General features: G+C 71.4%; 49 protein-coding genes and 5 pseudogenes (2 of these 54 only partly in view). 24 read left to right on the top strand and 30 right to left on the bottom strand.

Features of this window, described 5'->3' with window-relative positions; all coding sequences use genetic code 11:
- On the bottom strand, positions 1-443 hold the beginning of the coding sequence (locus JW592_RS01805; protein WP_209263018.1) for a tyrosine-type recombinase/integrase. The gene continues 670 nt to the left of window position 1, outside the view; 443 of the gene's 1,113 nt are visible here — the first part of the coding sequence; it begins with the start codon at positions 441-443; its stop codon lies beyond the left edge, outside the window.
- Between the two features lie 531 nt (positions 444-974).
- Complete coding sequence (locus tag JW592_RS01800) at positions 975-1,913, bottom strand: alpha/beta fold hydrolase (RefSeq protein ID WP_209263017.1); 939 nt, start codon at positions 1,911-1,913, stop codon at positions 975-977.
- 214 nt (positions 1,914-2,127) lie between these two features.
- Here JW592_RS01800 and JW592_RS01795 point away from each other — a divergent pair, with 214 nt between their 5' ends.
- On the top strand, positions 2,128-2,712 hold the full coding sequence (locus JW592_RS01795; protein ID WP_209263016.1) for a TetR/AcrR family transcriptional regulator: 585 nt from the start codon (positions 2,128-2,130) through the stop codon (positions 2,710-2,712).
- Between the two features lie 165 nt (positions 2,713-2,877).
- On the top strand, positions 2,878-3,543 hold the full coding sequence (locus tag JW592_RS01790) for a DUF5701 family protein (RefSeq protein ID WP_372446436.1): 666 nt from the start codon (positions 2,878-2,880) through the stop codon (positions 3,541-3,543).
- A 162-nt stretch (positions 3,544-3,705) separates the two neighbouring features.
- Here JW592_RS01790 and JW592_RS01785 read toward each other — a convergent pair whose 3' ends face one another.
- Positions 3,706-4,602, bottom strand: a complete 897-nt coding sequence (locus JW592_RS01785; protein ID WP_209263014.1) for an NAD(P)H-binding protein — start codon at positions 4,600-4,602, stop codon at positions 3,706-3,708.
- A gap of 69 nt (positions 4,603-4,671) precedes the next feature.
- Between JW592_RS01785 and JW592_RS01780 the strand changes: the two genes are divergently transcribed.
- A complete protein-coding gene (locus JW592_RS01780; protein WP_209263013.1) occupies positions 4,672-5,499 on the top strand; it encodes a LysR family transcriptional regulator in 828 nt (275 codons plus the stop codon).
- A gap of 31 nt (positions 5,500-5,530) precedes the next feature.
- Here JW592_RS01780 and JW592_RS01775 read toward each other — a convergent pair whose 3' ends face one another.
- A complete protein-coding gene (locus JW592_RS01775) occupies positions 5,531-6,481 on the bottom strand; it encodes a helix-turn-helix transcriptional regulator (RefSeq protein WP_229374981.1) in 951 nt (316 codons plus the stop codon).
- A gap of 62 nt (positions 6,482-6,543) precedes the next feature.
- On the opposite strand from JW592_RS01775, the gene JW592_RS01770 reads away from it, so the two are divergent.
- Positions 6,544-8,814 (top strand): ATP-binding cassette domain-containing protein, encoded by a 2,271-nt coding sequence (locus tag JW592_RS01770; protein WP_209263011.1) that lies wholly within the window; start codon positions 6,544-6,546, stop codon positions 8,812-8,814.
- A gap of 190 nt (positions 8,815-9,004) precedes the next feature.
- Here the strand turns inward: JW592_RS01770 and JW592_RS01765 are convergent, their stop codons facing one another.
- Complete coding sequence (locus tag JW592_RS01765; protein ID WP_209263010.1) at positions 9,005-9,220, bottom strand: EF-hand domain-containing protein; 216 nt, start codon at positions 9,218-9,220, stop codon at positions 9,005-9,007.
- A 200-nt stretch (positions 9,221-9,420) separates the two neighbouring features.
- Here JW592_RS01765 and JW592_RS01760 point away from each other — a divergent pair.
- A pseudogene (locus JW592_RS01760) lies at positions 9,421-9,558 on the top strand (nitroreductase family deazaflavin-dependent oxidoreductase); the annotation flags it as partial.
- A gap of 23 nt (positions 9,559-9,581) precedes the next feature.
- A complete protein-coding gene (locus tag JW592_RS01755) occupies positions 9,582-10,226 on the top strand; it encodes an HD domain-containing protein (RefSeq protein ID WP_209263009.1) in 645 nt (214 codons plus the stop codon).
- Positions 10,227-10,280: 54 nt separating this feature from the next.
- Here the strand turns inward: JW592_RS01755 and JW592_RS01750 are convergent, their stop codons facing one another.
- The 8 genes and pseudogenes from JW592_RS01750 to JW592_RS01715 form a co-directional block, all read right to left on the bottom strand.
- Positions 10,281-11,420, bottom strand: coding sequence for a pyridoxal-phosphate-dependent aminotransferase family protein (locus tag JW592_RS01750; RefSeq protein WP_209263008.1), 1,140 nt, complete (start codon positions 11,418-11,420; stop codon positions 10,281-10,283).
- An 88-nt stretch (positions 11,421-11,508) separates the two neighbouring features.
- On the bottom strand, positions 11,509-13,593 hold the full coding sequence (locus tag JW592_RS01745) for a SpoIIE family protein phosphatase (RefSeq protein WP_307805254.1): 2,085 nt from the start codon (positions 13,591-13,593) through the stop codon (positions 11,509-11,511).
- Between the two features lie 175 nt (positions 13,594-13,768).
- Positions 13,769-14,806, bottom strand: a pseudogene (locus tag JW592_RS01740) (N-acetylglucosamine kinase); the annotation flags it as partial.
- A complete protein-coding gene (locus JW592_RS01735) occupies positions 14,797-16,062 on the bottom strand; it encodes a 6-phospho-beta-glucosidase (RefSeq protein WP_209263005.1) in 1,266 nt (421 codons plus the stop codon). The pseudogene JW592_RS01740 and the gene JW592_RS01735, both read right to left, overlap by 10 nt.
- Before the next feature lie 3 nt (positions 16,063-16,065).
- Positions 16,066-16,248 (bottom strand): annotated as a pseudogene (locus JW592_RS01730) (carbohydrate ABC transporter permease); the annotation flags it as partial.
- A 143-nt stretch (positions 16,249-16,391) separates the two neighbouring features.
- A complete protein-coding gene (locus JW592_RS01725) occupies positions 16,392-17,576 on the bottom strand; it encodes an ROK family transcriptional regulator (RefSeq protein ID WP_209263004.1) in 1,185 nt (394 codons plus the stop codon).
- A 225-nt stretch (positions 17,577-17,801) separates the two neighbouring features.
- Complete coding sequence (locus tag JW592_RS01720; protein ID WP_209263003.1) at positions 17,802-19,997, bottom strand: ArnT family glycosyltransferase; 2,196 nt, start codon at positions 19,995-19,997, stop codon at positions 17,802-17,804.
- Between the two features lie 174 nt (positions 19,998-20,171).
- Positions 20,172-21,359, bottom strand: coding sequence for a PP2C family protein-serine/threonine phosphatase (locus tag JW592_RS01715; RefSeq protein ID WP_209263002.1), 1,188 nt, complete (start codon positions 21,357-21,359; stop codon positions 20,172-20,174).
- Between the two features lie 333 nt (positions 21,360-21,692).
- Here JW592_RS01715 and JW592_RS01710 point away from each other — a divergent pair, with 333 nt between their 5' ends.
- The 4 genes from JW592_RS01710 to JW592_RS01695 all read left to right on the top strand — a co-directional run bounded on the left by JW592_RS01710 (position 21,693) and on the right by JW592_RS01695 (position 27,137).
- Positions 21,693-22,214 (top strand): MarR family winged helix-turn-helix transcriptional regulator, encoded by a 522-nt coding sequence (locus JW592_RS01710; RefSeq protein WP_209263001.1) that lies wholly within the window; start codon positions 21,693-21,695, stop codon positions 22,212-22,214.
- Between the two features lie 95 nt (positions 22,215-22,309).
- Positions 22,310-25,099, top strand: coding sequence for a SpoIIE family protein phosphatase (locus JW592_RS01705; RefSeq protein ID WP_209263000.1), 2,790 nt, complete (start codon positions 22,310-22,312; stop codon positions 25,097-25,099).
- Positions 25,100-25,377: 278 nt separating this feature from the next.
- A complete protein-coding gene (locus tag JW592_RS01700) occupies positions 25,378-26,550 on the top strand; it encodes a beta-1,3-glucanase family protein (RefSeq protein ID WP_209262999.1) in 1,173 nt (390 codons plus the stop codon).
- Between the two features lie 86 nt (positions 26,551-26,636).
- Positions 26,637-27,137, top strand: coding sequence for a hypothetical protein (locus JW592_RS01695; protein ID WP_209262998.1), 501 nt, complete (start codon positions 26,637-26,639; stop codon positions 27,135-27,137).
- On the opposite strand, the gene JW592_RS01690 is transcribed toward JW592_RS01695, so the two are convergent.
- A complete protein-coding gene (locus JW592_RS01690; RefSeq protein ID WP_209262997.1) occupies positions 27,107-29,038 on the bottom strand; it encodes a serine hydrolase domain-containing protein in 1,932 nt (643 codons plus the stop codon). The genes JW592_RS01695 and JW592_RS01690 overlap by 31 nt on opposite strands.
- Positions 29,039-29,401: 363 nt before the next feature.
- On the opposite strand from JW592_RS01690, the gene JW592_RS01685 reads away from it, so the two are divergent.
- Positions 29,402-29,971 (top strand): hypothetical protein, encoded by a 570-nt coding sequence (locus JW592_RS01685; RefSeq protein ID WP_209262996.1) that lies wholly within the window; start codon positions 29,402-29,404, stop codon positions 29,969-29,971.
- Here JW592_RS01685 and JW592_RS01680 read toward each other — a convergent pair.
- Positions 29,968-31,539, bottom strand: coding sequence for an MFS transporter (locus JW592_RS01680; RefSeq protein ID WP_209262995.1), 1,572 nt, complete (start codon positions 31,537-31,539; stop codon positions 29,968-29,970). The genes JW592_RS01685 and JW592_RS01680 overlap by 4 nt on opposite strands.
- A gap of 245 nt (positions 31,540-31,784) precedes the next feature.
- On the opposite strand from JW592_RS01680, the gene JW592_RS01675 reads away from it, so the two are divergent.
- On the top strand, positions 31,785-32,687 hold the full coding sequence (locus JW592_RS01675; RefSeq protein ID WP_209262994.1) for a phosphatidylinositol-specific phospholipase C: 903 nt from the start codon (positions 31,785-31,787) through the stop codon (positions 32,685-32,687).
- Between the two features lie 25 nt (positions 32,688-32,712).
- On the opposite strand, the gene JW592_RS01670 is transcribed toward JW592_RS01675, so the two are convergent.
- The gene (locus JW592_RS01670) at positions 32,713-33,360 is read right to left on the bottom strand and encodes a helix-turn-helix domain-containing protein (protein WP_209262993.1); all 648 of its coding nucleotides are present in this window, start codon (positions 33,358-33,360) and stop codon (positions 32,713-32,715) included.
- A gap of 243 nt (positions 33,361-33,603) precedes the next feature.
- On the opposite strand from JW592_RS01670, the gene JW592_RS01665 reads away from it, so the two are divergent.
- The gene (locus tag JW592_RS01665) at positions 33,604-34,140 is read left to right on the top strand and encodes a DUF488 domain-containing protein (protein WP_209262992.1); all 537 of its coding nucleotides are present in this window, start codon (positions 33,604-33,606) and stop codon (positions 34,138-34,140) included.
- 19 nt (positions 34,141-34,159) lie between these two features.
- Here JW592_RS01665 and JW592_RS01660 read toward each other — a convergent pair whose 3' ends face one another.
- From JW592_RS01660 to JW592_RS01645, 4 genes are all read right to left on the bottom strand, one after another.
- Complete coding sequence (locus JW592_RS01660; RefSeq protein WP_209262991.1) at positions 34,160-35,602, bottom strand: GH1 family beta-glucosidase; 1,443 nt, start codon at positions 35,600-35,602, stop codon at positions 34,160-34,162.
- A 262-nt stretch (positions 35,603-35,864) separates the two neighbouring features.
- Complete coding sequence (locus JW592_RS01655; RefSeq protein ID WP_209262990.1) at positions 35,865-36,818, bottom strand: carbohydrate ABC transporter permease; 954 nt, start codon at positions 36,816-36,818, stop codon at positions 35,865-35,867.
- 12 nt (positions 36,819-36,830) lie between these two features.
- On the bottom strand, positions 36,831-37,823 hold the full coding sequence (locus tag JW592_RS01650) for a carbohydrate ABC transporter permease (RefSeq protein WP_209262989.1): 993 nt from the start codon (positions 37,821-37,823) through the stop codon (positions 36,831-36,833).
- Positions 37,804-39,132 (bottom strand): ABC transporter substrate-binding protein, encoded by a 1,329-nt coding sequence (locus JW592_RS01645; protein WP_209262988.1) that lies wholly within the window; start codon positions 39,130-39,132, stop codon positions 37,804-37,806. The genes JW592_RS01650 and JW592_RS01645 overlap by 20 nt, the downstream gene beginning before the upstream one ends.
- 311 nt (positions 39,133-39,443) lie before the next feature.
- Between JW592_RS01645 and JW592_RS01640 the strand changes: the two genes are divergently transcribed.
- Positions 39,444-40,535: a LacI family DNA-binding transcriptional regulator gene (locus JW592_RS01640; RefSeq protein ID WP_209262987.1), complete on the top strand. Its 1,092-nt coding sequence runs from the start codon at positions 39,444-39,446 to the stop codon at positions 40,533-40,535.
- An 83-nt stretch (positions 40,536-40,618) separates the two neighbouring features.
- Here JW592_RS01640 and JW592_RS01635 read toward each other — a convergent pair whose 3' ends face one another.
- On the bottom strand, positions 40,619-40,882 hold the full coding sequence (locus JW592_RS01635; protein WP_209262986.1) for a hypothetical protein: 264 nt from the start codon (positions 40,880-40,882) through the stop codon (positions 40,619-40,621).
- Positions 40,883-41,132: 250 nt separating this feature from the next.
- Here JW592_RS01635 and JW592_RS01630 point away from each other — a divergent pair, with 250 nt between their 5' ends.
- A complete protein-coding gene (locus tag JW592_RS01630; protein ID WP_209262985.1) occupies positions 41,133-41,420 on the top strand; it encodes a hypothetical protein in 288 nt (95 codons plus the stop codon).
- A 51-nt stretch (positions 41,421-41,471) separates the two neighbouring features.
- Positions 41,472-41,807 carry a YnfA family protein gene (locus JW592_RS01625; protein WP_209262984.1) on the top strand — a complete coding sequence of 112 codons (336 nt, stop codon included), beginning with the start codon at positions 41,472-41,474 and terminating at the stop codon, positions 41,805-41,807.
- A 39-nt stretch (positions 41,808-41,846) separates the two neighbouring features.
- Here JW592_RS01625 and JW592_RS01620 read toward each other — a convergent pair whose 3' ends face one another.
- The gene (locus JW592_RS01620) at positions 41,847-42,155 is read right to left on the bottom strand and encodes a hypothetical protein (protein WP_229374980.1); all 309 of its coding nucleotides are present in this window, start codon (positions 42,153-42,155) and stop codon (positions 41,847-41,849) included.
- Between the two features lie 240 nt (positions 42,156-42,395).
- Between JW592_RS01620 and JW592_RS01615 the strand changes: the two genes are divergently transcribed.
- Together JW592_RS01615 and JW592_RS01610 are read left to right on the top strand one after the other, a co-directional pair.
- Positions 42,396-43,472, top strand: a complete 1,077-nt coding sequence (locus JW592_RS01615; protein WP_209262983.1) for a helix-turn-helix domain-containing protein — start codon at positions 42,396-42,398, stop codon at positions 43,470-43,472.
- 221 nt (positions 43,473-43,693) lie between these two features.
- Entirely contained in the window at positions 43,694-44,149 is a 456-nt protein-coding gene (locus tag JW592_RS01610) for a GNAT family N-acetyltransferase (RefSeq protein WP_209263136.1), read from the top strand.
- A 146-nt stretch (positions 44,150-44,295) separates the two neighbouring features.
- Here the strand turns inward: JW592_RS01610 and JW592_RS01605 are convergent, their stop codons facing one another.
- Positions 44,296-44,490 carry a DUF1059 domain-containing protein gene (locus tag JW592_RS01605; RefSeq protein ID WP_209262982.1) on the bottom strand — a complete coding sequence of 65 codons (195 nt, stop codon included), beginning with the start codon at positions 44,488-44,490 and terminating at the stop codon, positions 44,296-44,298.
- A gap of 103 nt (positions 44,491-44,593) precedes the next feature.
- A complete protein-coding gene (locus JW592_RS01600; protein WP_209262981.1) occupies positions 44,594-45,319 on the bottom strand; it encodes a polyamine aminopropyltransferase in 726 nt (241 codons plus the stop codon).
- A gap of 144 nt (positions 45,320-45,463) precedes the next feature.
- Here JW592_RS01600 and JW592_RS01595 point away from each other — a divergent pair, with 144 nt between their 5' ends.
- A complete protein-coding gene (locus JW592_RS01595) occupies positions 45,464-46,282 on the top strand; it encodes an SGNH/GDSL hydrolase family protein (RefSeq protein WP_209262980.1) in 819 nt (272 codons plus the stop codon).
- Positions 46,283-46,286: 4 nt separating this feature from the next.
- On the opposite strand, the gene JW592_RS01590 is transcribed toward JW592_RS01595, so the two are convergent.
- A complete protein-coding gene (locus JW592_RS01590; RefSeq protein WP_209262979.1) occupies positions 46,287-47,006 on the bottom strand; it encodes an ArsR/SmtB family transcription factor in 720 nt (239 codons plus the stop codon).
- A gap of 290 nt (positions 47,007-47,296) precedes the next feature.
- On the opposite strand from JW592_RS01590, the gene JW592_RS01585 reads away from it, so the two are divergent.
- Positions 47,297-48,214: an NADP-dependent oxidoreductase gene (locus JW592_RS01585; protein ID WP_209263135.1), complete on the top strand. Its 918-nt coding sequence runs from the start codon at positions 47,297-47,299 to the stop codon at positions 48,212-48,214.
- A gap of 87 nt (positions 48,215-48,301) precedes the next feature.
- Here the strand turns inward: JW592_RS01585 and JW592_RS01580 are convergent, their stop codons facing one another.
- Positions 48,302-49,348 (bottom strand): aldo/keto reductase, encoded by a 1,047-nt coding sequence (locus JW592_RS01580; protein ID WP_209262978.1) that lies wholly within the window; start codon positions 49,346-49,348, stop codon positions 48,302-48,304.
- Positions 49,349-49,553: 205 nt separating this feature from the next.
- Here JW592_RS01580 and rpmF point away from each other — a divergent pair, with 205 nt between their 5' ends.
- Together rpmF and JW592_RS01570 are read left to right on the top strand one after the other, a co-directional pair.
- On the top strand, positions 49,554-49,724 hold the full coding sequence (gene rpmF / locus JW592_RS01575; RefSeq protein WP_209262977.1) for a 50S ribosomal protein L32: 171 nt from the start codon (positions 49,554-49,556) through the stop codon (positions 49,722-49,724).
- A 159-nt stretch (positions 49,725-49,883) separates the two neighbouring features.
- Entirely contained in the window at positions 49,884-52,157 is a 2,274-nt protein-coding gene (locus JW592_RS01570) for a HelD family protein (RefSeq protein WP_229374978.1), read from the top strand.
- A gap of 9 nt (positions 52,158-52,166) precedes the next feature.
- Here the strand turns inward: JW592_RS01570 and JW592_RS01565 are convergent, their stop codons facing one another.
- Positions 52,167-52,862: a Crp/Fnr family transcriptional regulator gene (locus tag JW592_RS01565; protein ID WP_209262976.1), complete on the bottom strand. Its 696-nt coding sequence runs from the start codon at positions 52,860-52,862 to the stop codon at positions 52,167-52,169.
- A 23-nt stretch (positions 52,863-52,885) separates the two neighbouring features.
- Between JW592_RS01565 and JW592_RS01560 the strand changes: the two genes are divergently transcribed.
- Positions 52,886-53,164: a YciI family protein gene (locus JW592_RS01560; protein ID WP_209262975.1), complete on the top strand. Its 279-nt coding sequence runs from the start codon at positions 52,886-52,888 to the stop codon at positions 53,162-53,164.
- A 289-nt stretch (positions 53,165-53,453) separates the two neighbouring features.
- Here the strand turns inward: JW592_RS01560 and JW592_RS32420 are convergent.
- Both JW592_RS32420 and JW592_RS33285 read right to left on the bottom strand, forming a co-directional pair.
- Positions 53,454-53,693 (bottom strand): annotated as a pseudogene (locus JW592_RS32420) (dihydroxy-acid dehydratase domain-containing protein); the annotation flags it as partial.
- Positions 53,691-53,881: pseudogene (locus JW592_RS33285) on the bottom strand (GntR family transcriptional regulator); the annotation flags it as partial. The pseudogenes JW592_RS32420 and JW592_RS33285, both read right to left, overlap by 3 nt.
- 304 nt (positions 53,882-54,185) lie before the next feature.
- On the opposite strand from JW592_RS33285, the gene JW592_RS01550 reads away from it, so the two are divergent.
- Complete coding sequence (locus JW592_RS01550) at positions 54,186-55,649, top strand: alanine/glycine:cation symporter family protein (protein ID WP_209262973.1); 1,464 nt, start codon at positions 54,186-54,188, stop codon at positions 55,647-55,649.
- Positions 55,650-55,696: 47 nt separating this feature from the next.
- On the opposite strand, the gene bla is transcribed toward JW592_RS01550, so the two are convergent.
- Positions 55,697-56,156: the 3' portion of a class A beta-lactamase gene (bla, locus tag JW592_RS01545; RefSeq protein ID WP_209262972.1), read on the bottom strand. It continues 500 nt past the right edge of the window; only the last 460 of its 960 coding nucleotides appear in the window; the start codon falls outside the window, past its right edge — the gene reads right to left on this strand; the stop codon is at positions 55,697-55,699.

Genomic DNA, 56,156 nt, shown 5'->3' with positions numbered 1-56,156 from the left:
AGGATCTTCTTCAGGGTGTCGAAGGCGTTCTGCTGCGTTGCCAGTCCGACCTTTTCTTCCTCCATGGCCATGATGAAGTCTTCAACCACAGCCGAGATGAAGGTCTCCATCCGGCGGGACCCCACAACGGGGAGGACTTGGCGGTCGAGAAGGCCGTTGACCGTCCTGGTGCTGCTCTCTGCGTAGTGGCGCTGCCTGGTCAGCCAGGATGAGGCGTAGTCCCCGAATCGCTGCTTGCCGAGTTCCCGCTTCAGATCGGCCTGGTGCCTGGGAGTGCTTCGCTTCTCCTCGTACAGCTTGGTAAGCCGATCCAGCGCTGCCTCTTGCGTTGACAGCCCCGTCTCTTCGCGCTGCCTTCCCGCAGCGTCACGGAAGCGGATGGTGTATGGATGAGGGCATCGGTTCTGGCGGGTGCAGTCGCACGTCTTGAAGAAGGTGCCCATCCCACGTATGAGTTTGGTCGCCAAAGTTCACGTCTCCGGACTCATGCTGGGAGAATGCTGAGTAACGAGCCCACATCTTGGTCCTGACCTGCGGCCGCACCAAATTGGGGAACGTTGATCAGCATCTTCATGTGTACCTCCACGCGAGGGTAGCGGCTGCCGCTGTGACCAGTATCTTTGCAGCTCGCAACAGGTTGGCGGTGGATCGAGGGGGTGTTGATCTCGGCGCTTCGTGGCGCCTCGGGGCAGGGACTGTCGGGGCTGATGCCGAGTTGTTGCCGAGTTGCCTGACGGCGCGCCAGTCGAACTTCTGATCGCCATCGTCCGTCTCGGACAGTCTCTCGCGTAGGGCGTGGGCCGTCACGCACCTGATACGCACGTGAGCCCTCGGGGTCGTGTTGCCCCCGGGGAGCCACCGCCGCGTCTGGCGTCCAGCGATGCCGGGACCTCCGTGGGGCACACCGAGTCAGCCCTTCGTGGACCGGGTTTCGCGCGGCCTTGGGCGGCGCAGGAGAGCAGGTCCGAACCGTGTCAGTCGTCGTCGGCGACGAAGTCTGCTATCGCGGCAGCGACAGCTTCGGGCTGCTCGTCGGGGATGAAGTGTCCAGCGTCGGGCACGACGACGCGGGTGGTGTTTTCGGCCCATGGGCTGATGGAGGCGGCCATGTCCGGAATGGAGCCGCTGCTGCTGGAGATTCCGAGGATGGGCACGGTCAGGTGCCGCCGCTTGAGGGCCTCGCGGTTCTTGCGCGCCGATTCCGCGGCGTCCCGGTAGTACGCGAGAGAGGCGCGCAAGCCGCCGTCGACGGCGATGGCTGCCGCGTAGTGGTCGATCTCGGCGTCGTCGAACGTGTCGGGAGACAGGGTCTTCGCCTTCAGGAACCAGCCGACGTACTCGCGTTCGCGGCCGGCAAGCAGCGTCTCGGGCAGGTCGGGCACGATGTGGAACGCGAAATGCCAGGTCTTCCACGCTCGGTCCGGGTCGGTGGGAATCGTCTCCGGGAGGGTGATACCGGGGATCCCGGCGTCGAGCAGAGCGACACCGCGCAGGTGGCTCTCGAAGTTGAGGGCGAGGGAGAAACCGACCCAGGCGCCGATGTCGTGGGCGACCAGGGAGTAAGTCGACACTCCCAGAGCCTGCACGGCGGTGTGGACGTGCGCGGCGACCACGTGCGTGTCGTAGCTGCGCTCCGGATGCTCGGAGTGGCCCTGACCCGGCAGGTCGATCGCGATGACGCGGAACCGGTGGGTGAGGCTGGGCATCACCTTTCGCCAGGCCCACCAGGTTTGCGGGAATCCGGCGAGCAGGACGACGGCCGGGCCGCTCGGCTGTCCGCCTTCGACGGCATGAAGGCGGACGCCGTTCGCGTCGACCCAGCGGTGAGTGAATCCGGTCAGGTGCTGCAGGGGCAGGTCGCGGATGGGGTTGCTTTCGGAGATGTGCGGAGTGCTGGTTGCTGGGCCGGCCACGGGAGTCCTCCGTCGGTGTCAGGGGTGCGGTTGGGACGGTGTGGCTGACGGCGGCGGCTGGAACCACGTGGCGTGTCGCTCGCGCGTGCGAAGTGCGCGGTATGCCCGGCCATGGCCACGCTCGAAGGCTAACACAATCTTGAACTGACTGGTTCAAGATAGAATGGTGCGCAGCACAGTCCGAACCATCGACGCATCGGCAAGGAAGTACCGCGTGGCAGGCAAGAAGCAGTTCGACATGGACACGGCGCTCGACGCCGCGATGATCCAGTTCTGGCGCGACGGTTACGCCGACACCTCGTTGGACGATTTGTCGCGGGCGACCGGCCTGAACCGCAGTTCCATCTACTCCTCCCTCGGCGACAAGGACACGCTCTTCCTGCGCTGCCTGGATCGCTACGCCGCGCGCTATGGCGAGAAGTACGAGGCCGCACTGTCGTGTGCGGCCTCGGAACCCGTCGCCGCTGTCCGTGCGTTCTTCGACGTCACCCTCGAGCGCATCGCCGATCCCGAACTGCCAGATGGATGCCTGATTGCCCAGTCAGTCATGGCGATTCCGGCGCTGAGTCCGAGCGTCGCAGCGCACGCTGAGCAGAAGCTCGGCTTCCAGCGCGAGCGCCTGCGCGCCGCGCTGAAGGCCGGCCGACTGACCGACCAGGACGGCGAAGCCTTCGCTGTACACGCGGCGGCTGTGAACCAGTCGCTCGCCGTCATGAGCAGGGCCGGAGCGAGCCCGGCGGAGCTCCTGGCTGTCGTGGGCGTGACCGTTGACGCGCTGTCGCAGGCGGTGCGCGCCTGACGAAGCTGATGCGGCCGTGGGTGAAGCCCTCCCGCCTCACAAACGAGCACGGTTCGCGGCTGCGGATGATACGGCTGCCGGGGAATCTTCCGGGGGGCCGGCGCGTTGCCATGGGGCCCTGTACACCTCACCGCCCCTGGGAGCATTGTGCACGAAACGACGTCCGTGACCTCCACCGCTCTCCCCGCCCTCCCGTCCCTGAGCGCGCAGGCCGAGCGTCTGGTCGAGCTGGGTGTGCCCGAGATCGCCGGGCTGTCGGCCGCGGAGCTGCGTACGTTCGCCGCGGAAGCCGGAACACCGGGGGAGGGAGAACCCGCCCTGCTCGCCGTTCACCCGGACCGGGCGCCTGCCTCCGCCCTCGCGCCGCTGATCCGCCGCGACGCCAAGCCCGGCTTCGTCGTCACCGACATGCCCGACGTCGACCTGTTCACCCCGCTGGATACGGTCACGTTGCCCGACGCGCCGCTCTACCTCGTGGCCGGCCCCGACCGCGGCGACGAGATGGCCGATTGGAGCCCGAACGAAGCGCTGCCCGCTCTTGCCGAACAAGCCCGCACCCCACTGCTGCTCACCGAGGGCATCCACTGGGTGTTGCAGCAGCCGGCCGTCCTGGAGCGCAACCACTGCTTCATGACCATCGGCTCCCGGCTGCGCAAGGCCAACGGCACCCTGGACTCCCGCACTCCGGCGATCTGGATCAGCAACGGCACCGGGCGGGACGGCCGCGAACGCCGCGACGCCGCCAAGGTCGGCTGGTGCTGGGCGGGCAACCGGCACACCTGGCTGGGCTTCGCCTCCGCACGGGACCGCCGGGTCCGGGCAGCCGCCTGAACCGACCGGTGACTCGCGGACGGCGACCGGGGGCGGCCCCTTGGCCTCCCTCGGTCACGTCCGCACGGACACACCACTGTCCACGCCGGTACGCGGGAGACGGCGGTGCGCGACAGTCCCGCGGCCGACGGGAAGCGCCGACGACGAGAGCTGTCTCGCCACTCACGCCTGGGCCGCCGGCTTCAGGGCCTGTTCGCACCATGAGCGGAACGTCGTCGGGCTCGCGGTCTGCGGCGTGCGCTGCACACCGTCGTCGAGTCCGTCGTCCTTGGCGCGCATCATGTCGACGTAGCCTTCGACGAACGCCGCTGACATTCCGTGTCCGGTGAGCGCGGCGCGGAAGTCGTCGAGCGACTGCCGCTCGTAGCGGACGGGGCGGCCGAGGACCTCGGACATGATGTGCGCCATGTCGTTCGCCGACAGGTCCTCGGGGCCCAGCACGGGCACCTCGCCGGTCCCCGTCCACGACCGGTCGAGCAGCAGTCCGGCGGCGGCTGCGGCGATGTCCCGGGTGGCGGCCACAGGTGCTCTGCGGTCGGCGGTGACGGTGTCGGTGAACACGCCGTTGTCACGGATCGAAGCGGCCTGCCGCAGGAGGTTGTCCATGAAGCTCGGGTTCGCGAGCGCCCGGTAGGCCACGCCTGTGCTCGCTATGAGGTCGTCCATGGCCAGCGACGCGGTGACCAGTCCGGCGCGGCCGGCGACGGGTGTGCCCCGGCCGAGCGCCGAGACGCCGACGACATGCCCCACCTCGTGGGCCGTGAACGCCTTCGCGGCGGCGTGGGTGAACCCGGCGTAGGCGGCGTCCAGGCTCGGTGCCCGGGAGGCGGGCGGGACCAGCCAGAAGACGGCGTCGGCGCCCTCGAAGGCCCGGCCGACGACCTCGGCGTCGGCGTGCGAGCCGGTGACGACCTCGACACGGGCGCGGACCGGGTCGGGGAGCTTCCCGGGGTCACGGGCGATGACTCGCAGCTCTTCGCCGCGAGCGGCAGCCTCATCGAGCAGGATGTCCAGGAGCCGGCCGCCGATCTGGCCGGTCGGTGCGGTGATGACGATCATGTGTCGAGTCTCGCGGCGGCCCAACTGCGGCGTCCAATACCCTTCCTGGGCAATCGATACCTTGAGGACATGGATCTCGATCTGCGCAAGCTCCGCTACTTCGTCGCGGTGGCCGACCACCGGCACTTCGGCCGAGCCGCTGAACAGCTCTACATCGCCCGGCCGGTTCTCAGCCGCCAGATCAGGGCCTTCGAGCAGGAACTGGAGTGCACGCTGCTCGACCGGACCACCCGCAGCGTGGAGCTGACCGCCGCCGGGAAGCAGCTCTACGAGGAGGCGCAGGTGATCCTCGCGACCGTCGCCACGGCGGTGCGGCGCGTGCACGACGTCGACCGTGGCGTCCAACGGCTGGCCGTCGCCTTCTCGCCCGGGCTGCATGTGTCGGACGCCCTGCGGGCGTTCACCTCACGTCATCCAAAGGTCGAGACCGGGGTCGTCCCGGCGCGCTGGTGGGAGCAGGACGCGCCGCTGCGGGACGGCCGGGCCCAGGTCGGATATCTGCGGCGGCCGTTCGACGACACGGGGCTGCGCACCATACCCGTCGGCCACGAGCCCAGGGTCGCCTGTATGCCGACGACGCACCCGCTGGCGGCCCGCGGTCAGCTGACCCTCGCGGACCTCGAGGGGGTGCGGAAGCTCGACACACCGACCCGGCGTACGTCGTCCCTCGAAGAGAAGTTCGAACTTGTCGCCTCGGGGCACGGCATCGCGCTCGTCCCGCTGAGCGTCGCGCGCTCCTACTCACGCGCCGACCTCGTCCACCTCCCCGTCGTGGACGCTCCGGCGTTCGAGCGGTGTCTGGCCGTCCTCGCGGACCGGCGCGAGAAGCTGCTGCGCGACTTCCTCGAGATCGCCACCGCCACGCTGGGACGGCGAGGAGAACCGCGCGCCGGATGAGGGCGGCGGGCGCGCGCTGCCGGTGGCCGGGTCAGCCGCGGCCGAGGCGGGCGGCGAACTGCCCGAGCGCCGTGCGGAACTCCTCGGGCTCCTCGACGGTGAAGTCGGCGTCGAGAAAGGCGAGCCCCGGCAGCAGCCACTGCCAGGTGTCCAGCGCGAGCACGGCCCGGGTCCCGCCGTCTGCGGCCGCGGTGAGTTCGACGTCCTGCCGGGTGAACGCGTCGGCCACCTTCGCCATCGGCGCCTCGATGGTGAGCACCACGCGCCTCCGGTGCTTGTTGAGGCCCTCCCTGAGGTAGTCGAGGCCGGTGCCCGCAGGCAGCGGGCGCGGCGAGAACCTGCGACTCCGCGCCCGGAGTCCGGCGACGCGGTCGAGGCGGAAGACGCGCCAGTCCCCCTTGTCGACGTCCCAGCCCAGCAGGTACCAGCGCTGGTGCAGGTGGAGATGGCGATGCGGTTCGACCTGGCGAGTGGTGGCCTTCCCGCTCGCACCGAGGTAGTCGAAGGTGACGACACGCTCGTGCGCGATCGCCTCGGCGAGCTCGGTCATCGTCTCGGCGCTGGTGCTCGGCGCCGGCGTCGGCATCGTCTCCAGGCTGGCGCGCAGCGCGGCCACCCGGGGACGCAGCCGCTTGGGCAGGAACTGGTCGACCTTGCCGTAGGCGCGCAGCGCCGCCTCGTCGATGCTGCCCTCGCGCGCGCTGCCGGTCGCGCCGAGCGCGGCCAGACCCAGCAGGGTCGCGACCGCCTCGTCGTCGTCGAGCAGCAGCGGTGGCATGGCACGCCCGGCCGCGAGCCGGTAGTAGCCGCCCGGCCCCGGCTGGGTCTCGACCGGATATCCGTGGCCGCGCAGCCGGCTGATGTCGCGCCGCAGCGTGCGCGGCGGAACGTCCATCCGGGCCGCCAGTTCCTCACCCGTGAACCTCTTGCCCGTCTGCAGCACCGCCAGCAGCGCGAGAATCCGGTGCATGACGTCGGCCATGCCCACAGTCTCGCAGGGATCGAGGCCATTTTCCGGCCACATCCTGCCCTACGGTCCCGACCATGCCGCAGCACAGCATCCGAATCCGGGGAGCCCGTACCAACAACTTGCAGCACCTCGATGTCGATGTGCCCAGGGCGCACATCGTGGTGTTCGTCGGAGTGTCCGGCTCGGGAAAGTCGTCGTTGGTCTTCGACACGATCGCCGCCGAGGCCGGCTACCAGCTCAACGAGACGTACCCGCCCTATGTCCGCAACCGTCTGCCGAAGTGGGGCCGTCCGGACGTCGGCCACATCGACGGCCTCTCGCCGGTCGTGGTCGTCGACCAGCGACGGCTGGGCGGGAACGCCCGCTCGACCGTGGGCACCAGCACCGACAGCTGGACCTTGCTGAGGCTCCTGTTCTCCCGGCTGAGCACCCCGCACGTCGGCGAGTCCACCTGCTTCTCCTTCAACGACCCGGCCGGCATGTGTCCCACCTGCTCGGGCCTGGGCGAGGTGGTGGCCGGCGCCGCCGACCGGTTCCTGGACATGGACAAGTCGCTGAGCGAGGGCGCCGTCCTGCTGCCCGGGTTCGCCGCCGGCGGCTACTGGTACGCCAACTTCGCCGACATCGGGATCTTCCGCCTCGATACGCCGCTGCGCCACTGGAGCCGGAGCGAGCTGGACGCGCTGCTGTACGGCACCGCGGCCGCGGGGACGCCGGCCGACAGGCTCCCCACGGGCTACGAGGGCGTGGTCGAGCGCTTCGAGCGCATCTACCTGCGTGGCTCCGAGGCCATGTCCGAGCGCAAGAAGGAGACGGTCACCAGGTTCACCCGCTCCCAGGTGTGCCCGGACTGCCGAGGGGACCGGCTGAACGAAGCGAGCCGCACCGCGACGGTGCTCGGCCGCACCATCGGTGAGATGGCGCGGATGGAGGCCGGCGAACTCGTGGAGCTGGTGTCAGGGGTGACCGACCCCAGCGTGGTACCGGTCGTCTCGGCGCTGACCGACCGGCTCCGGGCGATGGTCGGCATCGGACTCGGCTACCTCCACCTCGGCCGCAGCACCGCGACGCTCTCCGGCGGCGAGTCCCAGCGGATCAAGACCCTCCGGCACCTGGGCAGCAGCCTGACCGAGATGATCTACCTCTTCGACGAGCCGACCGTCGGACTGCACCCGCACGACGTCTCCGCCATGACCGAGCTGCTCGAACAGCTGCGGGACAAGGGCAACTGCGTCCTGGTCGTCGAGCACGACCCCGCCGTCATGGCCATCGCCGACCAGGTCATCGAGATCGGGCCCGGCGCCGGTGAACAGGGGGGCAGGCTGGTCTACCAGGGCACCTTCGAGGGACTGGGCCGGGCCGGCACCGCCACGGCGGCCGCACTCGCCCGGCACCGGCCCGTCAAGGACCGGCCGCGGACGCCGCTGGGGCACATCACCCTCGCCGACGCCACGCGGAACAACCTCGCACACGTCACCGCTGACATCCCTACGGGCGTGATGACGGTGCTCACCGGGGTGGCCGGGTCGGGGAAGACCAGTCTCGCGGGCGAACTCATCGACCAGCACGGCGCCGTGGTGATCGACCAGAAACCGGTCAGCACCAACCGCCGCTCCACCCCCGTCACCTACACCGGTATCGCCGCCCTCGTCCGCAAGCTGTTCGCCCGGCACAACGGGGTCTCCGCGAGCCTGTTCAGCTCCAACTCCGAGGGCGGCTGCCCGGACTGCAAGGGGCTCGGCGTCGTCCGCACCGACCTCGCCTTCATGGAGGACCAGGAGACGGTCTGCGAAACCTGCCAGGGACGCCGGTTCACCCCCGAGGTCCTGCGCTACACCGTCGACGGGCTGTCCATCGCCGACGTCGACGCCCTCACCATCAGCGAGGCCATCGACCGGCTCGGGGACCGGGCGATCGTGAGAGCTCTGCGCCACCTGGACGAGGTTGGTCTGGGATACCTCAGGCTCGGCCAGCCGTTGACGACCCTCTCCGGGGGTGAGTGCCAGCGTGTGAAGATCGCCAGGGAGCTTCGCGACTCCGTCGGCCCGGCCCTCTACGTCCTCGACGAGCCCACCACCGGGCTGCATCTGCAGGACGTCGACATCCTGCTCGGCCTCCTCGACGGCCTGGTGGACCGCGGGCACACCGTCGTACTGATCGAGCACAACCTCGATGTCATCCGGCGAGCCGACTGGATGATCGATCTGGGCCCCGGCCCGGGCCGGTACGGCGGACGGATCCTCTACCAGGGCCCCGTCGCCGGTATCACCGGCACGGCCACCGCCGAGGCACTGCACGGGGACGGCCGCCACCGCATTCCGCGCCCGGACCGGCCGATTGACTGAAAAGGGGGCGGTGTCCGTCCGGCAGGCCCCTGGCGGTCACATGGCGGCCCAGGCCGGTGCCCGCGAGACGGCGGAACGGGTGCCGCGAGACGGCGGAAGAGCAAGGCGACAGCGGACGGCGAAGGCGGCCGCCAGCCCGGGCGGCCGCCTGGTCTCCGTAAGAGGGAGGCGTCGGGCAGGACGCCCGCCGTCAGAGGTCCTTGGCCTTCTCGAAGAACTCCTCGAAGGACAGGACACCGTCGCCGTTCGCATCCCGGGTCTTCACGATGGCCTCCGCGAGGCCCACGGTGTAGTGCCGGTCGCCCAGCTCCACCATGGCCTGCTGGAACTCGGTGGGGGTGACGTAGCCGTCACCGTCCCGATCGAACTTGTCAAAGGTCTTGCGTGCGTCCTCTATACGGGCCACGACAGCCTCTACCTCCGAGTGAATGTACCGGTCACGTGCCCGTCGGCACGCTCCCGGTCACGCTATCCTCGCCCCGCGCACGCGCCGCAGCCGCCCCTGACCCGGGGCCTGTGCGGTCCGGCGCCGCGTACGTGTACGTCCGCGCTCCCCGTGGTAAGCCGAGAAGGCCCGAGCAGATCCGACGAGGGGACGTACCCAGCATGCCGATCGACGGTGAGTACGAGCCGAGCCCCGAGCAGTGGGTGCGGGACCAGGTCGAGCTGTACGAGCGCTCCGGCGGTGTGGACGGCCCAGTACGGCAGGACATGACGGAGCGCCGGATCCCGGTCCTCGTGCTGGAGCCCATCCCGGGCGGGCACTGATGAGCCAGGCGCACGGTCCCGCGGGGGTGCGGGTGCCGGACTCCCAGCTGGCAGCTGAGGCCACCGAACTGGTGCGCGACACCACCAGCGACCTGCTCTACGACCACGCGCGCCGGGTGTACTTCTTCGGCAGCCTGCTGGGCCGGGCCCGCGGGATCGACTGCGACCCGGAACTGCTCTATGTGGCGGCGCTCTTCCACGACGTGGGGCTGGGGGAGGGCTTCCGTGACAGCGGGCGGCGCTTCGAGGTGGACGGTGCCGAGGAGGCCCGCCGCTTCCTCGAGGCCCGCCAGGTCGCCCGGGACCGCGTCCGGCGCGTGTGGACGGCCGTCGCACTGCACACCACCCCGGACGTCCCGGAGTTCATGGAGCCCGAGGTGGCGCTGCTGGCGGCCGGGGTGGACTACGACGTGCTCGGATCCGCGTACGACGAGATCGCGGCCGCCGACCGGGACGCGGTGGTCGCCGCGCACCCGCGCCCCGCGTTCAAACAGGGAATCCTGCGGGCGCTCGCGGACGGCGTGGAGCCCAGGCCGCAGACCACGTTCGGCACCGCGCAGGCCGACGTGCTCGCCCACTACGACCCGCACTTCCGGCGCGGCGACTTCGTGCGCATGGTCCTGGACTCCCCGTGGCCCGAGTGACCTGCTGACGACGGGCCGCGGGCCGGAGGCGCGGGCGAGGAACACAGTGGAGGATCAGGCCACCGCTGTGGCGTCCCAGGCCGCGCTCGCCGCTTCGAGAGCCTGGTCGCGGGCGGCTCCGGCGCCGGCCACGCCCAGCGTCTCCAGCCCGGCGGCCAGCGCCCGCAGCGAGTCCAGCACCACCGTGCGGCCGGCCGCCTGCCCGTAGTGGTTGACGCGCAGCATCTCGGCGGCCAGCGCACCCCCAGCGGCTTGCAGGGGCACTCCCGCTTCCGACTTGAGCGCCGCGGCCACCAGTTCGCGCGCGTCCACGCCCTCCGCCGGAACACGCAGTGTCGTCGCAGCCGGGGCGGCGTCCTGGTCCCGCACCACATACGGCGCGAGCCCAGGCAGCTGACGGGTGCCCGCTCGCAGCGCGGCCGACGCGGCGCGGTGCCGGTCGATCGACGCGTCAAGCCCCTCGGCGAGTACCCGGTCGACGGCCTGTTCCAGTGCCAGCATCTCCAACTGCGCCGGGGCGTGCGGCAACGCCGTCCGGCCGCTGTCCAGCCACCGTTCCTTCCAGTCGAGCAGCGAGAGGTAGGAGCGGCGCGGGGCCAGGTCGTTCGCGGCGATCCGCTCCCACGCCCGTGCGCTGACCGACACGGCCGACACCCCGGCCGGGCCCGCCAGCGCCTTCTGGCCACCGATGACGCACAGGTCGACACCCCAGTCGTCGGTCAGCAGCGGCTCGGCGCCCACCGAGGCGACCGCGTCCAGCATCAGCAGCGCCCCGTGCTCGCGCACCACCGCGCCGATCTGCGCCACCGGGTTGGTGTTGCCGGTCGCCGCCTCGGCGTGGACGAGGCTCACCAGCCCGGTCTCCGGGTGCTCCCGCAGGGCCCGGGCGACCTCGTCCGGTCCGACGGCGCCGCTGAACGGCGCGTTCAGCGTGACGACCTCGGCTCCGCAGGAGCGCAGCCAGCCGCCGAACGTCTCACCGTAGGGGCCGGTGACGATGTTCAGTGCCGTACTGCCGCGCGGCGCTGCCGAACGGATGCACGCCTCAAGGGGCAGTAGCGCCTCGCCCTGCATCGTCACGATGTCGCAGCGCGTCCGCAGCAACGAGGCGATCTTGTCCTCGATGGCGGCGAAGTGCTCCGCGCTCAGCGGAGGCAGATCCAGCAGGGACGGGTGCTCGGTGTTCGCAGTCACGGTCGCCTTCCAGCCATGACGGGCCGCATCCTGCCGCGGCCCCGTTACCGCCCGACCCTACGTGCGCGCCGATCGGGCTGTCGCAGGGCTACTCCGTGGGGCTCATCAGCAGCAGCGCCACGTCGTCGTGGTTCTCGGGGTTACGCAGCGCATCGAGGAGGTGGTCGCAGGTCTCCTCCAGGGAACGGGCGGAACCGGCGACGGGACGCAGCAGGTCCAGCAGGACGGCGAGCCGGTCCTCGATGTCGTCGTGCCGGGTCTCGATCAGTCCGTCGGTGTAGAGCACGAGCAGGTCGCCCGGGTTGAGGTCGACGGCGGCCGTGCCGTGCTCGCCGCCGCCGATGCCCAGCGGCGTCCCGGTGGGCACCTCGACCAGCCGGGGCTCGCCCCGGGTGGGGACGAGGACGGGCGGCAGGTGGCCGGCGGACGAGAGCAGGCACCGGTTGTTCCGGGGCTCGTAGACGGCGTAGAGACAGGTGGCGAAGTAGGGGTCCAGGCCCGTGGTGATCTGGTCCAGGTGGCGGAGCACGTCCGAGGGCGGCAGCGCCAGTTGGGTGAGCGTCTGGGTCGCGGTGCGCAGCCGGCCCATGGTGGCGGCCGCGTTGACGCCGCTGCCCATCACATCGCCGACGACCAGCGCTGTGCACTCCTCTTCCAGTTCGAGGACGTCGAACCAGTCGCCGCCGATCTCGCTGTGTGCCCCGGCCGGCTGGTAGCGGGAGGCGATGCGCAGCCGAGCCGAGGTGGTGGCAGGGGTCGGCAGCATGCTGCGCTGCAGTGTGAGGGCGATGCTGTGCTGCTGCCGGTAGAGCCGGGCGTTGTCGATGCACACGGCGGCGCGGCCGGCGAGTTCGCAGGCCAGGATGGTGTCGTCGTGGTCGAAGGGCTTGGGGTTCCGGCTGCGCTTGAGGTCCAGCGCTCCCAGCACCTCGCCGCGGGCGATCAGCGGGACCGCCAGATAGGAGTGGACGCCCGCGCGTGCCAGGAGCGCTGCGGCGTGCTCGTCGCGGGCGATCTTGCGCAGGTCCTCGGGCTGGACGGCAGGTACGACGACCGGTTGCCCCAGGGCAACACAGCGGGTGACCAGCCGCTCGGCGCTGTAGTGCGCGACCTCGCCCGTCGGGTCGGCCGCCTCGGCCGCGACGGTGGGGTACGCGGTGGCCAGTGCCAGTGCGCGGAAGGCGGCGGTCTCCTCCTGCGGGATGCGGACGGGGTGGTCGCGTACGGCGGCGTCGAGCACGTCCACCGCGGCGACGTCGGCCAGCTCGGGTACGGCGATCTCGGCGAGCTCGTGCGCCGTCTGTTCCAGGTCGAGTGTGGTGCCGATGCGTACCGATGCCTCGGCCAGGTGGGAGAGGTGCTGCCGGGCCTGCTCGGCCTGGATCGCCGCGCGGTGCCGCGCCGTGACGTCGGTGACCGCGACGGACAGCCCCAGCGGGCGTCCGCCCGCGTCGTCGAGCCGGTAGATGGACACCGACCAGGCGTGGCCCCTGCCCATCGGGGTCTCGCCGCCCAGCACCTCCCGGTCGAGGACCGGCTCGCCCGTCTCCAGGACCTGCCGCAGCGCCGCCTCGGAGTCCCTGGCGTGGCCCGGGGGCAGGACGTCGTGGACGGTTCTGCCCAGGTGCCCCTCCTCGCCGACCCCGTCGAGGCGGCTCAGGGCGGGGTTGACGGAGACATAGCGCAGGTCGGTGTCCATGACCGCGATGCCCATGGGGGACTGCTGGATCAGCAGCGTGGAGAAGGCCAGGTCGCGCTCGACCTGGCGGAGCGCCGCCTGGTCCGTCACCAGCCCCAGCGCGTAGACGGCGCTCTGATCGTCGCGCAGCCGCATGTTGCGGAACTCGAAGGCGCGGACCTTGCCGTCCCTGCACTTGACGGGGAAGGTCCCCGCCCAGCTCTTTCCCTCCCGCATCACCTCGTCGAACAGCCTCAGGACGAGCTCGATGTATTCGTCCGGCACGAGCAGCGGGGCCGCGTACCGGCCCAGCGCCTCCTGCGCCGAGTACCCGAACAGCTGCTCGGCCTGCGGGCTCCACAGGACGATCCGTCCCCGATCGTCCAGCACCACCGCGCCGACTGTCAGCACATCCAGAAGCCCGCCGGGCGGGGAGAGGCTGACGCCCGGCGTCCCGTCGGCATCACCCTGGGGCGGCTCCTCGCTGTTCCTCACGACGGCGGCTACCTTCCTGGCCGGGGCCGTACCCTCCCATCCTCCCTCGCGGAGCCCCGGAGTGCCCATCGACGGGTCCGGGAGAGCCGCCCCGGGGACTCCCGGCGTCCGCCGGGTTCCGGGCGTCCGCCGGGTTTCCGGTGTCCGCCCGGCTCCGCGGCTCCGTCCGGGTCTCGAAGTAGCGGCGCGCCCGCTCGTGTGCGGTCACCGGGGTGCCGAGCGCGTCGAGTCCCAGCAGCGCCGCGCCCAGCACCGGACGGGCACGGACGACGCGCGGCACGGCGCGGGGGGCGCGCTGCGCGAGGAGCCGGGTGACGCGGTCGTCGAGGCGCGGACGGCCCGCCGCGAGGATGCCGCCGCCCAGCAGCACCGGAACCTCTTCCTCCAGCAGTTCCAGCCTGCGCAGCGCCACAACCGCCATGGTGACGACCTCCTCGGCCAGCCGCGCCACCAGCGAGTCCGCCACGGCATCGCCCCGGTCGGCCGCCTCGAACAGGACCGGCACCAGCTCCAGCCGCCGCGCGTGCGGAATACGGCCCAGATGCACGGCCTCGATCAGCGCGTACATCGAGTCCAGCCCGAAGTGCGCCGGCAGCGCAGTACGCAGCACGGTGGGCTCGCCGCGGCCGTCCTCGGCGCGGGCCGCGTGCCACAGCGCCTCCTCGCCCAGCCCCCCGCCGCCGCCCCAGTCACCGGAGAGCCGGCCGATGGCGGGGAAGCGCGCGGTGCGCCCGTCCGGCCGCAGGCCGACGCAGTTGATGCCGGCCCCGCACACGACCGCCACCCCACAGGGCGCCGCGTCACCGTCCTGCCGGGTCAGCCCGGTGCGCAGGACGGCGAAGGTGTCGTTGTGCACGGTGACCAGCCGGCCCCAGCCGCGCCCGGCCAGTGCGGCGGCCAGCTGTTCCTCCTCCACGGGCAGGTCGGCGTTGGCCAGGCAGGCCATCACCTGGTGGACGGGCGCCGGGCCCTGCCCTGTGCCGCCTGCCCGGTCGGCGCCGGCTGCAGCCCGGGCTCGCGCCACGGCCTCGGCCAGGACGTCGACGGCGGCGTCGATCCCCACCGCCGGAGGGCGGAAGCCACCGCCCCGCGCGGTGCCCAGCACGGTGCCGTCCGCGCCGAGCAGCGCGACGTCGGTCTTGCTGTTGCCCGCGTCGAGGGCGAGGAGGGCCGGTACGGGGTCCGGGCCGGAACGGGGTCTGCTCAGGCCCACGCCAGGTGCTCCTCGTTGTGTGCGAGGAGTTGGTCGGTCAGCTCTTCGGCGTAGCCGAACTGGCCGACGAGGGGATGGGCGAGCAGCGCCCGGAAGACGCGGTCCCTGCCGCCGTGCAGCGCGGCCCGCAGGGCCAGCTCCTCATAGGCGGTCACATGGGCGATCAGCCCGGTGAACTGCGGGTCGAGGGCTGGCACCGGCAGCGGATGTGCGCCGTCCCGGCCGATACGGGCCTGGGTCTCGATCACCGCTTCGTCGGGCAGGAAGGGCAGGGTTCCCCGGTTGAGGGTGTTGACCGCCTGATGGGTGCTGCCGCCCTCGCGCAGCAGCGAGGCGGCCAGGTCCACGGCGGCCTCCGAGTAGTAGGCGCCGCCGCGCCGGGCCAGCAGCTCGGGCTTGGTGTCCAGGCTCGGGTCGGCGTACATCTCGAGCAACCGCCTCTCCAGCGCCGCGACTTCCCGTGCGCGCGTGGGCTTGCCGCGCTGCGCTGACACCACTTCGTCGTGCGCGTAGTAGTAGCGCAGATAGTAGGACGGGACGACACCGAGGCGATCGACCAGGGCACGGGGCAGACGCAGGTCCCCGGCGACGGCCTCGCCGTGTTCGGCCAGCAGCTTCGGCAGCACGTCGGTGCCCTCCGGGCCGCCGAGCCGGACGCCCAGCTCCCAGGTGAGGTGGTTGAGGCCGACGTGCTCCAGGTGCACCTCATGAGGGGCGACGTCCAGCAGCGCGGCGAACTTCCGCTGGAAGCCGATCGCCACGTTGCACAGGCCCACCGCCTTGTGTCCGGCGTCGAGCAGCGCACGGGTGACGATGCCGACCGGATTGGTGAAGTCGATGATCCAGGCCCCCGGATTGGCGCGCCGGACCCGCTCGGCGATGTCCAGGACGACCGGTACGGTGCGCAGCGCCTTGGCCAGCCCGCCGGCGCCGGTGGTTTCCTGTCCTACGCAGCCGCACTCCAGCGGCCAGGTCTCGTCCTGCTCGCGCGCCGCCTGCCCGCCGACCCGCAGCTGGAGCAGCACGGCGTCGGCGCCGTCCACGCCGGCGTCCAGGTCGGCGGTTGTGGTGACGGTGCCGGGGTGGCCCTGTCTTGCGAAGATGCGCCGGGCCAGGCCGCCGACGAGCTCCAGCCGTTCGGTGGCGGGGTCGATCAGCGCCAGTTCGTCGATCGGCAGCACTTCGCGCAGCCGTGCGAAGCCGTCGACGAGTTCGGGGGTGTAGGTCGATCCTCCGCCGACCACTGCGAGCTTCATGTCTTAGCCCTTTACTCCGGTGAGGGTGACGCCTTCGACGAAGGCTTTCTGTGCGAAGAAGAAGACGATGATGACCGGCGCCATGACCAGCAAGGTGGCCGCCATGGTGAGGTTCCAGTCCACACTGTGCGCCGACTTGAAGGACTCCAGCCCGTAACTGAGCCTCCAGGCACCGGGGTTGGCAGACGGCAGACGGCAGACGGCAGACGGCAGACGGCAGACGGCAGACGGGAACGGGAGGGGGGAAGGGGACACGGGAACAGCCGGAGGCGAACGGCGCGGGGGCAGGGCTCAGGGGTGCCGTGCGAAGCCCGCAGGGGCGGGCTTTCTCAGGCGGTGTCGAACACGTCGTCACGCGCCTGCGCAAGCGCGGACAGCAGGGCTCCGCTGAGGATCGGATCGTCCTCCAGCTCACTCAGCCGCAGCAGCGGCCTGGGCAGCGCGAGCCCGGTCAGCTCCCGCTCCACCAGCGTGCGCAACTCCTCACCCCCGGAACGCGGCACCGCACCGGACAGGACGACGAGTTGCGGATCGACGACCGCCACGACGGCGGCGATCCCGTCCGCCAGCCGGCGCGCGGTCTCCTCCCGCACGGACGGGTCGGCCAGCGCGTCGGCGAGCGGCTTGCCGCCCGCGAGACGGCACACGGCCGGTGCCGAGACCAGGCTCTGGAAGCCGCCGCCCGCGTTCGAGGCGGCGTAGGCGCCGGGACCGCCGCGTGCCGGCGGGGCACCGGGCAGCGGCATGTAGCCGATCTCGCCGGCCCCTCCGGTGGCCCCGCGCAGCAGGGTTCCGTTCACGACGATGGCGGCGCCGGTGCCGCTGTCCACCCAGACCAGGACGAAGTCGTCGTGGTCCTGGGCCGCGCCCGCGTGCTGCTCCGCGACGGCTGCGAGGTTGACGTCGTTCTCGATGGTCACGGGCGTGCCGAGCACCTCGGCCAGCTCGGCGCGGAGCGTGCGGGAGTGCCAGCCGGGCAGGTGCGGCGCGTAGCGCAGTTCACCCGTGTGCGGGTCGAGCGCGCCGGGGGTGCCGATGACCGTGGTATGCGGCTCGGCCGGCCCCGGCCCGGCCTCCCGCAGCGCTCCGTCGACGGCCTCCTTGACCAGCTGCGCGGTGCGGTGGCGGGCGTCCGCGGCGACGGAGTCGGCCTCCACACGGGCGCGGCCGACGACGGTTCCGGTGATGTCGGCTACGACGGCCGAGATGCCGTGCGGATCGGCGGACAGCGCCGCCACATGGGCGGCCGCCGGCTCGATCTCGTACAGCAGAGCGTTCGGTCCCGGCCTGCCGCGCTCCTTGCTGCGTGTGCGGACCAGCCCCATCTCCTCCAGCCTGCCGAGGAGTTGGGAGGCGGTGGGCTTCGACAGACCGGTCAGCTCACTGATCTTGGTGCGGGTGAGCGGCCCATGGGCCACGAGGAGATCGAGTGCGGCGCGGTCGTTCATCGCGCGCAGCACACGCGGGGTGCCGGGGGGCGCCGGTGTGCCGCTCGGGCCTGGGGGTGTGGCCATGGTGGTGCCCTCTGTCCGGGCTGGTGCCCTGTCCGTCGGGCCGCCCGGGCGTGTACGGCGCGTGGGCGGCGATCGTTAGGAAACTTTCCTATCAATGCCGGGAACCTAGAACTCAGCCCACAGAGCCGTCAACAGCCCGGACGGAAAACGGCTCCGAGCGCACGGCGGGGCGGCGCGCCCTTACCGGTCGCGCCGCCCCGCTCGTGTCCGTAACTCCGTGGGCCCTTACTTGGGCCGGGTCAGGTCGTAGAAGGTGGTGTTGTCCGCCGTCACCTTGGTGTAGTTCTTCGTGACCCAGGAGGTGATCTCCGAAGCCGTGCCCTGCCCGCCTCCGGGGCCGCCCCGCGAACCGGTGATGAAGTAGTGGATGCTGCCTTGCTCCACGTACGTCTTGAACTGGGCCAGGGTCGGGGAAGGGTCGGTTCCGTTGAAGCCGCCGATGGCCATCACCGGCAGGCCGGTGGCCAGTTGGTAGCCGGCCGCGTTCTGCGAGCCGACGGCCGCCGCTGCCCAGGTGTGACCGGCGGAGTTCTTGCGCAGCAGCGCTTCGGCCTCCGCGGAGACCTCGCTGCCGTTGAGCAGCCCGCCCATCCCTCCGCCGGGATCCTGGCGGCCGCCCGCTGCTTCCGGCGTGCCCGGCTGCTGCGCGTTGCCTCCCGGAGGGCGCTGCATGCCCTGTTGGCCGCCGCCCGGACGGTTCCCCGCCGCCTGCCCTGGCGGACCCTGACCGGCACCCGGCCCTTGTCCGGGGCCTTGTCCTTGTCCCGCGCTCTGGCCTTGTCCGGCACCCTGGCCCTGGCCTTGCCCGGTGCCCTGCCCCGGGCGCGGCATGCCCTTGCCGCCGCCCGGCACACCGGGTGGGCCGCCCCGGCTCACGGCCGGCCCCGCGGTGACGATCGAGCCGGTGTGCGGCGTACCGACCGTGCTCAGGGTGAACGCCACCGGCCCGGCGACCGCGGCGAGCAGCCCCAGCCCGGCGAGGGCCACGCCGACGGTGCGCGGCAGTACGGTGGCCGCCAGCAGCCCGCAGGCCGCCACGACGCCCGCCACCAGTACGGCCCAGCGCAGCCACGGCAGCCAGTCCGTCGCCCGGCCCAGCAGCACGAACGCCCATCCGGCCGTCCCGGCGACCGCCGCCGCCAGCACCGCGGCGCACAGGAGCCGGTTCCGCTCGCGCCACACTACTGTGACTCCCATCGCCACCACGGCGGCGAGGTAGGGCGCGAGCGCGACGGTGTAGTACTCGTGGAAGATCCCGGACATGAAGCTGAAGGTCAGCCCGGTGATCAGCAGCGAGCCGCCCCACAGCAGGAACGCGGCCCGCAGCGCGTCGGTGCGCGCCGCCTTGCGCGTCAGCACCAGGCCCACGACGAGCAGCAGCAGCGCGCCGGGCAGCAGCCAGGCGATCTGGCCGCCGACCGTGTCGCCGAACAGCCGTCCCGGCCCGGTCTGTCCCCACATGCCGCCACCGCCGCCGGGGCCCCGGCGGCCGCCTCCGCCGCCGACGCTGCCGGTCTCGCCCCCGGTGAGCCGGCCGAAGCCGTTGTAGCCGAAGGTCAGCTCCAGGAAGCTGTTCTCCTGCGAGCCGCCGATGTACGGCCGCGAGGAGGCGGGCCACAGTTCGACGAGCGCGACCCACCAGCCGGCCGTGACGAGGAGGGTGAGCCCGCCGAGCAGCAGCTGCCCGATCCGGCGGCGCAGCCGGGTCGGCCCGCATACCAGGTAGACCAGCGCGGCCACCGGCAGGATCAGCCACGCCTGCAGCGCCTTGGCCAGGAATCCGGCGCCGAAACAAGCGCCCGCCAGCACCAGCCACTTGGTGCGGGCGTCCTCCACGGCCCTGCTCACGCACCACAGCGCGGCCACCATCAGCAGGCACAGCAGCGCGTCCGGATTGTTGAAGCGGAACATCAGCGCCGCCACCGGGGTCAGTGCCAGCAGCGCTCCGGCGAGCAGCGCGGAGGCCGGTCCGGTACGGCGCCGCACGGCGGAGTACAGCACGCCGACCGAAGCCACGCCCAGCAGCGCCTGCGGCACCAGGATCTGCCAGGAGCCGAGGCCGAAGAGCCGTACGGACAGGGCCATCGGCCACAGCGCGGCCGGCGGTTTGTCGACGGTGATGGCGTTGCCCGCGTCCAGCGAGCCGAACAGGAACGCCTTCCAGCTGACGCTGCCCGCCTGCGCCGCGGCGGAGTAGAAGGAGTTGGCGTAGCCCGAGGAGCCGAGGCCGTACAGGTACAGCACCGCGGTGGCCGCCAGCAGCGTCCAGAAGGCGGGCGTCTCCCAGCGTGGTCGTGAGGCACGTCGCTGCCGTGACCGGGCCCGTAGCCGGTCGCCGAGTGGTTGCCGGTGTCCGGCGGCGGAACCGTCGCCGGTGCCGGGTGCGTCCGCCGCACTGCCGGAAGAGGTGAGGGTGGTCATTCGGTGGTCCGCTCTCTGTCAGGTCCGTAGTGCCCCGAACATCGCGAACCGCGCTGTCATCCACCTGTGCCGAACCTGTGCGGCGACTGTGAGTCCCTGGCCCGCGACTCCCCGGTCCGCCAGCCGTGACCGCGAGCTGCCGGCCCCGGTCCCTGGTCCGACCCGTCCGACCCGTCAGCCTCCGGCGCCGCCGTGCTCCTCGCGTCCGTACCAGTCGACGCACACGACAAGCGCGTCGTCCTCGAGCGGACCGGCGCCCCGGTGACTCGCCAGGTCGTGGAAGACCGCGCGCGGTACCTGCGTCGGCGGCAGCAGCCGGTTCGCGGCCAGGGAGCGGGCCAGCGCGTGGTCACCGAACGGCTCACCCGCGCGGGACAGCGGCTCGTACACGCCGTCGGTCGCCAGCAGCAGCCGGTCGCCGGGCTGGACCCGGAAGTGCTCGGTGACGTAATGGGTGTCCTCGAACATGCCCAGCGGGAGTCGCGCGTCGAAGAGCAGGTTCTCGGCCTTGGCGTCCCTGCACAGCCACGCGCGGGGTGAGCCCGCCTCGACTATCTCCACCTCGCCGGTGCCGAGTTCGAAGCGGAACAGCACCATCGAGACGTAGGCCGAGCCCCGGTAGTGGGCGTAGACGGCCTGGTCGGTGAGGGCCGCCTGGTCGGCTAGGCCGAGGCCGGCGCGGCGCGCGTTGCGCATCGCGCTGACGGCGAGGTTGGTCAGCAGCGCCGCCTCGACCCCCTCGCCCATGCCGTTGGTGACGGCCACGGTCAGGTGCTCGGCCGAGACCGACCAGTCGAAGTTGTCGCCGGAGATGGAGTACGCCGGCTCCAGATGGGCGCCCAGGGCGAACTCCCGGCGCCGGAAGGAGTGTCCTGGCAGCAGCTGCCACTGCATTTCGGCGGCGACGGTCAGCCGGGTGGCCCGGCGGGACCGCTCGTACAGGTCGGTGTCCCGCTCGGCGACGGTGATGGCGTGCCCGAGCGCCTCGCACAGGTCTTCGAGTTCGGGCAGCAGGCCCCTGGCGTGGTCCTGGCGCGGCAGCGTCACCGAGAGCACCCCCAGCCGGTCACCCCGGACGCTCACCGGCAGATGTACCGCCACGGTGTCCGTCGCCCGGTCGGTCAGCACCACGGGTTCCGGTGCCCGCAGTGCCCGGCCCTGGGGGCTGTCCTGAATGAGCAGCGGCTCCGTGGTCAGCGGTACGTCCTCCACCACCTGCAGGGTTCGCATACCGTAGTCGGCCAGCCGCAACTCGGCGTGGACGGCGCCGTAGTGCTCTCGCAGCGCCTTTTTCACGACGTCCGTCAACGCGGGCGGGGCGGCGGTGCGCAGGGCGCGCTCGACCACGGCGAATCTGTCCACGTCTCCTGCTTCTCTGTCTGCCATACGTGCAGCGGCCGGGCGCTGAAGCACTGCTTCCGCCGCGGACCGGACAGACATTATCGTCGCACGGAAACATTCGCCGTATGACAACAGATCGTCTCGGCGGCGCTCCGGCCGTGGTCAGCGCCACGGGTCGGTGCCGGCCGCCGGTGCGGGCCTGTCCGACGGCCGTGCGGAGAGATAGGCTCTTCCTGGCCCCTGACAGCGGCGAGGGAGCCTCGCGGAGCCGGGCGGCAAGAGTGCCGAAGTTGTGGAGAGAAACGTGACGTCGACCCCCGCCATCGACCGGTCGCACCGGCTCGGAGCGGCGCTGTGACGGGCGAGAACCCCCGTAGGGGCCAGCCTGGGCGCTGCGGTGCGCAGCAGGCGGCCGAGACGGCCGGTGAGGTCATCGAACTGCTGGAGGTCCTCTGGGAGCACGGCCGTGACGCGGTCTCCTCCTCGCCGGTCTCAGCCTCGCAACTGCGGGTGCTCTACTGCCTCGACCGGGACGAAGGCATGAACCTGCGCACGCTGGGGGAGATGCTGGGCTCGGCCCCCTCCTCGGTCAGCCGGCTGTGCGACCGCCTCCAGGCGCTGGGTTTCCTCGAACGGCTCCCCAGCCAGGTCAGCCGCCGTGAACTGGAACTGCACCTGACGCACCAGGGCAGGAAGTACCTCAGCGACCTCCGGCTCAAGCGCGAGGAAGCGCTGACCGCGACCCTGGCGTCGATGCCACCGCGAGCGCGCAGCGTGCTCTACGAAGGACTCAAGGCGTTCCGCGACGCGGCGGAGGCAACCGCACCGGCACACCGGCTGAGTGCCCTCAAGGACGTCGACGACCGTTCCGCCTGACCCGGCAGCCGGGCGCGCCGCGCGCTGTCCGCGCCTGGACATGGGTGAACTGCACATCCGCGTAATTCACGGCAAATAACGGTAAACCATGCTGCATGACTCTAAAGCGTCCAGGGGCGGGGGAGCGCGGCCCGAGGTTCGCTAGGCGGAGCGTCGCCGGGCAGGTTTTCGTACTGCAATTGGCGATCGTGCTGCTGCTGGTGATCGCGGGAGCCGCGATTCTGGCCTGGCAGGCTCGCGCCGCGGACGTCCGCAGTGCCCGGGAGCGCTCACTGACCTGCGCCAGAACGCTGGCCCTCGCCCCCTCCGTGGCAGCGTTCCTGCAGTCCTCCGAGCCGACCCGCGGACTGCAGCCGTTGAGTGTGCGGGCGACCCGAGTGTGCGGGATCGACTTCGTTGCGATTCTCGACACGAAAGGCGTCAGGCTCAGCGACCCCATCCCTGACCTGATCGGCAAGCGGGCCTCCGGGGACTTCGGCCGGGCGCTGGCCGGAGAGTCCTACAGCGAGCAGTTCGAGGGCGAGCCCAAGGACTCGGTGCGCGCCGTGGCACCCGTACGCGACGCGGACGGAGAGAACCTCGGGCTGGTCACGGCGGGGGTCGACCTCACGACCGTCGCCGCCCGGCTCAACCGCGAGCTGCCGTGGGTCGGGGTCGGCGCGGCCGGCGCGCTGCTCCTCGCCACGGCGGGCGCCGCACTGGTGAGCAGGCGGCTGAACCGGCAGACCCGCGGCCTCGGTCCGGCCGAGGTCACCCGGATGTACGAGCACCATGACGCGGTGCTGCACTCGGTACGCGAAGGGGTGCTCGTACTCGACGGCGAACGGCGGCTGGTGCTCGCCAACGACGAGGCGCACCGGCTGCTCGGGCTGCCGGACCAGGCCCAGGGACAGCACGTCGACGAACTGCGGCTGGAGTCGGACTTGGCCCAGCTGCTGTCCTCGGGCCGCACCGCCAGCGACGAAGTGCACGTGGTCGGCGACCGGATGCTGGCCGTCAACCAGCGCACCACCGGCCGGGGCGACGGGCCCGCCGGCAGTGTGGCCACCCTGCGGGACACCACCGAGCTGCGGGAAGTGGCCGGCCAGGCCCAGGTCGCGGCCCAGCGCCTGGAACTGCTCTACACGGCGGGCCTGCGCATCGGTACGACACTCGATGTGGTTCGGACCGCGGAGGAGCTCGCCGAGGTGGCGGTCCCCAGATTTGCCGACGTGGTCACCGTCGACCTGTTCGACCACGTGATCAGCGGCAAGGAGCCGTTGCCCGACCCCGCTTCGGCCCCGGTACGCCGTGTCGCGCTGCGCTCGGCCGTCGGCGCGGCCCACCCGCTCCAGCCCGTCGGCAGCAGGCCGTCCATCCCGCCCGTGACGGGTCGTCAGGAGGGCGTGGAGGGCGTGAGAGGTGAGGAAGCCGGAGCGGCCGGCGCGGCCACGCACGCCGGGACAGCGGCCGGACACGCCGTGGCAGGGGAGGCGGGCGGTGAGGCGGTCGAGCCCGTGCTGGAAGGCGACCTGGCCGCCGCGACCGAGTGGCGAGCCGTCGACCCCGAGCAGGCCGAGCGCCTCCTGGCCGCCGGCTTCCACTCCCTGATCACCGTGCCGATGCGGGCCAGGGGCACCGTGTTCGGGCTCGCCAGCTTCTGGCGCAGGGACCAGCGGCCGTTCCAGCCGGAGGACCTGGCCTCGGCCGAGGAACTGGTCGCGCGCACCGCGGTGTGTGTCGACAACGCCCGCCGCTACGCACGGGAACACGGCCTCGCCGTCACGCTCCAGCGCAGCCTGCTCCCCGGCGGCCTGCCCGAACAGAACGCGGTCGGCGCCGCCTACCGCTATCTGCCCGCGCAGGCCGGGGTCGGCGGCGACTGGTTCGACGTCATCCCGCTGCCGGGCGCCCGGGTGGCGCTCGTCGTCGGTGACGTGGTCGGACACGGGCTGCACGCGGCCGCCACCATGGGGCGGCTGCGCACCGCGGTGCACAACTTCTCCTCGCTCGACCTGCCACCGGACGAACTGCTGGCGCACCTGGACGAACTGGTCGCGCGCATCGACCAGGACCCCACCCTCGGCCCGGAGACCGAGCCGGTCACCGGCGCCACCGTGCTGTATGCCATCTACGACCCCACATCCGGCCAGTGCCACCTGGCCATGGCCGGACACCCGCCGCCCGCGCTGGCGCGCCCCGACGGCACCACCACTGTGCTGAACCCTCCGGAGAACCTGCCGCTGGGGCTGGGTACCTCACCGTTCGAGACCTTCTCCCTCACCCTGCCGGAAGGCAGCCGCCTGGTGCTCTACACCAACGGTCTGGTGCAGGTGCGCAGCCGCGACCTGGACGACCGCCTGGACATGCTGCGTACGGCCCTCACCCGTGTCGAGCGCGGACCCGAGGAGACCTGTGCCGCCGTGCTGGAGGCCCTGCTGCCCGACCGCACGAACGAGGACCGGGACGACATCGCGCTGCTCGTCGCCGAGACCCGCATGCTGCCGTCCTCCCGGATCGCCCGGTGGGATGTCCCCAGCGACCCCGAAGCCGTCGCCCCCGTCCGCGCCGCATGCATGTCCCAACTGACCGAGTGGGGCCTGGAGGAGACCGCCTTCACAGCGGAGCTCGTCCTCAGCGAACTGATCACCAACGCCATTCGCTACGGCGAACCCCCGGTCACTGTACGGCTCCTGTGCGACCGGTATCTGACCTGCGAGGTCTCCGACCGGAGCAGCACGGCTCCGCACCTGCGCCGGGCCACCACGGTGGACGAGGGCGGCCGCGGTCTCTTCCTGATCGCTCAGCTGGCCCAGCACTGGGGCACCCGGTACTCCCCGGAGGGCAAGACCATCTGGGCCGAACTGCCGCTGACGACCGTTCATCAGGAGCCACCCCTGGCCTGAGGCGGCCGGTTCCGGCGAAGCCCTTGACGAAGGTCCATACCTTCGGCACCGTGCTGTGCCGTGACGTGAGAGCGCTCACCCACCCCCCACTTCAGAGGAGCGCATGTCATGACTGCGTTGACCACGCCTGCGCGAAAACCCCGCGCGGCCGAATCCGGTGTCCCGGGTGCGCCATCCGCCGCCTTCCCTGGCGGCTCCTTCCCCGCGCGTGCCGTTGCCGACAACGATGTCAACCCTGTCCGTCCATCCGTCTCCGCCGTCTCCGGAGGTACCGTCCGATGAGTCCCGTCAGCCGCCGCGCCTTGATCCGCTCAGCCGCAGCTGCAGCCGTCGCCGTCCCCGCTGCCGGGCTCGTCACCCGCCAGGCGAGTGCGGGCAGCCTCTTCGGCGGGCAGGCCGCCGGCCTCGCGCTGAAGATCGTCAACAACAGCGGCGCCTACGACAACGCCTCGGTCCACCTCTACATCGTGGGCAACGACGGCAAGAACCAGTGCCGTGTCACCCCCGAAGGCAAGCTGAAGCCGGTTCAGATGTCCGACAACGGTCCGGACGGCTTCACCGACTACGCCATCCCGCTGACCGGCACCGAGACCACGATCTCGCTGCCCGAGATGTCCGGCCGGATCTATGTCGCCTGCGGCGAGAAGCTGAAGTTCAAGGCCGTCGAGACCGACAACGGCGCGGCGCTCGCCTATCCCGCCGGATGGGTGGAGTCGGACCCCAACTACCCGGTCGTGCACGACTGTGCGGAGTTCACGTACAAGGGCGGCGCGATGTACTGCAACACCACCATGGTCGACATGTTCAGCGTCCCGTTGTCCATCGAGCTGAAGGGCGGCAAGAGCCAGACCACCGGCACGCTCAAGCCCGGGGCGCGCGGCCGGATATTCGACTCCGTCCGCTCGGTCGAGGCATTCTCCAAGCTCGTCATCGACGACAAGCGCGTCATCGCGCCCGGCCACGGCATGGGCTCAGGACTGTTCGCCGAGGACTACTTCGCTTCGTACATCGACCAGGTGTGGGACGCCTACGGGAGCAAGGACCTGAAGGTCACCACCAACGCGGGCACCTTCACCGGCCGCGTCAGCGGCGACAGGCTGGCCTTCACAGGACCGGCCGAGGTCTCCTTCGCCAAGCCGAGCACCAAGGACGTCCTCTTCTGCGACGGTGCTCTGGCGGCACCCAACGACGGGACCACCGGCCCGGTGGCCGCCGTCCTGGGCGCCGCCTTCAACCGCACCACGCTGCTCTCCTCGGCTGCCCAGCCCACCACCGACCCCGCCACCTTCTACCAGGGCGAGGTCACCCACCACTACGCCAAGGCGATGCACGCCGCGACGGAGGACGGGAAGGCGTACGGCTTCGCCTTCGACGACGTGGCCGGTTTCGCCTCGTACATCGAGGACGGCGCGGCGACGGAGCTGACGCTCACGATGACGCCCTTCGAGTGACACCCGTCGCGAGCTCTCCCGGTGGGGCAACCGGCAACGGCGTAGGCGGGGTTTGAGAACGCGGTCGTCCCGGGAACGGCGGGCACATGATGCGCCGGACATGGGCTGGGATCGTCGCCGGTGCGGTCGGTACGACCGCACTCAACACCGTCACGTACCTGGACATGGCGGTGCGCGGCCGGGGCGCCAGCTCCACACCCGAGGACGTCGTCCACCGGCTCAGCGCTCGCACACACGTGCCCGTACCGGGCGGGGCCGAGGCGCGGGAGAACCGCGCCTCGGCGGCGGGCGCGCTGTTGGGCATCCTCACCGGCGTCGGCGTCGGCGCGCTGTACGGCGCCTCTCGCGCGCTCCCATGGCGCCCGGCGCTGCCGCTGGCCGGGCTCGCCACGGGCCTGGCCGCGATGGCGGGCTCCGACCTGCCGGTTGCGCTGCTGAAGGTCTCACAGCCGCGTACCTGGCGACCGGCCGACTGGCTGGCGGACCTGGTGCCGCACCTGGTCTACGGTGCGGTGACCGCGGCCGCCTACGAGATGCTCAGGCGCGAGCCGATGGCCTACCGGCAGCCGAAAGGGGCCCCGCCGTAGGGGAGTCCGGCCGCGGCCGCCAGCGGCCAGGGCCGGGGCAACGGCTGCCAGCCGCGCGCGGTCAGCGGGGCGTCGGGACAGTCGCTGTTGAACAGCACCCGCGTCCCTTCCGTCACCAGCACACCAGAGAGGTTCACGCCCCGGCCCCCGGAGAGTGCGGTACCGGCGTAGCGCCAGCGCAGCCGCAGGCCCTGCGGATACGGGCCGGCCGGCAGGGTGGCCCGCACCCGCTGCCAGGTGCGGCGGTGGTATCCCGACCGCGCGGTCCGGGGCACCGGCTGCCAGGTGTGGCCGCCGTCGGTGCTCCGTTCCAGCACGAACAGGTCACTCGTGTCGGTGTCGACGAAGGCGTCGTAGCGGATGTGCAGCGGACCGCGCGTATCGAGCTGTCCGGCCCTGTCACGCGGCCGGGTGGTGCGGCCCGGAGCGACCCCCATGAGCTGCCCGGACGTCAGTGTGCCGCCCTGCCCGCCTGTTTCGCCCCCGCTCCCTTCGCCGTCCGTCGGCCCGTCGAACCACGAGCGCCCGCCGCCGGGCGCCCGCACCGGGATGGACCGGGCGAGTGCCTGGCCCGCGGCGCGGCGCGCGGGGTTGGTGGACGGTGTCTCGTCCTTGGGGTGCACCCGGTTGGCCAGCAGGATCGCGAACGAGCGCGACTGCCGGTCGATCACCAGCGAGGTGCCGGTGAAGCCGGTGTGCCCGAGCGTCTGCGGGGACGAGAGTCCGCCCATGTACCAGGGCTGGTCGAGTTCGAAGCCGAGGCCGTGCGCGTCCCCCGGGAAGCGGGCGGTGTAGTTGTGCCCAAGCAGCTCGACGGAGTGCGGGCCGAGAATCCGCCGGCCCCGGTACGTACCGCCGTTGAGCAGGGTCTGCGCGAGCACCGCCAGATCATCGACGGTGGAGAAGAGCCCGGCATGACCGGCGACGCCGCCCATGGCCCAGGCGTTGTCGTCGTGCACCGAGCCGCGCAGCATGCCCGTCCCTGGGCGTGGCGCGTACGCGGTCGCGGCGATGCGGGGGCGCCAGGCGGCGGGCGGGTTGTAGGCCGTGTCGCGCATCCGCAGCGGCTCCGTGATGCCCTCCCGTACGAGGGTGTCGAGACGGTCGCCGGTCACCTTCTCCAGCACCAGCTGCAGGCTGAGCAGATTGAGGTCGGAGTAGCGGTACCGGGTGCCGGGCCGGGCGAAGGGCCGGGCGCGGAGGATCGTCTGTTTCCGCGCGGACAGCCCGCCGCTCACCTCCCACAGCGGGGTCCGGGGGGTGGCGGGCAGTCCAGAGGTGTGGGTGAGGAGCTGCTCGACGGTGATGCCGCCCTTCCCGTCGGCGGTGAACGCGGGGAGGTAGCGGGCGACCGGCACGTGCAGGCGCAGCCGCCCGGCCTCGACCTGCTGCATGGCGACGAGGGCGGTGAACAGCTTCGAGAGCGACGCCAGGTCGTAGATGGTGTCGGGGCGGGCCGGTACGCGCTCACCCGGGGGCAGCTCGACCCCCGGGCGTGCGTAGCGCACGGCGTCACCGCTCGCGTGCCGGGCGACGACGGCACCGTCGTGCGCCAGCAGCGCGGTGGCCCCGGAAAAGAGATACCCGGCACCGCGCGCCGGGTCGGTCCAGTCTGCGAGCCGGCGGAGGAAGGCGTCGATGGGTGCGGGATTCAGCCCCACTTCTCGGGGTGTCCTGCGCAGCAGCACGGTGTCGGCCGGTGCGAAGCCCCGTGCGGGCTGGTCGAATCCCCGGCTGACCCCCGGCGCGGTCACCGGCCCGCCCACCGCCTCGTCCGCCGGCGCGGCCCGTGACCCGGCGGTGCTTCCGTCGCGGGCGTGCGAGAGCGGGACGGACCCCAGCAGCGCGGCCAGTACGACGAGCACGCTCGCCGGCACGATGACGTACGCAGAAACGCGCATCCGGCCCCCATCGACCCCATCGCTGTCCGAGACGGTTCCGCGACGACGAACTTACGCGCGCCGCACCGGCACGCGCGGCACCCGCGGGTCGCCCGGGTGTGGCTCGCGCGCTGTACGGGGCACCGGCGGCCGGAGGACGACACCCCGGCGGCGTACGGTGTGTGACAGCGGCTCAGCGCTGCCGCGGCTGTACGATCGCGCTCGTCGCGGCCGCCCACGGTGACGACCGACCACAGCGCCCGAGGGAGAACCAGGGATGTCGACGCGGAGCTGCCGTACGGTGGCCGTCGCCCTGGTCCGCGGCGGCCGGACCGGCACCGGTAACTTGCCCTGGACCAGCGACGGATGCGGGAAGAAGTGGCGATGAGCGGGCGGCAGACGGGGCGGCAGGCGACGCGCGAGCTCGTCCGCCGCTGGGCGGAATCGGTCCTCCGGCAGGTGGGGGCACCGTCCGGGGCCACACTCGCCGTGAGCGAGCGCCCCGGCGACGGGAACGTGGAGCCTCCCGAGGACAGGGGCGGGGGCGCGGGCGTGGAATCCGCCTTCGAATCCTCCCTCGAACTGGTCTGGGACGAGGAGGGCGGCGCGCTCCCTGCCGGCGGGGCCGAAGCAGCCGAAGAGACCATGGCCGGGCCGGGGCGGGCCCGTATCGAGGCCACGCTGAGCTTCGCCGACGGCTCGGCCGTCTCCGTGGAACTGGACGCGGGGACGAGCGAGACCGACGCGGTGGTGCTGCTGGCCGACCGGTTCCAGGACGCGGTGCTGGAGGAGACCGGCGGCGTGGCCGGCCCTCCGTGCCCCGGCCACGGCCACCCCGCCGTCGCCGCCGAGCTGAACGGCGTCGCGACCTGGACGTGCCCGCACGGCATGGGCCGTACGACCTGGCCCGTCCTCCAGCCCGCCGTCGACTGGGACGACGACAGCCTCGACTAGGGCCCGTCCTGCGGGTCCTGTTCCGATGAGGGGATGCCGCGGTCCGGCTCGTGAGGGGGCGCGGGCCGCAACGGGGCGCCCGCCATCGGGCACTCGTACGGGGAACCCGGCTCCGTCACCGGTTCCGGCGCGGGCGCCAGTACATCGCTGCGGATCGTCGCGAAGGCGAGAACCGCTCCGGCCACCGCGAGCCCCGCGGTGATGAGCATGGCGGAACGGAAGCCGTCGGCGAAGGCACGGGGGTCCTGGAAGTCGCCGCCGCTGATCCCGGCGAGTACCGGAAGGGCGGCGACGGCCGCGAGTTGGGCCACGCGGGAGACGGCGTTGTTGACCCCTGAGGCCACGCCGGAGTGCTCGGAAGGTGCCGCGGCCAGTGCCGTCGCGGTGACCGGCGCCACGGTGGTGGCCAGGCCGAGCCCGAAGACGAGGACAGCGGGCAGCACGGAGGCGGCGTAGCCACCCGCACCGCTCTCGCCCACCGGGATACGGAGCATCAGCAGCATGCCCGAGGCCAGCAGCAGCGGTCCGACCGTCAGCGGAACACGCGGGCCGATCCGCTGGGCCAGCGTCCCGGCCCGCGAGGAGAGGGCCAGCATCAGCAGCGTCACCGGCAGCGAGGCAGCCCCGGCCTCCAGCGGGCTGTAGCCGAGTGAGGTCTGCAGGAAGACGACGAGCAGGAAGAAGACACCGCCCAGCGCCGCGTACACCACGAACGTGACGGCGTTCGCGCTGAGGAACTGACGGGCCGTGAAGACGCCGGGGGGCAGCATCGGGTGGGCCGCACGGCTCTCCGTCCGGGCGAAGCCCGTGAGCGCGGCGATGCCGACGACGAGCGCGGCCACGGTCAGCCAGCCGGGGGACTCGCCGCGCGGCCCCTCGATCAGCGCGTAGGTGACTCCGGCCAGCCCGACGGTGGCCAGCCCGGCGCCCCGTAGGTCCAGTCGGCCGGTGGCGGCCGGGTCGCTGCTCTCGGGGACCCGGCGGGCGGTGGCCGCGATGACGAAGACGCCGATCGGGACGTTGATGAGGAAGATCCACCGCCAGGAGAAGGCGTCGATGAGATAGCCGCCGACGATCGGACCGAGTGCCGAGGCCACCCCGGTGAGCGCCGACCAGGCGCCGATGGCCGCGGGCCGGTCGCCGGTGCGGTAGGTCGCCTGGATGATGGCCAGGCTCCCGGGGGTGAGCAGCGCGGCACCGATGCCCTGAAGGGCTCTGGCGAGGATGAGGACTTCCGCGGTAGGCGCCACGGCGCACAGGACGGAGGGGAGCGTGAAGCAGACGACCCCGAGGGTGAAGACCCGCCTGCGCCCGTAGCGGTCCGCCAGCGAGCCGCCCAGCAGGATCAGCGCGGCGAGGGTGAGCAGATAGCCGTCGAGCACCCACTGCAGTTCGGACACCCCGGCGCCGACGTCCCGTCCGATCACCGGCAGCGCCACATTGACGACAGTCGCGTCGAGGAAACCCATGGCCGAGCCCAGGACGGTCGCCAGGAGCACCCAGCGTCCGGTGGGTGACCGGAAGGCCACGGTACCGGCGCCGGGCTCCGCGTCCTGCTGCGCGTCCATGGTGTCTCTCCGCCCTCTCCCGCCTCCCCGCGCACTGCCTTCCCGCCGATCGTACGGCGCGCGCAGCTGACGGCCACTCAGGCTCCCCGGCGCCCGACCGGGGCGGTGGCGGGCGGCACATGTCGTGGTCCCGTCACGGGCGTGCGGTCGAACGGTCACCCCTCCCGACGCACCCTTCCCCCGCGTCGCGGCGTGAACCAAGATGTCCACCGACGTCGGCCGGAACACATGGGGGGAGTTCGGACATGGACAGGCGGGGATTCCTGAGAGGCGCGGCCGTGCTGCCGGCGGCGGGGATGCTGGCGTACGCGGGCGGCAGCGGTGTCGCCACGGCGCGGAGCGGGACCCGCACCCGCACCCGCCAGGCACCGCAGGACTGGATGAAGCCGCTGGCGGCGTCGACCGCGCTGCGCTCGCTGACCATACCCGGCAGCCACGACTCGGGTGCGCGGCACGGCGGAGCCTGGGTCGAGTGCCAGGACACGTCGATCGCCGACCAACTGGCGGCAGGAATCCGGTTTCTGGACGTCCGCTGTCGGGCCATCGACGGGGTGTTCGCCATCCATCACGGCGCCTTCTTCCAGCAGCTGATGTTCGGGGACGTGCTGATCGCCTGCCGTGACTTCCTCGCCGCGCACCCGGGCGAGACGGTGCTGATGCGGGTCAAGCAGGAGTATTCGACGGTCAGCGACGAGGAGTTCCGCCGGATCTTCGATGTGTACCTCGACCAGAAGGGCTGGCGCTCCCTCTTCCGGCTGGCCGACACCCTGCCGACGCTGGGCGAGGCGCGCGGCAAGGTCGTGCTGCTCGCCGACAACGGCGGGCTGCCCGGGGTGCGTTGGGCCGACTCCGGGATCTTCGACGTCCAGGACGACTACCAGGCCGAGCCGTTCGCCAAGTACCGCAGGATCACGGAGCAGTTCCGTGAGGCCGCGGCGCACCCCGGCCCCTTCTACGTCAACTTCGTGAGCACCGCGGCAGGACTCCCGCCGGAGTGGAACGCGGACCGGCTCAACCCCCAGGTGAAGGACTTCCTCAACGGGTCCGAGATGGCCGGGCGTACGGGGCTGGGCATCGTTCCCATGGACTTCCCGCAGGGGGAGCCGGGGCTCATCGAAGCAGTGCTCGCACACAATCCCGCGAGCTGACCAACCGCGCAGCCCGGCACCGCGCTCAGCCCTCGTCGGCCGAGGCCGACGTGCCGGCCGCACCCGCCGCGCCCGCCGAGCCTGCCGCGCCCGCCGAGCTGGGGCGGGCGCGGAGGTGGGCGCGTTCACCCTGTCTGCCGAACAGGCTGAGGATCTCGACCGGCTCCGCGGTGGCGGCGCCGAACCAGTGCGGGACCCGGGTGTCGAACTCGGCCGCCTCGCCCGGGCCGAGCTGCAGATCGTGCTCGCCCAGTACCAGCCGCAGCCGCCCGTTGAGGACATAGACCCAGTCGTAGCCGTCGTGGGTCTTCAACTCTGGCTCCTTGCCGGCGGTGCCGGCCGGGATGACGAGCTTGTACGCCTGGATGCCACCGGCCCGGCGGGTCAGGGGCAGCAGGGTCATCCCGTGCGCGGAGACCGGACGCAGGTGGATGCGCGGGTCACCGGTGGGCGGCGCGTCGACGAGTTCGTCGAGCGTGACCCCGTGGGCCCTGGCCAGCGGCAGCAGCAGTTCGAGGGTCGGGCGCCGGGCGCCGGACTCCAGCCGGGAGAGCGTGCTCACCGAGATGCCCGTGGTCGCCGACAGCTCGGCCAGCGTGGTCTCGCGCTGTCTCCGCAGCGCCCGGAGCCGGGGGCCTACCGCGTCGAGGGCCTGGTCCAGATCGTCGTCCATGTCTCCAGTTTGCCAGATCGGCAACGGAATTTGCTGCTCGCCCTCGGGTGGTCGCAAGGTCGGTGGCGGAGGTGGTCGAGACGATCCAGCAGCCGGCAGGAGGCTACGACGTGGTGGTGATCGGCGGCGGCGGCGCCGGACTGAGCAGGGCGCGCCGCCAGCTGGTGGCCACCGGACTCGTGGACAAGCTGCCCCAGGTGCCGGGCCTGCGCGAGCGCTGGGGCCGCGTGTCATCCTGGGCGGGTGGAGAGCGTCCAGCCGCTGCTGACCCTGGGCCACGGCACCGCCGGGCGGGAAGAGCTGGCCCGGCTGCTGCACGGCGCCGGGGTGCGATCGGTGGTGGACGTACGCACCGCGCCCGGCAGCCGGCGCAACCCCGATGTGCACCGGGAGGCGCTGCGCGAGTGGCTGCCGGCCGAGGGCGTCGGCTACCGGTGGGAGCGGCGGCTCGGCGGCTTCCGCCGGGCCGCGCCCGACGCGCCGGACACCTTCTGGCGCAACGCCTCCTTCCGCGGCTACGCCGGTCACACCCGCAGCCCCGAGTTCCTCGCCGCCATGGACGAGTTGCTGCGCGACGCCGCACAGCAGCCCACGGCCGTGCTGTGCGGCGAGTCGGTGTGGTGGCGCTGCCACCGGCGGCTGATCGCCGACTTCGCGGTGCTGGCCCGGGGGCGGCCCGTGCTGCATCTCGCCCACGACGGCCGCCTCACCGAGCATCCGCCCACCCCCGGCGCCCGGCTGCGCGAGGACGGGCTGCTGGTCTACGACGGGGAGCCGTAGCACGGCAGTGACCCCTGGCTCACTCCGGGGGCAGCTCTCCCGTGCGGGCGATGCTGGAGTACCAGTGAGCGCTGGACTTGGGTGTGCGGCGCTGGGTCTCGTAGTCGACGTGCACCAGTCCGAAGCGCTTGTCGTATCCCCAGGCCCACTCGAAGTTGTCCATCAGCGACCACATGAAGTAGCCCCGTACGTCGGCGCCCTGCCGGATGGCCCGGTGCACGGCCCGCAGATGGCGGTGGACGTAGTCGATGCGCTGGGGATCGTGGAACCGGCCGTCGGCGTCGGGCGCGTCGGGGTAGGAAGCACCGTTCTCGGTCACGTACAGCGGCGTCGCGGGGGCCTCGCGGTGGAAGCGCAGCAGCAGCTCGGTCAGGCCACTGGGGTCGATGCTCCAGCCCATGGCCGTCCGGTTGCCCGGCGGCTGGTGGAAGGCGACCCGGTCGGCTCCCGGCCAGGGCGAGTGCTCGCCGCCGCCGTGTCCGTCGTTGCGCTCGGGCACGGTGCCCTCCGGTACGGCGGAGACCACGCTGGGTGTGTAGTAGTTCACTCCGATCCCGTCGAGTGGCTGACGGGCGAGTGCCGCGTCGCCGTCCTGGACGAAGGCCCAGTCGGTGAGGTGGGCGGTGTCCGCCAGCAGGTCCTCGTCGTACCTGCCGTGCAGCATGGGGCCGGTGAAGACCCGGTTGGCCAGGGCGTCGATGCGCCGGGCGGCGTCCCGGTCGGCCGGGGATTCGGTACGGGGCCGTACGGCGGCCGGGTTGAGGCTCACGCTGATCCGGGCGCCTTCCGGAAGCGCCGTGCGCAGCGCCTGTACGGCCAGTCCGTGGCCGAGGTTGAGGTGGTGCGCGGCACGCAGCGCCGCGACGGGGTCGGTACGGCCGGGCGCGTGCACACCTGAGCCGTAGCCCAGAAAGGCGCTGCACCATGGCTCGTTGAGAGTCGTCCACAGCTCGACGCGGTCACCGAGGGCCTCGGCGACGAGCTGCGCGTACTCCGCGAAGCGGTACGCGGTCTGCCGCGCCGGCCAGCCCCCGGCATCCTCCAGCTCCTGGGGCAGATCCCAGTGGTAGAGGGTCACAGCAGGCGTGATCCCGGCGGCGAGCAGCTCGTCGGTCAGCGCCCTGTAGAAGTCGAGCCCCCGCTGCGAGGCGGGGCCGCGTCCGGTCGGCTGGACGCGCGACCAGGATACGGAGAAGCGGTAGGCGCCCAGGCCCAGTTCGGCCATCAGCGCGACGTCGTCCCGGTAGCGGCGGTAGTGCTCGCAGGCCACGTCTCCGGTGTCGCCGCCGGCCACCTTGCCCGGGGTGTGGGAGAAGGTGTCCCAGATGGACGGGGTGCGTCCGTCCTCCCGTACCGCGCCTTCGATCTGGTAGGCGGCGGTGGAAGCGCCCCACAGGAAGCCGGCGGGGAAGCGGAGGGGCGCGGTGGTGTCCACCGCGGTATCAGCCTGCACGGATGTCATAGGAGCGCTCCCATAGTTGGTGCGGGCACAGCGGTGCCCTGGTTCGTCATGGTGCGGATGTGCCGGAGGGGGAGGGAAAGCGGGGAGTGGAGAGCGGGAGTGGAGTACCGGAGTGTGGAGTGAGGGGAGTGGAGGGGAGGGAAGGGGAGACGGGCGGAGAGCCGGAGGTGGAGCCGTGAGGAAAGCCGCCCCACACGGCCTCCCTCACGGCTCCGGCCGCACGGCACCGGGTCCCACGGCTCCGGTGCCGTCCGGGATCGGGTCAGCCCTTGACGGCCCCCTGCATGACGCCGCCGACGATCTGCTTGCCGAACAGCGCGAAGGCGACCAGCAGCGGCAGGGTGCCCAGCAGAGCGCCCGCCATGATGACCGACTCGTCGGGCACGTAGCCCTGGCCGAGCCCGGTCAGCGCAACCTGGACGGTGGGGTTGTCCTGGGTGAGCGCGATGATCGGCCAGAAGAACTCGTTCCAGGCCAGCACGAACGTCAGCATCCCCAGCACCGCCATCGCGGGCCGGGCGACGGGGAAGACGACGTGCCAGACGATGCGCAGGCTGTGCGCGCCGTCCACGCGCGCGGCCTCGATCAGCTCGGTCGGCAGCGCGTTGACCAGGTACTGCCGCATGAAGAACACGCCGAAGGCGTTGACCATCATCGGCAGGATGACCGCCTGGAGCTGATTGGTCCACTCCAGCTCGGCTATCGCCATGAACAGCGGTACGACGCTGAGCTGCGGAGGCACCATCATCGTGCCGATCACCATCAGCAGCAGTGCGTTCTTCGCGCGGAAGCGGAGCTTGGCGAAGGCGTACCCGGCGAGCGTGGCGAACAGGACGGTGCTCAGCGCGATGGTGCCCGCCACGAACGTCGTGTTGAGCAGCGCCTTGCCCATGTTCGCGTCCTGCCACGCGGTGGTCATATTGGTCAGCAGGTTGCCGCCGAACCAGAACGGCGGCGGCGTCTCGGCCAGCCGCTGGTTGTCCCGGGAGGCGGCGATGGCGGTCCAGAGCAGCGGAAAGAGCGAGCCGGCCGTGAACAGCAGCAGGATGCCGTAGGTGATCCGCCCCGCGTGCAGGTGTTTCCCGGCACTGCCCGCCCTCCGGGTGGCCTTGCGGGGAGGTGTTCCCGCCGGGGATTCCGCCGCTGTGGTGGTGCTCGTTCCGACAGCCGGTGTGGCGGCCGCACGGGCGCGGCGCTGAGCCGTGGTCGGCAGCATGTCCCGCCCCCTTCAGTGGGTCTTGTTGAGTCGTTTGGCGATCAGCCAGTTGAGCAGGCCGATCACGATGAGGATCAGGAACATCGTCCAGGCGATGGCGGAGGCCCGGCCGAGCTGGAAGTCGAACCAGCCCTGCTCGTACAGGTACAGGCCCAGCGTCTGGTACTGGTGCGAGCCGCCACCGGTCTGGGAGCCGCCGAACAGCAGCGGTTCACCGAAGAGCTGCGTCGCGCCGATGGTGGAGACGACCACGGTGAACAGGATCGTCGGCCGCAGCGAGGGGATGGTGACGTGCAGGAACTGCTGCCAGCGGTTGGCGCCGTCCAGCGCCGCCGACTCGTACAGATCGTCGGGGACGGCCTGCATGGCGGCGAGGTAGATCAGCGCGTTGTAGCCGGTCCACCGCCAGATGACGATGGAGGAGACGGCCAGTTGCGAGGTCCAGGTGCCGTTCTCCCAGTCGATGTGGTCGATGCCGACCAGCTCCAGGCCCCAGTTGATCATCCCGTAGTCGCGGCCGTAGAGCATCGTGAACACCAGCGTCGCCGCGGCGACCGAGGTGGCGTACGGAGTGAGCATGGCGACACGGAAGAACATCGACCCGCGCAGCTTGTAGTTGAGCAGATGCGCCAGGCCCAGGGCCATCAGCAGTTGCGGCACCGTCGAGAGCACGCCGATGGTGAAGGTGTTCTGCAGCGCGTTCCAGAAGAAGTCGTCCTCCAGCAGCCGGGAGAAGTTGCGCATCCCGACCCACTCCATGTGCGAGGGATCGTGCAGCGAGACCCGGTGCAGCGACGCCCAGCCCGTGTACAGCAGCGGGAAGAGGCCGAAGGCGGCGAAGAAGACGAAGAACGGTGCGATGAAGGCGTAGGGGCTCCACCGGGCGTCCCACCGGTGGCGCCGGCGGCCGCGGCGCTCCTGGGAGCGCTCGCGGTCGCCGTCCGCCCCAGCGGTGAGCCCGTCCTCCTGGACGCGGGGGAGCGGCTCAGTCCTCGACGACGTCATCGATCTTCTTCACCGCTGCGTTCCAGCCCTCCTCGGGCTTCTTGCCCTGCTGCTCCACCTGGAGGATGCCGATGTCGGAGATGGTCGTCTTGATGACCTGGTCATTGGGGCCGAGCGGGGTGGTGGGAATGCCCTCGGCGGCCCTGGAGAAGATTTTTCCGATGGGCGCGTTGCCGAAGTACTCGTGCTTGGCGTCCTTCACCTCGGGCAGCGCGTAGGCCGTCTTCGAGCTGGGGAAGCTGGCCTGCTTCTTGAACAGCTTGGCTTGCTGCTCGGGTGCGGTCAGCCACTTGGCGAGCTTGACGGCCTCCTTCTCGTTCTTGCCGCCCTTGGGCACGGTCAGGAACGAGCCGCCCCAGTTGGCGGGCTTGGGCGCAGCAGCCACGTCCCACTTGCCCGCGCCCTTGTCGCCGGCCTTCTCCTTGATGTAGCCGAGCATCCAGGGCGGGCAGACGACGGTGGCGAAGTCGCCGTTGGCGTACGCCTGGTCCCACTCCTTGTCGAACTGCTTGAGCTTGCCGGTCATCTCGCCCTTGACGGCACGCATGGCCAGGTCCCAGGACTCCCGGACGCCCTTGCTCTTCTTGTAGACCAGCTTGCCGTCGGCGTTGTAGTACTTGACCGGGTAGCTGGAGACGGCGCCGTTGTAGAGACCGGCGGCACCGTCCATGAACGCGGTGCCCTTGGGCGCCGACTTCATGTACTTCTCACCGGCCTGGACGTACTTCTCCCAGTCGCCCTGCCACAGCTCGCCGACCTCTTCCCTGTCGGTGGGCAGCCCGGCCTTCTCGAACAGGTCCTTGCGGTAGCACACACCCATCGGGCCGATGTCCGTGCCCAGCCCGACGACCTGGCCTTTCCGGGACCTGGCCTGGTTCCACTTCCAGTCGAGCCAGTCGGACTTGTCCACCCCGTCGGCCTTCGAGAAGTCGACGAGCTTGTCCGCGTGCCGGCCGGCGATCTCGTTGATGTTGTCGACTTCGACGGCCTGGATGTCGCTGAGCCCGCTGTTGGCGGTCAGGTGGTTGAGCAGGGCCGGGTAGTAGTCCTCGTTGCGCTCTGTGGAGTTCTCCTTGATCCGGATGCCGGGGTGGAGCTTCTCGTACTCGTCGTAGAGGCCGGCCTGCTTGTAGCCGAAGACGCCGAACACTCCGACGGAGATGGTCTTCTTGCCGTCACCGCTTCCCGAGCCGCCGCCGTCCTCGGCGCACCCGGCCAGTAGGCCCGCCCCCAGCACGGCCGCGAGACCGTAGGCGACGGGTCGGCTGCTCAGTGGGTGCCGCATCGTTCTCTTTCTGGTCGTACGCATGGCTGTGCCGTCCCTCCCGGACCCGCGAAGAGCAGGGAGCCGCTCCGTGCATGTGCAGCGTGGGAGCGCTCCCAACGATGCGTTGCAGCATGCGTGAGGCAGCCGCTCCCGTCAAGGTCTGTGTCAAGGGAGCGCTCCCGGGGTCGAGCGGCCCGGGATGTAGTTCAATGGGCCCGACACACCACACCGGCCGCCCCGAACGCGCCCACCGGAGCGACGAGCAACCGCCCCACCAGGGCAGGAGAACCAAGCGCCCGACAGGGCGGCCGGAAGAGCGCCCGCCAGGGCACTGGAGCAAGGAGGACGCGTCCATGCCAGCAGCCCGCGCGGAAGGCGCCGGGAAGTCCGGACCGACCCTGGAGCAGGTCGCCGCGCGTGCGGGCGTCGGCCGGGGTACGGCCTCCCGGGTGATCAACGGCTCGCCGCGGGTCAGCGAACGCACCCGGGCCGCGGTCCAGGCAGCCGTCGCCGAGCTGGGCTACGTCCCCAACCGCGCCGCGCGGGCACTGGCGGCCGGAAGCATGGACGCCATCGCACTCGTCGTCCCCGAACAGGAGAACCGGCTGTTCGCCGAGCCCTACTTCTCCGAGATCCTGCGCGGCGTCAGCACCGAACTCGGCGACACGGACATGCAGCTCCTGCTGACCCTCATCCGCGACGAGCGCGGACGCGAACGCTTCGCCCAGTACGCCGCGGCACACCGCGTCGACGGTGTGCTGCTGGTGTCCGTACACGGCGACGACCCACTGCCCGACCTGCTGCGCGACGTCGGTATGCCGGCGGTCCTCAGCGGCCGCCGCTCACACGCCGAGCACCTGCCCTATGTCGACTCCGACAACCTGCTCGGCGCCCAGATGGCCGTCGAGCACCTGATCGGGCGCGGCCGGCGGAAGGTCGCCACCGTCACCGGGCCCCTGGACATGTACGTGGCCCGCTGCCGTCTGGAGGGCTACCACGAGGCACTCCGCGCCGCCGGCCGGTCGACAGCGCCGACGGACGAACACCTGGTCGTGGAGGGAGACTTCACCGAGGAAGGCGGTCGCCGCGGCATGCTCGAACTGCTGCGCAGGGACCCGGAGGTCGATGCGGTCTTCTGCGCCTCGGACGTGATGGCGGCCGGCGCCCGGCTGGCGCTGCGCGAAACCGGACGGGACGTGCCCGAGGACGTGGCGCTCGTCGGCTTCGACGACTCGGCCGTCGCCCGGCACATGGACCCGCCGCTGACGACCGTACGGCAGCCGATCGAGGAGATGGGGCGGGCCATGGTCCGGATGCTGCTCGACCTGATGGCGCGCGCCCAGGACGACGCCCCAGGGCGGGCCGGGACCGGGGGCGGGAACAGTACGCAGGACCAGCCGCGCCTGCTCCTGCCCACGGAGCTGATCCGGCGCCGCTCGTCGTGACGGTGCGGAGCCGCTCACTGCGTTGGCGGCCCCGCGCTCGTCCCGATCGCGGCCGCGCCGCCTCGCGGCCGGGCGCCCACGGGTCAGAACCCGCCGCCCCCGCCGCCTCCGCACGAGGCTCCGCCGCCGCACGAGGCGCCGCTTCCGCCGCTGTCGCCGCCTCCGCCCTCGCCGCCTCCGCTCTCGTGGTCCACGCCGTCACCGGCCGTCCACGCCTGCCCCGTGTAGCCGTACCCGGCTCCCCGCCCGAAAGAGCGGGCGTTGCGGCTGGACGGCTTCGACGTCCAGTAGGTGATGCACGCGATGACCAGCACCAGCAGCACTCCGAAAACCAGCCACGCGACCATGGCCGTCCCCCGTTCCCCCGCGGATTCTCCGCACACTCGTCGGACCAGGAAGTATGTCCCCGCCGGGGCCTTCTCACAACATATGCCGCACACCAGGCAGGTGCTCCGCACTACGCACCGACGGTACGGTTTGCTGGGATTCACCCCATGGAGGCCGCACTTGGCGTACTGCGGCGCGTTGTTCCCTGCGGGCCCGGCGTACTGGGGCGACGCCGGACCACAGGATCGCCAACGCGGCACGGAAGCGGTGATGACGATGGCCGGGACGGCAACGCGGGTGTGCGTCGGGGTGGTGGCTCCGCAGACCGGAAGGCTCGCTCCGCTGGGCGAGCCTCTGTCATTCGCCGTACGCACGCTGGCGCGGCGGCGACCCGCTGCGCAGCTTCCGGTGGACCTACCACACTTCGCCTGGGGGCTGGATGACATCGCGACCGTCTTCGCCGACGTGTGGAAACAACTCGGGCTCCGGCTCACCCTCGTCTCCAACACCCGGGCTCCGGCCGTCCCACTGACCGGCGATCTCGTCGCCGCGCGCTGAAGACAGGCATCCTGGAAGCCTCACTCCGCCGCCTTCCGGAAAGACCCCGCCGTGCTCGTCGCCCGCTCCCTCGCCTTGTTCGCCGTCGCCGCCCTCTTCGAGATCGGGGGAGCCTGGCTGGTATGGCAGGGGCTCCGGGAACAACGGGGCCTGCTGTGGACCGGTGCGGGCGTGGTCGCGCTCGGCCTGTACGGAGTGGTGGCGACCTGGCAGACCGACGACAACTTCGGGCGGATCCTGGCCGCCTACGGCGGGATCTTCGTCGCGGGATCGATCCTCTGGGGCGTGATCGCCGACGGCTACCGGCCGGACCGCTTCGACATCGTCGGCGCGCTGATCTGCCTCGCCGGGATGGCCGTCATCATGTACGCGCCCCGGGGAAGCTGACCCGTCGGCCGACGGCCGACGAGAGCGGGGGAGCGGCGTTCAGCTGGCGAGCGGAGTGTCGTCGTCGGCGTCGTCGGCGTCGGACGCCTGCGTCGGGTCGCCGCCGTGGAACTCCGGATCGATCGCGTTGGCCGCACCCAGCGCGGTGAGAATCCAGGCGTCTTCCCGAGTCCGGAGCCGCGCCGCCTCGCGATGGGCCAGCGCCGCCTCCAGTTCGTCCAGCGCGGTGTCGAGCCTGGCGCTGTCCTTTCCGGCGGCCGCGTCGCGCACGCGCTGCCGTGCTTCCATCACGCCCGCGTTCGCGTCCTCGTACAGGGCGTCGAGCTCGGATTGTTTCGGGTCAGCCATGGGTCCAGCCTACGCGTCGCGAATCTTCGTACGCGCGCGGCCACGGTTCCCGGCATCCCGGCCGCCGCACTTCGCCCAATTGCACGGGGGACGGATGACCGAGCGGCCGGTTCCCGGCTGTTGAAGATCGTAAAAGTGGGACGGCTGTACGCCGGCGGACCGCCCTGTCCTGCTGCGCGACCGCGGGGAGCCGGTAGAGAACCAGTGGTAAGGCAGGCGCCCGTCTGGTAGGGGTACGGCATGGATTCCCAGGAGAAGACCGGGTTACGGCACGCTCAGGACGTCTCCGAGTTCCTGGAGAGTCTGCGGGCCCTCAAGGAGGCGTCGGGCCTCACGCTGCGGCAGCTGGAAGAGCGTGCCGCCGCTGCTGGCGACTACCTTCCCCGCAGCACACTCTCCTCCATGCTCAGCGGCAGGCGACTTCCCCGCCCCGAGCTGCTGGCCGCGTTCGTCCGGGCCTGCGGGCACGAGCGGCGGCTGACGGACTGGCTCCGGCTGCGCGACCAACTCGCCCAGCGCGACACCCGTGCCGACGCCGCCCGTGCCGACACCGCCGGTTCCGCCGCGGCCGATTCCGCTTCCGTCGATTCCACCGCCGTTTCGGCCGACGCTCCCCGTCGGGGGGCCGCGCGGCGCTTTCTGCGTGCTCGCCTGCTGGTGCCGCTCGCGGTCGCGGTGCTGCTCGCCGCAGCGGCCGCGGTGGCCGGCACCCGTGACGAGCCGGGCGGTGGCAAGCCTCCTCCCGGCGCGGCCGCCGCCACGGACGCCAGCGGGAAGGCCGCCGACGACTCCGGGACGGGAGCTGCGAGCACCGCAGCCGACGTGCCGCGCGGCGCGGTCCGGCTGCGCCCCCTCTCCGCACCACGCCTGTGTCTGACCGACGGCCTGGTCCGCGACCGTCGCTACGCTCCCTTGGTCGCCGTGCAGCGCCCCTGCACCCGGACCCGGCCCCAGACGACCGAACTGCGCGCGGAGCCCGGTAGCGGCCGGTACCGCATCCAGTGGCACCACCCCGAGTTCGGCACCGGCTGCCTCAAGGTCCTGGGCACGGGAGCGGGCAAGGGCCTCCTGGAGCCCTGGGACGCGTGCGACCAGGCCGAGCTCTTCCGTCTCGTACCCGTACGGGGACGGAACACGTACGCGCTGCGAACGGACGCGGGCCGCTGTGTCGGCATCGCGCGGCCCGTCACCGCCGAGGGCACGGAGGCCGTCGAGCAGCGCTGCACCGCGGCCCGTAACCAGATGTTCCGCATCGAGTCCGCCCCGACTGACGTCCGCCACCGCCCGGACCGGTCGTCCCTCACCCCCCGTGGTTGAGGGTCGACCGGTCGCGCCGCACAGCACAGATCCTGGGGCGGGACGCGGGCCAGGAGAAGGGGAATCCGCTGTCCGGGACGGTCACGGGCTGTCCGTGCAGGTCGAAGGCGTGACCGGGGGCTGTCCCGGACACCGGCGGAGCGTAGCCTCGGCTTCGGAAGAGAGCAGCGGACCGGTGACGGGATGTCTCCGGCGCGGGGAGGAGAGCGCAGTTGAGCCAGTTGCGGATCGTGGTGGACGATCTCTCCGGTCCCGAGACAGCCGAGTTCCTCGAGGAACACGTGAGTCAGATGCGGTCCCTCACACCACCGGAGAGCAAGCACGCGCTGGATCTCGACAGCCTGCGGAAGCCCGGGACCACGTTCTGGTCCGCCTTCGACGGCGATGTGCTGGTCGGCTGCTGCGCCCTCAAGCAGCTCGACCCGCTTCACGCGGAGCTGAAGTCGATGCGCACCAGGCCGGTACGGCGCAGAAGCGGCGTCGCTTCGCGGCTGCTGGAGCACGTCCTGGGCGAAGCCACGGGCATGGGCTTCGCCCGTGTGAGCCTGGAGACGGGCTCGGCCGATTTCTTCCGGCCGGCGCGCGGGCTGTACGAGAAGTTCGGATTCGAGTTCTGCGAGCCGTTCGCCGACTACACGCACGACCCGAACAGCGTTTTCATGACCAGGAAGCTCTGAGCCTCCACCCGCCTCGCCGTCCGCTGTCCACCGTCCCGGGGGATCGGGAGGCCGGGCGACCGCGAGGAGTGAAAAGGCGCTGACAGAGCGGCGGCCCGGTGGCCCGGGCCGCTCGGAATCCCTTCAGGGGGAGCGCGGGAGGACGCTCAGGCGGTCTGCGGTGCCTTCTCGTCCTTCAGCATCTTGCGCAGCTCTTCGCGCAGTTCCGGTGTGTCCGTGTGACCGTGGACGGAAGCCGCGTGTTCGGCGGCGGCCTGTACGACCTCGTCCTCTTCACCGGCGATGGTGAGTGTGCAGTTCGACTCGCTCGGGTAATCCCTGCAGTCCGCAACCTTGCGCATCAAGGGCACCTTCTTCCCCTCTGGCTTGCAGGTACCTCCTTTTTCAGGATCGCGCGGGCACCCCGGCCGGGCAAACGCCGAGACCGGTCCACAGCGCTGCGCGCTACCCGACCGGAGCGCGGGCCGTGTAGACGGTGTTGGCCGACGTACCGCCTTGCACGGGGTTGGCGAAGGTGACGGTGTGTGCTTCTGCCCCCTCGAACACCTCGGACAGCGCGCCGGTGAAGTCCTCGTCCGGCGGATCGTCGGACCACAGGGCGAAGGCCCCGCCCGGGTGCAGATGTTGGGCCAGGCGCCGCAGCCCGGCCGGCTCGTAGAGCGCCGCGTTGCTCGGCCGCAGCACGTGCCGTGGCGAGTGGTCGATGTCCAGCAGGATCGCGTGGAAGCGCCGGTGCGGTGTCCGTGGGTCGAAGCCGTTGCTGTCCGCTGCCAGGGAGAAGAAGTCCCCGTGCGTCAGACGGCATCGGGCGTCGCCGGACAGCCGGGCGCCCACCGGCACCAGGTGCCGCTCGTGCCAGTCGAGTACGGCGTCGAGCGCCTCGACCACCAGCAGTGAGCGCACCCGCTCGTCCCGCAGTGCCGCCTCCGCTGTGTAGCCGAGGCCGAGACCGCCCACGACGACGTCCAGCTCGCCCCCGGCGCGTGCCGCAGCAAGCCCGAGGCGGGCGAGTGCGACTTCCCCCTCGGTGAAGAGGCTGGTCATCAGGAAGTCGTCATCGAGCTTGACCTCGTACACGTGCGTGCCGGAGGAAGGGTCCCGGCGGCGCCGCAGACTGATGGCTCCCATCTCGGTGGGCCGCCAGTCGAGCTCTTCGAATCGTGCGCTCACACTGCGAACCTATCGTGATCAAGAGCCGTCCGGGGCCACCCGCACACCGGCGGCGCCGGCCCCCGTCCACCGGCCGGTACGGACCTCCGTGCACCGGCGGGGGTCCGACCCCCGCCTTCGCGCCGCCCCCGCTGCCCTGATGAAATGCGTATCGTGACAGGTGCGACAGGTAAGTGGTCATCGGATACGCCAACCCCTATCGCCTCCTACACGGCGATCGGGGACAGCTTCACCGAAGGCGTCGGGGATCCGGGGCCCGACGGAGTGTTCGCCGGGTGGGCCGACCGGCTCGCGCTGCTGCTGGCGGAGCGGGCTGCGGACGGCTTCCGGTACGCGAACCTGGCCGTGCGGGGGCGGCTGCTGGACCAGATCGTCGCCGAGCAGGTCCCTCGCGCCAAGGAACTCGCCCCCGAGCTGGTGACGTTCTGCGCCGGAGGCAACGACATCCTGCGTCCCGGCTCCGACCCGGACGCTCTCGCGGACCGCTACGAGGCCGCGCTCACCGAACTCCTCACCACGGTGGGCACCGTGGTGGTGTGTACGGGCTTCGACACCCGCAACTTCCCCCTGCTGCGCCACCTGCGGGGCAGGATCGCCACCTACAACGGTCATTTGCGCGCGGTCGCCGACCGCCACGGCTGTCCGGTGCTCGACCTTTGGTCGCTGCGCGCCGTGCAGGACCGCAGGGCGTGGGACGAGGACCGCCTCCACCTGTCGCCCGAGGGCCACCGCCGCGTGGCGATGCGGGCCGCCGAAGTGCTGGGCATCGAGCCGCCCACGAGCCCGGACGAGCCCTGGCCCGCCGCGCCGGGCGCCGCTGCCACCTCGCGCCGGGACGATCTGTACTGGGCCCGCCAGTACCTGCTGCCGTGGATCGGGCGACGGCTGCGTGGTGAGTCCTCCGGCGACCATGTCCAGGCCAAACGCCCCGACCTGCTCCCGCTGCGGACCCCCGAGCCGTGAGGGCTCACTTCGGCTGAAGCAGCCCGTCCGGCAGGCCGAGGTGGTCGTGGAGGGCGCGCCGCCCCACCGGGGTGACGGTCACGGCGCGGGTGGTGCCGATCCGCGCGATCCACCCCGCGTCGAACGCGTGCCCGCACAGCGCCGCGCCGACGGCGCCCGCCAGATGGGGGCGGCGTTCGGTCCAGTCCAGGCACGACCGCACCGAAGGGCGCCGCGTCCCGACCGGTACGGTGATCCCCGTCTCCCGGAGCCAGGCATCTCCCTCGCCGGTGAGCCGGAGCCCGTTCTCCCAGTCGAGCAGCCCCCGTTCGGTCAGCGCTTCGGTGATCGCGACACCGACGGTGCCCGCCAGATGGTCGTAGCAGGTGCGAGCGTGTGCCAACGCCTGCCGCCGGCCGGCCGCCGACAGCGAGCGGGGCGGCGCGGCCCGGTCGGGGGCCAGCGCCGCGAGGCTCTCCACCAGTTCGGCGATGTGCGGATCGGCGAGCCGCACATAGCGGTGCCGCCCCTGCCGCTCCTCGACGAGGAGGTTGCCGCGTACCAGGGCGTTCAGATGCTCGGTCGCGGTGGAGGCAGCCACCCCGGTGTGCCGGGCCAGCTCGGTCGCCGTCCACGCCCGGCCGTCGAGCAGGGCCAGGCAGAACCCCGCACGCGTGCCGTCGGCCAGGAGCTTGGCGACAGAGGCCAGGTCAGGGGCTGCCGCGGGGGTGCGCCGAGTGCTCATACGCACGATTATCCCCCGCCGCCTTCCGCCTTCCGCCTTCCGCCTTTCGGTGTCCGGTCTCCGGGATGCCTCGCTGAGCCGGCCGGTGAGCACGCCACCGGCGGAGCCGGCTCCCGCAGCGAGGCGACCGCGTTACTGATCACCGCAGTGGGTTACGCGTGGAGTACGAGGCGGATGCGTACTCCTGTGACTGCTGACGGAGACTGATCGACAGCGTCCGCACACCGAAGAGATCCGATGACCGAAAGGGAGCGACGACCATGGCCGACGGGAACTCCACCGGCGAGACGATGCAGGCGATGACCTACGACCGGTTCGGCGGCACGGAGGTGCTGTCCGCGACCCGGCAGCCGCTGCCCAAGGTGGGGCCGGGCGAGGTCCTGGTCCGGGTGCGGCACGCGGCGGTCAACCCGGTCGACTGGAAGATCATGGCGGGCGGTCTCGAGGCTCTGATGGACACCGTCTTCCCCGTCGTGCCCGGCTGGGATGTCGCGGGTGTCGTCGAACGGGCCGGTATCGATGTGCCCGAGTTCTCCGCCGGGGACGAGGTGATGGCCTACGCCCGCAAGGACTATGTGCACGGCGGGACGTTCGCCGAGTTCGTCACCGTGCCGGTGCGGTGCCTGGCCCGCCGCCCGTCCTCGCTCAGCTGGGAAGAGGCGGCGGGCCTGCCGTTGGCCGGTCTCACGGCGTACCAGACGCTCACCCGGCTCGGCACCCGCGAGGGCGAGACGGTGCTGATCCACAACGCGGCCGGGGGCGTCGGATCGCTCGGCGTGCAGATCGCCCGCGCCCTCGGCGCGCGCGTCATCGGCACGGCCTCACCCGCCAACCACGACCGGCTGCGCGAGCTCGGAGCCGAGCCCGTCGCCTACGGCGACGGGCTCACCGACCGGGTGCGGGAGCTGGCTCCCAAGGGAGTCGATGTGGTGGCCGACTTCGTCGGCGGCGTCCTGGACGCCACGCTGGGCGTCCTGGCCGAGGGTGGACGGCACGCCTCCATCGCGGACAACTCCGTGACGGAGGCGGGCGGCCAGTGGCTGTGGGTACGCCCCAGCGCGAGCGACCTGACCGAGCTGGCCCGGCTGGCCGACGAGGGCAAGCTGTCGGTACGGGTGGCGGAGGCGTTCCCGCTCACCCGGCTGGCCGACGCGTTCGCGCTGAGCCAGTCGGGCCACGTGCACGGAAAGATCGTGGTGACGCCCTGACGGCCGGACGCTCTTGCCGCAGGAAACCACGCCGGCCTGCCCTTGCGGCTGCCCGAGGGCGTCGCAGCGGCGGCCGGGGAAACCGGCTCAGCGGTTTCGGCGGTGGAGGGCGCGGTCCGGGGCGCCGAACCTGTCGGCGGCGAGGGCCGCCTGGTGCCAGTGCGGGTAGATCAGTTCGGGCGCGCTGACCTTGTCCAGCCGGTCCAGGTCGGCGGCGTCGAGCCGGACGTCGACGGCACCGAGGTTGTCCCGCAGCTGCTCGTCCTTGCGGGCACCGATGACCAGGGTGGTCACCCCGGGCTGTGCCAGCAGATACGCGAGGGAGACCTGGGCGTGGGAGACGCCGTGCGCGTCGGCGATGTCGACGACCGTCTCGATGGTGTCGTACAGCTTCTCCTCGTCGCGCACCGGCGGCTCGGACCACTCGGTCAGATGCCTGCCGCTTTCGGCCTGCTGTCCGCGCCGGTACTTGCCGGACAGCAGGCCGCCGGCGAGCGGGCTCCACACCATGACCCCGAGCCCCTGGTCGAGGGAGAGCGGCACCAGCTCGTACTCGGCGTCGCGGGACTCCAGCGAGTAGTAGATCTGGTTGCTGACGAAACGCTGGTAGCCGTGTGCGTCGGCGACACCGAGCGCCTTCATCAGCTGCCACCCGGAGTAGTTCGACACCCCCAGATAGCGGACCTTCCCCGCGCGGACCAGGGAGTCGAGCGCCTCCATGGTCTCTTCCAGCGGGGTGAGCCCGTCCCACTCGTGGACGTGGTAGATGTCCAGGTGGTCGGTGCCCAGCCGGCGCAGGCTGCCCTCGACCTGGCCGAGGATGTGGTGCCGGGAGAGCCCCTGGTCGTTGGGTCCGTCGCCCACGGCCATCCGCACCTTCGAGGAGAGCAGAAGGCGATCGCGGCGCCCCGTGATCACCTCGCCGAGGATCTCCTCGCTCAGCCCGGCGGAGTACATGTTCGCCGTGTCGAACAGGTTGACGCCCGCGTCCAGGCACATGTCGACCTGACGCCGCGCCCCGGCGACGTCCGTCGAGCCGACGTTCCCGAACATGTCCCGACCGCCGAACGTCATCGTCCCCATCGTCAGGACCGACACCCGCAGGCCGGAACGGCCCAACTGCCTGTACTCCATTCAGCTTTCTCCGCTCTGTGTGTGGTGCGGCATCCGCCGTGTGACATCCACCGGGCGGCATCCGCCGTACGGCGGCCCGCACTCGGCGCCTACCACGCGCGCCCCGAACTCATTCAAGATTCAAGCGCGGGGTACGGGCCGCTGTTGCTCATGAAAGTCGTTTTCAATAAACTCCCAGGGTTGTCGATGTCCCAGGAGGTTTCTCGTGGCTGTGCCCAAGCGGAAGATGTCCCGCAGCAACACCCGGCACCGCAGGTCCCTGTGGAAGGCCGGTACGCCGCAGCTCGTTCCCGTCACGATCGAGGGGAAGGTCCACCGGGTGCCTCAGCGGCTGGTCAAGGCGTATGAGCGCGGCCTGCTGCGGCCGGCGGACTGACTCTCCCGCGCCGACCGCTTCCGCGCACAGAAATCCCCGGCTCCGAGAATTGCGGGCCGGGGATTTCCTTGGCTATGCTCGGTGTTTCTGTGTGCCTACACAGAAAAGCCCCCGTAAGGGGGCGGTCGATAGAAGTAACGTACCGGGCAGGGAGCCGTTTTGTCAAACCGGGGAAGCGCTGAGCTGCAGCACGAGCAGAAATACCTCGATCATCTCTACGCCCGCGTCGATGTATTGCGAGGGCAGGCCGCCTCGGCCGTCGAGGAGGCGCAGAAGCCGGACGGCAACACGCGGCAGGCGCGCGTCGAAAGGGATGTGCGCGTCGCTGAGCGCTCCGGACTGCTGGCCGCGCTGAACGCCGTCGACGGTTCGCTGTGCTTCGGCCGTATCGACTTCACCGACGGCACCTCGCACCACATCGGCCGCATCGGTATCCGCGAGGACGACGCCGAGCGCACCCCGGTCCTCATCGACTGGCGTGCCCCGGTGGCGCGCCCCTTCTACCTCGCCACCGGACACACCCCGATGGGCCTGCGCCGCCGACGCCACCTCACCACCCAGGGCCGTACCGTCACCGAGCTGCACGACGAACTGCTCGACCTCGGCGACGAGGAGCGCACCGGGCACGAGGACCCCACAGGGGACGCCGTCCTCCTCGCCTCGCTGAACGCCGCCCGCACCGGCCGCATGAACGACATCGTGCGCACCATCCAGGCCGAACAGGACCGCATCATCCGCGCTCCGCACCGGGGTGTCCTGGTCGTGGAGGGCGGCCCCGGCACCGGCAAGACCGCCGTAGCCCTGCACCGGGCCGCGTTCCTGCTCTACGAGCACCGCGAGTTGCTCGCCAAGCGGGCCGTGCTGATCGTCGGCCCGAACCCCGCCTTCCTCTCCTACATCGGGGAGGTGCTGCCCTCGCTCGGTGAGACCGGCGTGCTGCTGTCCACGCTGGGCGAGCTGTACCCGGGAATCGAGGCGCGCGGCACCGACAGCCCGCGCGCCGCCGCCGTCAAGGGCCGCGCCGAGATGGCCGAGGCCCTGCGGCTGGCCGTCCGCGACCGGCAGCAGGTGCCGGAGCCGGGCGAGCCGCTGATCGTGCCGCACGACGACGGCGACCTGGTACTGGACTGGCACCTCGCCGACGAGGCACGCGAGGCGGCCCGAGCCACCCGGCTCCAGCACAACCTCGCCCGCCCGCACTTCGCGTTCCGCGTCATCGACGCGCTCACCGCGCAGCTCGTCGAACGCCTCGGTGCCGACCCCTACGGCGGCCCCAACCTGCTGGGCCCGGACGACGTCGCGCAGCTCGGCAAGGCCGTCGCGGCCAACCCCGAGGTGCACGCGGCGATCTCGCAGCTGTGGCCCGAGCTGTCGCCCGAGGAGTTCGTGGCCGACTACCTGGCCGAACCCACCTGGCTGCCCGAGGAGGACGCCGCCGCGATCCGCCGTACGGTCACTTCGCCCGCCGACTGGACCCCGGCGGATGTGCCGCTGCTCGACGAGGCGGCCGAGCTGCTGGGCGAGGACGACAGCGCGCAGCGGGCCGCTGCCGAGGCGGAACGCCAGGAGCGTATCCAGTACGCGCAGGGCGTTCTCGAGGTCGCCCGGGGGTCGGAGTCGTTCGAGTTCGAGGACACCGAGTCCGAGATCCTGGCAGCGCACGACGTCATCGACGCCGAGCGGATGGCCGAGCGGCACGAGGAGGCCGACCACCGGACGGCGGCCGAACGCGCGGCGGCCGACCGCACCTGGGCCTTCGGCCACATCATCGTCGACGAGGCGCAGGAGCTGTCCTCGATGGCCTGGCGGCTGCTGATGCGGCGCTGCCCGTCCCGCTCCATGACTCTGGTCGGCGATCCGGTGCAGACCGCCGAGGAAGCCGGCGTCGGCTCCTGGGAGGACATCCTGGCGCCGTATGTCGAGGACCGCTGGGAACACACCCGGCTCGCGGTCAACTACCGCACCCCGGCCGAGATCATGGACCTGGCCGCCGCCGTCGTACGCGCCCGGCACCCGGGCTTCGAGCCGCCTTCCTCGGTCCGCTCGACGGGCACCCGTCCCTGGGCCCGACAGGCGCCGGGCGACCTGCCGGGCGCTGTCGCCGAGGTGGCGGCAGCGCAGACGCCCGACGAGGGCCGCCTCGCTGTCATCGCGCCGCGCCGCCTGCACGAGGCGCTGGCCGCCCGGCTGCCCGATGTCGTCCCGGGCGCCGAGCCCGACCTCACCCGGCATCTGGTCCTGCTCGACCCGCGTCAGGCCAAGGGCCTCGAGTTCGACCGGGTCCTGGTCGTCGAGCCCGCCGAGTTCGGCACGAGCGACCTCTATGTCGCCCTCACCCGGGCCACCCAGTCGCTGGGCATCCTGCACGAGGCGCCGCTGCCGGACGGGCTGGCCGGGGCCCTGGACGCCTCCGGCGTGGAACATCCCGCCTGAGGGCTCTCGTCAGCCCTGAGCGCGGAGTTCGAGGAGCTCCGGGGCGAGCAGAGTGATGGTGCGGCCCCTGACCTCGATCAGCCGGTCACGACGCAGGCGGGCCAGCGCGCGGTTGACGGTGACGCGGGTGACCCCCAGCAGATCCGCGAGGGTCTGCTGGGTGCCGGGCAGTGTCACACGGTGGCCGGGCACCGTCGCGGCCTCCTCCAGCAGCCAGGACGACAGCCGGGCCTCGGCCGACAGGGTGGCCGTCGCCATCAGCCGTTGCTGTTGCCGCCTCGCGTGGCCGGCCAGCACCCGCAGTACATGGCTCCGTACCGAGGGGACGTCCTCGACCAGAGTGAGGAAACAGTCGCGCGGCAGGCTCCGTACGGCGCACGGGGTGAGCGCGCTGAAGGTGGCGGTGTGCCCCGCGCCGTCGATCACGGCGACCTTGTCCAGCGCGCGGGGTGCGGCCCATTCCCCGAAGCGGAGCACGCGTCCGGCGCTCGTGGTGGCGGTTGCCGCCATCCGGCCACGCAGCAGCAGGAGGAGATGCGTGGCCGGGTCGTCCGCCCGGCGCAGCGTCGCGCCCGTCGGCACCGCGAGCGGTACGGAGTCGTCCCACGCCTGCCGCAGTGCGGCGTCGGAGAGGGCAGCCAGCAAGGGGACGCGGCTGAGCGAAAGCCACGGCTGCGATGTATCAGTCGATACAGACCTGGTCACACCGCGACCGTACCGTCAGCGGCATGCTGATTCTCGAACTCGCCTTCGCCGACAGCCCGGAGCGGCTGGCCGCCCGCCCCGCACACCGGCAGCGCCTGGTGGAACTGCACGCCGAAGGGCGACTCGTCGCTGCCGGACCGTGGGCCGACGACAGTGGTGCGGCACTGATCTTCGATGCCTCCCGCACCGAGCTGGACGCGATCATGGCCGCCGATCCGTATTACCGCACGGCGGGTGTCCGCGTCGTGAGTGCCAGGGAATGGAAACCGGTGGTGGCGCCGGATGCTGACGCCACCACCTGACTGAGGAGAGACTGCCCATTCCTGTCCGTTGCGGGCTGCGAGTGCACCGTGGCTTGTCGCGCATTCCCCGCGCTCCTCATGGGCGCGTGCCTCAGCGTCGGATTCCGGCACCCGCGCTTGGGTCCACGAGGCGAGGGACCGTGTGCGGGGGATCGACCCGTCGGCACTGGAACCAGACGTGGTGCCAGTGGACTTGGGGCCTTCCAGGGTGAACCAGCCGGGGATGCGGTTGCCGTCCACGATCACCTTGCCGTCGTTGAGCAGCCCGGTGCCCTCGGGCCGCATCCGGTGGCCGGTGAGCCGGTTCCTGATCCCGGAGGCCCAGCTCGCAGTCCCCGACCAGCCCGGCCCGCTTGTCGTCCCAGTACTTCCACATGTCGGTGCCGGAGCCCAGCACCTTGCCCCGCCAGTGCCCGGGCAACATCGGCCCCGCGGGCATGAACACGGTCGGCAGCCCGACACTCGCAGCGCCCATCAGCAGCGCCGGAGTGGTCTTGTCGCAGCCGCCCATCAGTACCGCGCCGTCCACCACCAGCCCGGTCCCGGCCAGCGTCTTGAGCGCCTCGCGCACGGGGGTCTTGGAGACGCCGAACTGCGCGGCGAGTTCGGTCTCGACCAGCGTCTGGCCCGGCGACAACTGGCCGGTGAGAATGCGGTGCTTGATCCCTCAAGTACATACTGGGTCCGCGAAGGGATGGGGGTCGGGATGGTCGTCATGGACCCTCGGATCTCCATATCGCGTCTCACATATGACGTACGAAGTACGACGGTCCGAAGGGAGAAGGGGGTCAAGGGCGCATCAACGCTTCGAACACAACGGATTGCAGAAAGTGAAAGCAGTGGCGTCGTGTGAGAGTTGAGCCCTGTGTGGCCGATGCGGCCTCTGTGCTCTCTGTGAGATAGGGCATACCGCTCAGCGGTGCGACCTGTCCGGATAGCCGAGTACGCTACGGAAGATTTACGGAACCTTGTCCCCCGGTTGGTGTCTCGTCACCGACTGTGATCTTCCCGAGGACGCCGCGTGGATTCGCTCAACTCGTTCATCCTCGACGTCAACGACGTCTTCTGGACCTACCTCCTCATTCCGCTGGTGGTGGGTGCCGCGCTGTACTTCACGCTCCGTTCCAAAGGGGTGCAGCTGCGGCTGCTGCCCGAGATGGTGCGGGTGCTCGGCGACAAGACCAAGCCAGGTCCCGACGGGCGCAAGCAGGTCTCCTCCTTCGGAGCCTTCACCATCTCCGCCGCCGCGCGAGTGGGCACCGGCAACGTCGCGGGCGTGGCCGCCGCCATCACCGCCGGCGGTGCAGGTGCGGTCTTCTGGATGTGGGTGATGGCGCTGCTGGGCGCCTCGTCCGCGTTCGTGGAGGCATCCCTGGCGCAGCTGTACAAGGTGCGCAACCGGGACAGCGAGGGCAACGAGTCCGGTACCTACCGGGGCGGGCCCGCCTACTACATGCAGCGCGGCCTGCGGAAGCGCTGGCTGGGCCTGATCTTCGCCGTGGTCATCACCCTGACCTTCGGCTTCGTCTTCAACGCCGTGCAGTCCAACACCATCGCCTCCGTCACCAAGGGCTCCTTCGGTGACGACTTCCCCGCCGCCGGTGCGGGTGTGGCCGTCGCGGTGCTGCTGGCCCTGGTGATCTTCGGCGGAGTCCGGCGCATCGCCACGGTCACCCAGCTCGTCGTGCCGGTGATGGCCGTCATCTATCTGCTGCTCGGCCTCACGGTCGTCGTCCTGAACATCTCCGATGTGCCGCGGGTCTTCGCGGACATCGTGGGCGGTGCCTTCGGGTTCCGCGAGGTCGCGGGCGGCGCCGTCGGCGCGGCTATCCAGCAGGGCATCAGGCGCGGGATGTTCTCCAACGAGGCCGGTCTGGGCTCGGCGCCGAACGCGGCGGCAACGGCCGAGGTCACGCACCCCGTCAAGCAGGGGCTGGTGCAGACCCTCGGCGTCTTCTTCGACACGCTGCTGATCTGCTCGATGACCGCGTTCGTCATCCTCACCACCAACCCGTCGCTCTCCGAGCGGGGCGGTGCCGACCTCACCCAGTCGGCGCTGGAGGAGACCCTCGGCGGCTGGGCCGGCCACGCGCTGACGCTGGTGGTCTTCCTGCTCGCCTTCTCCACTCTGATCGGCAACTACTACTACGGCGAGTCCAACATCCAGTTCATGACCGGCACGTCGAGCCGCTGGGTGCTGCCCGGCTACCGCGTGCTGGTGCTGGTCGCCGTCTTCGCCGGGGCGCTCGGCTCGGTGGACGTGGTCTGGAACCTCGCCGACGTCTTCATGGGCAGCATGGCTCTGGTCAACCTGGTGGCGATCGTGCCGCTGTCGGCCATCGCCTGGAAGCTGCTGGACGACTATCTCACCCAGCGCCGCCAGGGCCTCGATCCGACGTTCGTCCGGGACCGGCTGCCGGATCTTCCCGGCGAGATCGAGTGCTGGTCCGCTCCCACGGATGTGAAGGCCGCCGACAAGGTGTAGCAGCCGGCGGCCGCGGAGGTCCCCGCGCCCCTTCGGGGCGCGGGGACCTACTTCAGCTCTGCTGCCACAACGGCGGCGGCGTCAGCCACCAGCTTGTCGTCGTACTCGGCGTCCCGCTCCGCCCGCCTGGAGAACACCGTCACCACGAGCGGCGCCTTGCCGGGCGGGCGGACCACGGCGATGTCGCCGCGGCTGGCGTAGCGGCCCGCACCGCTCTTGTCGCCGACGCTCCAGCCCTCCGGGAACCCGGCCCTGATCAGCGTCTTGCCGGTCGGGTTGTCGTGCATCCAGGCGTTGAGCTGCTTGCGTTCTCTCTTGCCGAGGCCGTCACCGAGCGCGACGGCTCGCAGGTCGTCGGCGAAGGCGCGGGGGGTGGTGGTGTCCCTGTCGTCGCCCGGCTCGGCATCGTTCAGCTCGCGCTCGTAGCGGTTGACGTTGGTGACGTCGTCGCCGAGCTTCTCCAGGAAGGCGTCCAGCGCCTTCGGGCCGCCCAGGTCGCGGAGCAGC

Source organism: Streptomyces spirodelae, assembly GCF_017676385.1.
Lineage (GTDB): Bacteria > Actinomycetota > Actinomycetes > Streptomycetales > Streptomycetaceae > Streptomyces > Streptomyces spirodelae.
Note: the sequence above shows the minus strand (reverse complement) of the source record. Positions and strands in the feature narration are given on the sequence as shown.

What these genes read in the sequence shown, in the direction of transcription:
- JW592_RS01755 (WP_209263009.1), top strand. Translation starts at nt 9,582, where the DNA reads ATGAGCCAGGCGCACGGTCCCGCGGGGGTGCGGGTGCCGGACTCCCAG.
- JW592_RS01685 (WP_209262996.1), top strand. Translation starts at nt 29,402, where the DNA reads ATGAGCGGGCGGCAGACGGGGCGGCAGGCGACGCGCGAGCTCGTCCGC.
- JW592_RS01670 (WP_209262993.1), bottom strand. Translation starts at nt 33,360, where the DNA reads ATGGACGACGATCTGGACCAGGCCCTCGACGCGGTAGGCCCCCGGCTC.
- JW592_RS01785 (WP_209263014.1), bottom strand. Translation starts at nt 4,602, where the DNA reads ATGATCGTCATCACCGCACCGACCGGCCAGATCGGCGGCCGGCTCCTG.
- JW592_RS01650 (WP_209262989.1), bottom strand. Translation starts at nt 37,823, where the DNA reads ATGACGTCGTCGAGGACTGAGCCGCTCCCCCGCGTCCAGGAGGACGGG.
- JW592_RS01675 (WP_209262994.1), top strand. Translation starts at nt 31,785, where the DNA reads ATGGACAGGCGGGGATTCCTGAGAGGCGCGGCCGTGCTGCCGGCGGCG.
- JW592_RS01605 (WP_209262982.1), bottom strand. Translation starts at nt 44,490, where the DNA reads ATGCGCAAGGTTGCGGACTGCAGGGATTACCCGAGCGAGTCGAACTGC.
- JW592_RS01700 (WP_209262999.1), top strand. Translation starts at nt 25,378, where the DNA reads ATGAGTCCCGTCAGCCGCCGCGCCTTGATCCGCTCAGCCGCAGCTGCA.
- JW592_RS01630 (WP_209262985.1), top strand. Translation starts at nt 41,133, where the DNA reads ATGACGATGGCCGGGACGGCAACGCGGGTGTGCGTCGGGGTGGTGGCT.
- JW592_RS01580 (WP_209262978.1), bottom strand. Translation starts at nt 49,348, where the DNA reads ATGGAGTACAGGCAGTTGGGCCGTTCCGGCCTGCGGGTGTCGGTCCTG.
- JW592_RS01705 (WP_209263000.1), top strand. Translation starts at nt 22,310, where the DNA reads ATGACTCTAAAGCGTCCAGGGGCGGGGGAGCGCGGCCCGAGGTTCGCT.
- JW592_RS01585 (WP_209263135.1), top strand. Translation starts at nt 47,297, where the DNA reads ATGCAGGCGATGACCTACGACCGGTTCGGCGGCACGGAGGTGCTGTCC.
- JW592_RS01660 (WP_209262991.1), bottom strand. Translation starts at nt 35,602, where the DNA reads ATGACATCCGTGCAGGCTGATACCGCGGTGGACACCACCGCGCCCCTC.
- JW592_RS01620 (WP_229374980.1), bottom strand. Translation starts at nt 42,155, where the DNA reads ATGGCTGACCCGAAACAATCCGAGCTCGACGCCCTGTACGAGGACGCG.
- JW592_RS01645 (WP_209262988.1), bottom strand. Translation starts at nt 39,132, where the DNA reads ATGCGTACGACCAGAAAGAGAACGATGCGGCACCCACTGAGCAGCCGA.
- JW592_RS01780 (WP_209263013.1), top strand. Translation starts at nt 4,672, where the DNA reads ATGGATCTCGATCTGCGCAAGCTCCGCTACTTCGTCGCGGTGGCCGAC.
- JW592_RS01695 (WP_209262998.1), top strand. Translation starts at nt 26,637, where the DNA reads ATGATGCGCCGGACATGGGCTGGGATCGTCGCCGGTGCGGTCGGTACG.
- JW592_RS01615 (WP_209262983.1), top strand. Translation starts at nt 42,396, where the DNA reads ATGGATTCCCAGGAGAAGACCGGGTTACGGCACGCTCAGGACGTCTCC.
- JW592_RS01640 (WP_209262987.1), top strand. Translation starts at nt 39,444, where the DNA reads ATGCCAGCAGCCCGCGCGGAAGGCGCCGGGAAGTCCGGACCGACCCTG.
- JW592_RS01635 (WP_209262986.1), bottom strand. Translation starts at nt 40,882, where the DNA reads ATGGTCGCGTGGCTGGTTTTCGGAGTGCTGCTGGTGCTGGTCATCGCG.
- JW592_RS01590 (WP_209262979.1), bottom strand. Translation starts at nt 47,006, where the DNA reads ATGAGCACTCGGCGCACCCCCGCGGCAGCCCCTGACCTGGCCTCTGTC.
- JW592_RS01560 (WP_209262975.1), top strand. Translation starts at nt 52,886, where the DNA reads ATGCTGATTCTCGAACTCGCCTTCGCCGACAGCCCGGAGCGGCTGGCC.
- JW592_RS01770 (WP_209263011.1), top strand. Translation starts at nt 6,544, where the DNA reads ATGCCGCAGCACAGCATCCGAATCCGGGGAGCCCGTACCAACAACTTG.
- JW592_RS01775 (WP_229374981.1), bottom strand. Translation starts at nt 6,481, where the DNA reads ATGGCCGACGTCATGCACCGGATTCTCGCGCTGCTGGCGGTGCTGCAG.
- JW592_RS01720 (WP_209263003.1), bottom strand. Translation starts at nt 19,997, where the DNA reads ATGACCACCCTCACCTCTTCCGGCAGTGCGGCGGACGCACCCGGCACC.
- JW592_RS01655 (WP_209262990.1), bottom strand. Translation starts at nt 36,818, where the DNA reads ATGCTGCCGACCACGGCTCAGCGCCGCGCCCGTGCGGCCGCCACACCG.
- JW592_RS01680 (WP_209262995.1), bottom strand. Translation starts at nt 31,539, where the DNA reads ATGGACGCGCAGCAGGACGCGGAGCCCGGCGCCGGTACCGTGGCCTTC.
- JW592_RS01690 (WP_209262997.1), bottom strand. Translation starts at nt 29,038, where the DNA reads ATGCGCGTTTCTGCGTACGTCATCGTGCCGGCGAGCGTGCTCGTCGTA.
- JW592_RS01735 (WP_209263005.1), bottom strand. Translation starts at nt 16,062, where the DNA reads ATGAAGCTCGCAGTGGTCGGCGGAGGATCGACCTACACCCCCGAACTC.
- JW592_RS01595 (WP_209262980.1), top strand. Translation starts at nt 45,464, where the DNA reads ATGCGTATCGTGACAGGTGCGACAGGTAAGTGGTCATCGGATACGCCA.
- JW592_RS01725 (WP_209263004.1), bottom strand. Translation starts at nt 17,576, where the DNA reads ATGGCCACACCCCCAGGCCCGAGCGGCACACCGGCGCCCCCCGGCACC.